The 53,877-nt window shown below is 64.2% G+C and carries 58 protein-coding genes and 2 pseudogenes (1 of these 60 only partly in view); 27 read left to right on the top strand and 33 right to left on the bottom strand.

The genetic code is table 11. The features are described 5' to 3' along the window. The 7 genes in view from DBO86_RS17730 to DBO86_RS17700 are tightly spaced (at most 27 nt apart) and all read left to right on the top strand, a layout consistent with a single transcriptional unit that may run on beyond the window. Positions 1-669: the 3' portion of a thermostable hemolysin gene (locus DBO86_RS17730; protein WP_108234383.1), read on the top strand. It extends 21 nt beyond the left edge of the window; only the last 669 of its 690 coding nucleotides appear in the window; the start codon falls outside the window, past its left edge; it ends in the stop codon at positions 667-669. After that, a complete protein-coding gene (locus tag DBO86_RS17725) occupies positions 653-2,101 on the top strand; it encodes an AMP-binding protein (RefSeq protein WP_108234382.1) in 1,449 nt (482 codons plus the stop codon). The genes DBO86_RS17730 and DBO86_RS17725 overlap by 17 nt, the downstream gene beginning before the upstream one ends. After that, positions 2,098-2,757 (top strand): iron-containing redox enzyme family protein, encoded by a 660-nt coding sequence (locus tag DBO86_RS17720; protein ID WP_108234381.1) that lies wholly within the window; start codon positions 2,098-2,100, stop codon positions 2,755-2,757. Before DBO86_RS17725 ends, DBO86_RS17720 begins: the two co-directional genes overlap by 4 nt. 4 nt (positions 2,758-2,761) lie before the next feature. Next, the gene (locus DBO86_RS17715; protein ID WP_108234380.1) at positions 2,762-3,553 is read left to right on the top strand and encodes an SDR family oxidoreductase; all 792 of its coding nucleotides are present in this window, start codon (positions 2,762-2,764) and stop codon (positions 3,551-3,553) included. A gap of 11 nt (positions 3,554-3,564) precedes the next feature. Next, entirely contained in the window at positions 3,565-4,215 is a 651-nt protein-coding gene (locus DBO86_RS17710; protein WP_108234379.1) for a tetratricopeptide repeat protein, read from the top strand. Positions 4,216-4,242: 27 nt separating this feature from the next. After that, complete coding sequence (locus DBO86_RS17705) at positions 4,243-4,899, top strand: response regulator (protein WP_003462410.1); 657 nt, start codon at positions 4,243-4,245, stop codon at positions 4,897-4,899. Then, on the top strand, positions 4,896-6,383 hold the full coding sequence (locus DBO86_RS17700) for an ATP-binding protein (RefSeq protein ID WP_108234378.1): 1,488 nt from the start codon (positions 4,896-4,898) through the stop codon (positions 6,381-6,383). The genes DBO86_RS17705 and DBO86_RS17700 overlap by 4 nt, the downstream gene beginning before the upstream one ends. A gap of 230 nt (positions 6,384-6,613) precedes the next feature. On the opposite strand, the gene DBO86_RS17695 is transcribed toward DBO86_RS17700, so the two are convergent. The 7 genes from DBO86_RS17695 to DBO86_RS17665 all read right to left on the bottom strand — a co-directional run bounded on the left by DBO86_RS17695 (position 6,614) and on the right by DBO86_RS17665 (position 11,736). Further along, positions 6,614-6,916, bottom strand: coding sequence for a ribbon-helix-helix domain-containing protein (locus tag DBO86_RS17695; RefSeq protein ID WP_017675012.1), 303 nt, complete (start codon positions 6,914-6,916; stop codon positions 6,614-6,616). Positions 6,917-7,070: 154 nt separating this feature from the next. After that, on the bottom strand, positions 7,071-7,652 hold the full coding sequence (locus tag DBO86_RS17690) for a DJ-1/PfpI family protein (protein WP_108234377.1): 582 nt from the start codon (positions 7,650-7,652) through the stop codon (positions 7,071-7,073). A gap of 233 nt (positions 7,653-7,885) precedes the next feature. Beyond that, positions 7,886-8,797: an SDR family oxidoreductase gene (locus tag DBO86_RS17685; RefSeq protein ID WP_108234376.1), complete on the bottom strand. Its 912-nt coding sequence runs from the start codon at positions 8,795-8,797 to the stop codon at positions 7,886-7,888. A gap of 112 nt (positions 8,798-8,909) precedes the next feature. After that, a complete protein-coding gene (locus DBO86_RS17680) occupies positions 8,910-9,440 on the bottom strand; it encodes a DUF1569 domain-containing protein (RefSeq protein ID WP_074856242.1) in 531 nt (176 codons plus the stop codon). Beyond that, positions 9,433-10,326, bottom strand: coding sequence for an alpha/beta fold hydrolase (locus tag DBO86_RS17675; protein ID WP_108234375.1), 894 nt, complete (start codon positions 10,324-10,326; stop codon positions 9,433-9,435). The genes DBO86_RS17680 and DBO86_RS17675 overlap by 8 nt, the downstream gene beginning before the upstream one ends. Next, positions 10,323-11,099 carry a class II aldolase/adducin family protein gene (locus tag DBO86_RS17670; RefSeq protein ID WP_003462432.1) on the bottom strand — a complete coding sequence of 259 codons (777 nt, stop codon included), beginning with the start codon at positions 11,097-11,099 and terminating at the stop codon, positions 10,323-10,325. The genes DBO86_RS17675 and DBO86_RS17670 overlap by 4 nt, the downstream gene beginning before the upstream one ends. Before the next feature lie 187 nt (positions 11,100-11,286). Continuing rightward, positions 11,287-11,736: a flavodoxin gene (locus DBO86_RS17665; RefSeq protein WP_003462436.1), complete on the bottom strand. Its 450-nt coding sequence runs from the start codon at positions 11,734-11,736 to the stop codon at positions 11,287-11,289. A gap of 102 nt (positions 11,737-11,838) precedes the next feature. Here DBO86_RS17665 and DBO86_RS17660 point away from each other — a divergent pair, with 102 nt between their 5' ends. After that, positions 11,839-12,285 (top strand): PAS domain-containing protein, encoded by a 447-nt coding sequence (locus DBO86_RS17660; RefSeq protein WP_084340568.1) that lies wholly within the window; start codon positions 11,839-11,841, stop codon positions 12,283-12,285. Positions 12,286-12,350: 65 nt separating this feature from the next. Continuing rightward, entirely contained in the window at positions 12,351-12,959 is a 609-nt protein-coding gene (locus tag DBO86_RS17655) for a hypothetical protein (RefSeq protein WP_108234374.1), read from the top strand. Between the two features lie 21 nt (positions 12,960-12,980). Here DBO86_RS17655 and DBO86_RS17650 read toward each other — a convergent pair whose 3' ends face one another. Next, positions 12,981-13,934 (bottom strand): MerR family transcriptional regulator, encoded by a 954-nt coding sequence (locus DBO86_RS17650; protein WP_104729019.1) that lies wholly within the window; start codon positions 13,932-13,934, stop codon positions 12,981-12,983. A 367-nt stretch (positions 13,935-14,301) separates the two neighbouring features. Between DBO86_RS17650 and DBO86_RS17645 the strand changes: the two genes are divergently transcribed. The 7 genes from DBO86_RS17645 (at position 14,302) to DBO86_RS17615 (ending at position 18,296) form a co-directional block, all read left to right on the top strand. After that, entirely contained in the window at positions 14,302-14,868 is a 567-nt protein-coding gene (locus DBO86_RS17645) for an antibiotic biosynthesis monooxygenase (RefSeq protein ID WP_074856238.1), read from the top strand. Between the two features lie 317 nt (positions 14,869-15,185). After that, positions 15,186-15,896: a dihydromonapterin reductase gene (gene folM / locus DBO86_RS17640; RefSeq protein ID WP_074856236.1), complete on the top strand. Its 711-nt coding sequence runs from the start codon at positions 15,186-15,188 to the stop codon at positions 15,894-15,896. A 22-nt stretch (positions 15,897-15,918) separates the two neighbouring features. After that, positions 15,919-16,479 (top strand): GTP cyclohydrolase I FolE, encoded by a 561-nt coding sequence (gene folE, locus DBO86_RS17635; RefSeq protein ID WP_003462453.1) that lies wholly within the window; start codon positions 15,919-15,921, stop codon positions 16,477-16,479. After that, on the top strand, positions 16,479-16,850 hold the full coding sequence (gene folX, locus DBO86_RS17630) for a dihydroneopterin triphosphate 2'-epimerase (protein WP_003462464.1): 372 nt from the start codon (positions 16,479-16,481) through the stop codon (positions 16,848-16,850). The genes folE and folX overlap by 1 nt, the downstream gene beginning before the upstream one ends. A gap of 65 nt (positions 16,851-16,915) precedes the next feature. After that, the gene (locus DBO86_RS17625; protein WP_074856234.1) at positions 16,916-17,209 is read left to right on the top strand and encodes a DUF1244 domain-containing protein; all 294 of its coding nucleotides are present in this window, start codon (positions 16,916-16,918) and stop codon (positions 17,207-17,209) included. Then, the gene (locus tag DBO86_RS17620) at positions 17,206-17,547 is read left to right on the top strand and encodes a HopJ type III effector protein (RefSeq protein WP_003462467.1); all 342 of its coding nucleotides are present in this window, start codon (positions 17,206-17,208) and stop codon (positions 17,545-17,547) included. Before DBO86_RS17625 ends, DBO86_RS17620 begins: the two co-directional genes overlap by 4 nt. Before the next feature lie 161 nt (positions 17,548-17,708). Beyond that, positions 17,709-18,296 carry a putative glycolipid-binding domain-containing protein gene (locus tag DBO86_RS17615; protein WP_108234373.1) on the top strand — a complete coding sequence of 196 codons (588 nt, stop codon included), beginning with the start codon at positions 17,709-17,711 and terminating at the stop codon, positions 18,294-18,296. 109 nt (positions 18,297-18,405) lie between these two features. On the opposite strand, the gene DBO86_RS17610 is transcribed toward DBO86_RS17615, so the two are convergent. The 5 genes from DBO86_RS17610 to DBO86_RS17590 form a co-directional block, all read right to left on the bottom strand. Then, positions 18,406-18,735 carry an AzlD domain-containing protein gene (locus DBO86_RS17610; RefSeq protein WP_084340564.1) on the bottom strand — a complete coding sequence of 110 codons (330 nt, stop codon included), beginning with the start codon at positions 18,733-18,735 and terminating at the stop codon, positions 18,406-18,408. Next, positions 18,735-19,445 carry an AzlC family ABC transporter permease gene (locus tag DBO86_RS17605; protein WP_104728929.1) on the bottom strand — a complete coding sequence of 237 codons (711 nt, stop codon included), beginning with the start codon at positions 19,443-19,445 and terminating at the stop codon, positions 18,735-18,737. The genes DBO86_RS17610 and DBO86_RS17605 overlap by 1 nt, the downstream gene beginning before the upstream one ends. A gap of 62 nt (positions 19,446-19,507) precedes the next feature. Further along, positions 19,508-20,302: a PAS domain-containing protein gene (locus tag DBO86_RS17600; RefSeq protein WP_104728927.1), complete on the bottom strand. Its 795-nt coding sequence runs from the start codon at positions 20,300-20,302 to the stop codon at positions 19,508-19,510. Continuing rightward, on the bottom strand, positions 20,299-20,964 hold the full coding sequence (locus DBO86_RS17595) for a response regulator (protein WP_096825848.1): 666 nt from the start codon (positions 20,962-20,964) through the stop codon (positions 20,299-20,301). The genes DBO86_RS17600 and DBO86_RS17595 overlap by 4 nt, the downstream gene beginning before the upstream one ends. Further along, the gene (locus DBO86_RS17590) at positions 20,961-22,052 is read right to left on the bottom strand and encodes a sensor histidine kinase (protein ID WP_104728925.1); all 1,092 of its coding nucleotides are present in this window, start codon (positions 22,050-22,052) and stop codon (positions 20,961-20,963) included. The genes DBO86_RS17595 and DBO86_RS17590 overlap by 4 nt, the downstream gene beginning before the upstream one ends. Positions 22,053-22,349: 297 nt before the next feature. Here DBO86_RS17590 and DBO86_RS17585 point away from each other — a divergent pair, with 297 nt between their 5' ends. The 6 genes from DBO86_RS17585 to DBO86_RS17560 all read left to right on the top strand — a co-directional run bounded on the left by DBO86_RS17585 (position 22,350) and on the right by DBO86_RS17560 (position 30,693). Next, a complete protein-coding gene (locus DBO86_RS17585) occupies positions 22,350-23,720 on the top strand; it encodes an NAD(P)-binding domain-containing protein (protein WP_104728923.1) in 1,371 nt (456 codons plus the stop codon). Positions 23,721-23,800: 80 nt separating this feature from the next. Further along, on the top strand, positions 23,801-26,146 hold the full coding sequence (locus DBO86_RS17580; RefSeq protein ID WP_108234372.1) for a trimethylamine N-oxide demethylase: 2,346 nt from the start codon (positions 23,801-23,803) through the stop codon (positions 26,144-26,146). Between the two features lie 134 nt (positions 26,147-26,280). Then, complete coding sequence (locus tag DBO86_RS27160; RefSeq protein ID WP_042857345.1) at positions 26,281-27,267, top strand: methyl-accepting chemotaxis protein; 987 nt, start codon at positions 26,281-26,283, stop codon at positions 27,265-27,267. A 241-nt stretch (positions 27,268-27,508) separates the two neighbouring features. Then, positions 27,509-28,858 carry an ammonium transporter gene (locus DBO86_RS17570; RefSeq protein WP_167399138.1) on the top strand — a complete coding sequence of 450 codons (1,350 nt, stop codon included), beginning with the start codon at positions 27,509-27,511 and terminating at the stop codon, positions 28,856-28,858. 69 nt (positions 28,859-28,927) lie between these two features. Next, a complete protein-coding gene (locus DBO86_RS17565; protein WP_074916995.1) occupies positions 28,928-29,107 on the top strand; it encodes a hypothetical protein in 180 nt (59 codons plus the stop codon). 107 nt (positions 29,108-29,214) lie between these two features. Beyond that, positions 29,215-30,693: an aldehyde dehydrogenase family protein gene (locus DBO86_RS17560; protein ID WP_108234371.1), complete on the top strand. Its 1,479-nt coding sequence runs from the start codon at positions 29,215-29,217 to the stop codon at positions 30,691-30,693. A 22-nt stretch (positions 30,694-30,715) separates the two neighbouring features. On the opposite strand, the gene DBO86_RS17555 is transcribed toward DBO86_RS17560, so the two are convergent. The 10 genes from DBO86_RS17555 to glnT form a co-directional block, all read right to left on the bottom strand. Continuing rightward, the gene (locus DBO86_RS17555; RefSeq protein ID WP_104729884.1) at positions 30,716-31,408 is read right to left on the bottom strand and encodes a type 1 glutamine amidotransferase; all 693 of its coding nucleotides are present in this window, start codon (positions 31,406-31,408) and stop codon (positions 30,716-30,718) included. Positions 31,409-31,418: 10 nt separating this feature from the next. Further along, entirely contained in the window at positions 31,419-31,757 is a 339-nt protein-coding gene (locus DBO86_RS17550; RefSeq protein ID WP_074917000.1) for a DMT family transporter, read from the bottom strand. Positions 31,758-31,863: 106 nt separating this feature from the next. Beyond that, complete coding sequence (locus DBO86_RS17545) at positions 31,864-32,994, bottom strand: aminomethyl transferase family protein (protein ID WP_108234370.1); 1,131 nt, start codon at positions 32,992-32,994, stop codon at positions 31,864-31,866. 51 nt (positions 32,995-33,045) lie between these two features. Further along, positions 33,046-34,074, bottom strand: a complete 1,029-nt coding sequence (locus tag DBO86_RS17540; protein WP_108234369.1) for a heme-dependent oxidative N-demethylase family protein — start codon at positions 34,072-34,074, stop codon at positions 33,046-33,048. 59 nt (positions 34,075-34,133) lie between these two features. After that, on the bottom strand, positions 34,134-35,093 hold the full coding sequence (locus DBO86_RS17535) for a PDR/VanB family oxidoreductase (RefSeq protein WP_108234368.1): 960 nt from the start codon (positions 35,091-35,093) through the stop codon (positions 34,134-34,136). Then, entirely contained in the window at positions 35,090-35,635 is a 546-nt protein-coding gene (locus tag DBO86_RS17530; RefSeq protein WP_108234367.1) for a dimethylamine monooxygenase subunit DmmA family protein, read from the bottom strand. Before DBO86_RS17530 ends, DBO86_RS17535 begins: the two co-directional genes overlap by 4 nt. A gap of 493 nt (positions 35,636-36,128) precedes the next feature. Further along, positions 36,129-37,454, bottom strand: coding sequence for an FMN-binding glutamate synthase family protein (locus DBO86_RS17525; protein ID WP_108234366.1), 1,326 nt, complete (start codon positions 37,452-37,454; stop codon positions 36,129-36,131). Between the two features lie 30 nt (positions 37,455-37,484). Beyond that, positions 37,485-38,168, bottom strand: a complete 684-nt coding sequence (locus tag DBO86_RS17520) for a GltB/FmdC/FwdC-like GXGXG domain-containing protein (RefSeq protein ID WP_054903281.1) — start codon at positions 38,166-38,168, stop codon at positions 37,485-37,487. Between the two features lie 25 nt (positions 38,169-38,193). Continuing rightward, a complete protein-coding gene (locus DBO86_RS17515) occupies positions 38,194-39,096 on the bottom strand; it encodes a class II glutamine amidotransferase (protein ID WP_108234365.1) in 903 nt (300 codons plus the stop codon). A 75-nt stretch (positions 39,097-39,171) separates the two neighbouring features. After that, positions 39,172-40,506 carry a type III glutamate--ammonia ligase gene (gene glnT, locus DBO86_RS17510; protein ID WP_108234364.1) on the bottom strand — a complete coding sequence of 445 codons (1,335 nt, stop codon included), beginning with the start codon at positions 40,504-40,506 and terminating at the stop codon, positions 39,172-39,174. 244 nt (positions 40,507-40,750) lie between these two features. Here glnT and DBO86_RS17505 point away from each other — a divergent pair, with 244 nt between their 5' ends. Then, on the top strand, positions 40,751-41,350 hold the full coding sequence (locus DBO86_RS17505; protein WP_096825832.1) for a helix-turn-helix domain-containing protein: 600 nt from the start codon (positions 40,751-40,753) through the stop codon (positions 41,348-41,350). Positions 41,351-41,361: 11 nt separating this feature from the next. On the opposite strand, the pseudogene DBO86_RS17500 reads toward DBO86_RS17505, so the two are convergent. Next, positions 41,362-41,724: pseudogene (locus DBO86_RS17500) on the bottom strand (thioesterase family protein); the annotation flags it as partial. On the opposite strand from DBO86_RS17500, the pseudogene DBO86_RS17495 reads away from it, so the two are divergent. Next, positions 41,723-41,899 (top strand): annotated as a pseudogene (locus tag DBO86_RS17495) (GlxA family transcriptional regulator); the annotation flags it as partial. The pseudogenes DBO86_RS17500 and DBO86_RS17495 overlap by 2 nt on opposite strands. A gap of 8 nt (positions 41,900-41,907) precedes the next feature. Here DBO86_RS17495 and DBO86_RS17490 read toward each other — a convergent pair. Genes DBO86_RS17490 through DBO86_RS17460 form a run of 7 tightly spaced genes read right to left on the bottom strand, consistent with a single transcriptional unit; the run spans position 41,908 to position 47,722 of the window. Further along, positions 41,908-43,173 (bottom strand): MSMEG_0569 family flavin-dependent oxidoreductase, encoded by a 1,266-nt coding sequence (locus DBO86_RS17490; protein ID WP_108234362.1) that lies wholly within the window; start codon positions 43,171-43,173, stop codon positions 41,908-41,910. 40 nt (positions 43,174-43,213) lie between these two features. After that, positions 43,214-43,531, bottom strand: a complete 318-nt coding sequence (locus DBO86_RS17485; RefSeq protein WP_108234361.1) for an MSMEG_0570 family nitrogen starvation response protein — start codon at positions 43,529-43,531, stop codon at positions 43,214-43,216. A gap of 1 nt (position 43,532) precedes the next feature. Beyond that, complete coding sequence (locus DBO86_RS17480) at positions 43,533-44,555, bottom strand: sll0787 family AIR synthase-like protein (RefSeq protein ID WP_108234360.1); 1,023 nt, start codon at positions 44,553-44,555, stop codon at positions 43,533-43,535. Continuing rightward, positions 44,548-45,108 carry an MSMEG_0567/Sll0786 family nitrogen starvation N-acetyltransferase gene (locus DBO86_RS17475; RefSeq protein ID WP_108234359.1) on the bottom strand — a complete coding sequence of 187 codons (561 nt, stop codon included), beginning with the start codon at positions 45,106-45,108 and terminating at the stop codon, positions 44,548-44,550. Before DBO86_RS17475 ends, DBO86_RS17480 begins: the two co-directional genes overlap by 8 nt. A 12-nt stretch (positions 45,109-45,120) precedes the next feature. Further along, positions 45,121-46,221, bottom strand: coding sequence for an MSMEG_0568 family radical SAM protein (locus DBO86_RS17470; protein ID WP_244185574.1), 1,101 nt, complete (start codon positions 46,219-46,221; stop codon positions 45,121-45,123). Beyond that, complete coding sequence (locus DBO86_RS17465) at positions 46,208-47,188, bottom strand: Nit6803 family nitrilase (RefSeq protein ID WP_108234358.1); 981 nt, start codon at positions 47,186-47,188, stop codon at positions 46,208-46,210. Before DBO86_RS17465 ends, DBO86_RS17470 begins: the two co-directional genes overlap by 14 nt. A gap of 51 nt (positions 47,189-47,239) precedes the next feature. Then, positions 47,240-47,722, bottom strand: coding sequence for an MSMEG_0572/Sll0783 family nitrogen starvation response protein (locus DBO86_RS17460; RefSeq protein ID WP_003461629.1), 483 nt, complete (start codon positions 47,720-47,722; stop codon positions 47,240-47,242). 221 nt (positions 47,723-47,943) lie between these two features. Here DBO86_RS17460 and DBO86_RS17455 point away from each other — a divergent pair, with 221 nt between their 5' ends. Then, positions 47,944-49,887, top strand: coding sequence for a sigma 54-interacting transcriptional regulator (locus DBO86_RS17455; protein WP_108234357.1), 1,944 nt, complete (start codon positions 47,944-47,946; stop codon positions 49,885-49,887). An 88-nt stretch (positions 49,888-49,975) separates the two neighbouring features. On the opposite strand, the gene DBO86_RS25905 is transcribed toward DBO86_RS17455, so the two are convergent. Beyond that, the gene (locus tag DBO86_RS25905; RefSeq protein ID WP_167399137.1) at positions 49,976-50,746 is read right to left on the bottom strand and encodes an IclR family transcriptional regulator; all 771 of its coding nucleotides are present in this window, start codon (positions 50,744-50,746) and stop codon (positions 49,976-49,978) included. Positions 50,747-50,873: 127 nt separating this feature from the next. Between DBO86_RS25905 and DBO86_RS17440 the strand changes: the two genes are divergently transcribed. Beyond that, positions 50,874-52,166 carry an NAD(P)/FAD-dependent oxidoreductase gene (locus DBO86_RS17440; RefSeq protein ID WP_108234356.1) on the top strand — a complete coding sequence of 431 codons (1,293 nt, stop codon included), beginning with the start codon at positions 50,874-50,876 and terminating at the stop codon, positions 52,164-52,166. Here DBO86_RS17440 and DBO86_RS17435 read toward each other — a convergent pair. Then, positions 52,151-53,038: an SDR family oxidoreductase gene (locus DBO86_RS17435; protein ID WP_108234355.1), complete on the bottom strand. Its 888-nt coding sequence runs from the start codon at positions 53,036-53,038 to the stop codon at positions 52,151-52,153. The genes DBO86_RS17440 and DBO86_RS17435 overlap by 16 nt on opposite strands. Positions 53,039-53,119: 81 nt before the next feature. Between DBO86_RS17435 and DBO86_RS17430 the strand changes: the two genes are divergently transcribed. Beyond that, the gene (locus DBO86_RS17430) at positions 53,120-53,557 is read left to right on the top strand and encodes a winged helix-turn-helix transcriptional regulator (RefSeq protein WP_074917025.1); all 438 of its coding nucleotides are present in this window, start codon (positions 53,120-53,122) and stop codon (positions 53,555-53,557) included. Positions 53,558-53,877: the final 320 nt, after the last annotated feature.

Raw genomic sequence — 53,877 nt, 5'->3', positions numbered from 1 at the left:
CATGATCGTCCCGTTGCTCGTATCGGGCGCGGCGATAGTTACGAACTCCACCTGGCTTCCCCTGGCAGCGCGCGGCGCGAAATGCTGGAGCAGTTCATCCGCCAGCGCTTCGAGTTGCAGCACGGCGCTCGCATACGCCACTTCATGCCCTGCCTGTTCGGCCTGGAAAACCAGGCCGGGCAACTGCTCGGTGCGGTGGGCGTGCGCGGTGGCAATAGCGGGGCGCTGTTTCTCGAGCGCTACCTGAACGAGCCGATCGAAACCGCTATCGGCGCCCGCCTGGGTCATGTCGAACCCGGTCGTGGCGAGGTGGTGGAAGTCGGCAACCTGGCCGCTGACAGCCCCGGCGCGGCGCGTCTGCTGATCGTTGCGCTGACCGACTTGCTGGTAGCCCTGGGTTTTCGCTGGGTCACCTTCACCGGTACGCCGACGCTGCTCAACAGCTTCCAGCGCCTGGGCCTGACCCCCATCGCCCTCGGCGAGGCAGACCCGACCCGCATGGGCGAAGAGCTGGCCGACTGGGGCAGTTACTACGACAGCCGCCCGCTGGTCATGGCCGGCGACATCCATGGCGGCCATCAGCGTCTGCTGCAACTGGGCGCCTACCCCCGTCTCGGTCACCAACCACTCTATGCCCTGGAGGACATGCCCCATGTGGTCTGCAGCTGAATCCTTCTTCACCCGCCTCGGCGAGTTCGGTACGCACATCGCCCTGGCCGAAGGCGAACGTACCCTGACCTATGCCGAAATGCTCGGCGCGGTCGCCGCGCGCGGCAGGCACCTGCGCGCCCTCGGCGCCCACCGCGTGGCGCTGGCCCTGGACAACGGTATCGACTGGGTGCTGTGGGACCTGGCTGTGCTGCACGCCGGCCTGGTCTGCGTACCGGTTCCAGCATTCTTCTCCGCCGACCAGCAGCGTCATGTGCTCGACAGTGCCGGCATCGACTGCCTGATCGGCACACGCGCACCTGGCTTCGCGACCGTGGAGGCCGATATCCATCGCCGTTCGGTGGCGCAACCTGCGGCGCTGCACCAGAACACCTGCAAGATCACCTATACCTCCGGCACCACCGGCCAACCCAAGGGCGTGTGCCTGGATCTGGACACGCAACTGGCGGTGGCCGACAGCCTGATCAAGGCCAGCGCCAGCCGCGAGGTGCAGCGGCACCTGTGCATCCTGCCGCTGGCGACCCTGCTGGAGAACATCGCTGGGGTCTACGCGCCGCTGCTGGCCGGCGCCCGGATCGAACTGATGCCCATGGCCCAGATCGGCCTGACCGGTGCCAGTGGCTTCGACCTGGCGCGCTTTCTCCAGGCGCTGCACGCCGCTCAACCGCACAGTCTGATCCTGTTGCCGCAACTGCTGCTGGCGCTGGTCAGCGCAGGCGAGCGCAAATTGCCACTGCCGACTTCGCTGCGTTTCGTCGCCGTCGGCGGCGGCCGCGTTTCTACGCAGTTACTACAGCGTGCCGACGCGCTGGGCCTGCCGATCTTCGAGGGTTACGGGCTGTCCGAGTGCGCCTCGGTTGTCTGCCTGAACACGCCCGAACAGCGCCGCATCGGCAGCACCGGCCAGCCGCTTGGCCACCTGCAGGTGAGCCTGGCAACTGACGGCGAAGTGCTGGTCAAGGGCGCCCGCATGCTTGGCTACCTCGGTGAGCCGGCGCCGCAAGGCGAATGGTTGGGCACCGGCGATCTCGGTCATTTCGAGCACGGTTTTCTGGTGCTGCACGGGCGCAAGAAACATCAGTTCATCACCGCCTTCGGGCGCAACGTCAACCCGGAATGGGTCGAGTCCGAGCTGGTGCAACAGCTGCCCATCGCCCAGGCCTGGCTGCACGGCGAGGCGCTGCCAGCCAACGTCGCGGTGCTGGTGCCGCGCTTCGCCAACACCCCCGATGCGCAGTTGCAGAAAGCCGTGGACGCCGTCAATCACGGCCTGCCGGACTACGCCCGCGTGCACCACTGGTTGCGCGCCGATGCCTCTTTCAGCGCGAGCAATGACCTGGCTACAGCCAATGGCCGCCTGCGCCGCGCTGCCCTGTTCAACCATTACCAAAGCGCCATCCATGACCTGGTGGCAGAAGGAGTACACGCATGAGCTTCTATGAATCCCTGCTGGCCCAGACCCAAGCCGAGCGCGACTACCTGCTCGGCGCACCGATCATCCATCAGGCCATGACCGGCCAGGTCGCCCTGCGCAGCTACATCGCCTTCCTTACCGAGGCCTACCACCACGTCAAGCACACCGTGCCGCTGTTGATGGCCTGCGGTGCGCGCCTGCCGGAACGCCTGGAATGGTTGCGCGAGGCCATCGCCGAGTACATCGAGGAGGAAACCGGCCACCAGGAGTGGATCCTCAACGACATCGCCGCCTGTGGTGCCGATAAAGAAGCGGTGCGCCATGGCACCCCACAGCTGCCGACCGAGTTGATGGTGGCCTACGTCTACGACCGCATCGCCCGGCACAATCCGGTGAGTTTCTTCGGCATGGTCAACGTGCTCGAAGGCACCAGCATCGCCCTGGCCACCCAGGCCGCCGGCATCATCCAGGACAAGCTGCAGTTGCCGAACAAGGCCTTCAGCTACCTCAACTCCCACGGCAGCCTGGACCTGGAGCACATCGAGTTCTTCAAGAAGCTGATGAACCAACTGGACAACGACGATGACAAGGCCGCCGTGGTGCACACCGCCAAGGTCGTCTACCGCCTGTACGGCGACATGTTCCGCAGCCTGCCGCTGTCGAGCGAGGAGTAAGGTCATGCAACCGACGGATTGCCGTGCCCTGCTCACCGGTGCCAGTGGTGGCATCGGCCTGGCCTTGGCCCAACGTCTGGCCAGCGAGGGTGCCCATCTGCTGCTGGTGGGCCGTCGCCTGGAACCTCTGCAACCGCTGCTGCAACGCTTCCCGCAGAACGTGCAGCTGGTGCAGGCCGACATCGCCACCCGCAGCGGCCGTGATGCACTGCTCGCCGCGGCGCAGAACTTCGGCGGGTTCAATTGCCTGATCAACGCCGCAGGGGTCAACCGTTTCGGTCTGCTCGACCAGCAGGACGAGCAGCAGATCGCCGAGCTGATCGGCCTCAACGTCACCGCCACGCTGCAACTGACCCAACGCCTGCTGCCATTGCTGCGCGCGCAACGGCGTGCCCTGGTGATCAACGTCGGCTCCACCTTCGGCGCCATCGGCTACCCCGGCTTTGCCGCCTACTGTGCCAGCAAGTTCGCCGTGCGCGGCTTCTCCGAGGCCCTGCGCCGCGAACTGGCCGACACTCACGTACGCGTCCTCTACTTCGCACCGCGCGCCACCCGCACGTCGATGAACGCCCCTAGCGTGGTGGCGATGAACGATGAGCTTGGCGTGGCCATGGACGACCCCGCGCAGGTGGCCGAGGAACTGCTCGACACCATCCGCCGCGAGCAGGAGGAACGTCACCTGGGCTGGCCGGAACGCCTGTTCGTGCGCCTCAACGGTCTGCTGCCACGCGTGGTCGACCAGGCCCTGCGCAAGCAGTTGCCGATCATTCAACGCTTTGCCCGTCACAAGCACTGAGGAGATTTCCCGTGAACGCATTTCGCACCCTGATCATCGCCGCCCTCGGCTTCACCGCCCTGCCCGCCTTCGCCCTCAGTGACAACGGTCAGGCTCAGTTGCATCAGTTGCAAACACGCTGGGCAGAGATCAACTACCAGACGCCGGAGAAGCAGCGTGAAGAGGCCTTCGCCAAGCTCGTCACGCAGGCCGACGCCGCGCTAGCCAGCGAGCCCAAGGCACCGGAGCTACTGATCTGGCGCGGCATCATCCTCAGCACCGAGGCCGGCGCCAAGGGCGGTCTTGGCGCCCTGGGCCTGGTCAAGGAAGCCAAGGCCAGCCTGGAACAGGCCCTGGCCATCGATCCGCAAGCCCTGGCCGGCTCGGCCTACACCAGCCTCGGTAGCCTGTACTACCAGGTTCCGGGTTGGCCGATCGGCTTCGGCGATGACGAGAAGGCCGAGAAGATGCTTACCCAGGCCCTGGCCATCAACCCGGACGGCCTCGACCCGAATTACTTCTATGGCGACTTCCTGCAGCGGCAGAAACGCTACGAGGAGGCCCGCGCCGCCCTGGAGAAAGCCCTGGCAGCCAAGGATCGTCCTGGCCGCGAACTGGCTGACAACGGTCGCCGCGCAGAAGCCACGGCGCTTTTGCAGCAAGTCGAGAGTAAACTCCAGTAACTCGGACGCATCCCTACAGGAGTTGCCATGCGCATTCTTCTCGTCGAAGACGATCAGGCCCTGGGCGAAGGCATTCGCACCGCGCTGAAACCCGAAGGCTACACCGTGGACTGGCTGCAGGACGGCGCCAGCGCGCTGCATGCGCTGAGCCACGAGAGTTTCGAGCTGGCCATTCTTGACCTCGGCCTGCCGCGCATGGACGGCCTGCAGGTGCTCAAGCACCTGCGCGCCAACGCCAACCCGGTGCCGGTGCTGATACTGACCGCGCGTGATGCCACCAGCGACCGCATCGCCGGGCTCGATGCCGGTGCCGACGACTACCTGATCAAACCTTTCGACGTCGCCGAGCTCAAGGCACGTCTGCGTGCGCTGCTGCGGCGTAGTTTCCAACGACCGCAACCGGCGCTGGAGTACCGCGGTATCAGCCTCGACCCGGCCAGCCAGGTGGTCGAATACCAGGGCCAGACCATCAACCTGCCACGCAAGGAATTCCTCTTGCTGCACGAGTTGCTGATCCAGCCCGGCCGCGTACTGACTCGCGACAAGCTGCAACAGGCGCTGTACGGCTGGGATGAGGAAGTGGAAAGCAACGCCCTGGAAGTGCACGTGCACCACCTGCGCAAGAAATTCTTCCCGGAACTGATCCGCACGGTACGCGGCGTCGGTTATCTGGTGGACAAATGAGGTTGCTGAAAACCTTCGGCTCCATCCGCACTCGTCTGCTCGCCTTGCTGCTACTGCTGGTAGCGGCCAGCTTCGGGTTAATCAGCCACAAGATCTACAACGACTCGGTGCATGAAGTACGCGAGCTGTTCGATGCGCAGCTGGCGCAGACCGCCCGCCTGCTCATGGGCCTGGTACGCCACGACCTCAGCGAGACCGAGCGCCGTGAGATGCAGGCAGTGCTCGATGAAGCCCTGCTGCTGCACAGCTCGCGCAATCCGGAGAACCTGTTCGGGCACGAATACGAAGGCAAGCTGGCCTTCCAGATGCTCGACGACGATGGCGAGCTACTGTTCCAGTCTGCCAGCGCGCCACCCGGCCTGCTCAACGACATGATCCAGCAGCTTGGCCTGGCTCTGCCCAATGATGACCAACCGATGCGCGAACGCCTGGCGCAGCTGGCTCGCTACCTGATCGGTTACCACAACCTGACCATCGGCGAGCACAACTGGCGGGTGTTCGTCCTGCATGACAGCCGCGACTACCACTGGGTACTGGCGGGCGAGCGCGAGGACGTACGCGGCGAGTTGATCGGCAAGATCGCCCGACGCAGCCTGCAACCGCTGCTGATCGGTCTGCCCATCGTCGGTCTGCTGTTGTGGCTGACCGTGGGTTGGGGCCTGTATCCGCTCAAGCGCATGGCCGATGCCATCCGCGGCCGCGCCCCGGACAACCTGGCGCCGCTGGTCTTTCCGCCCCTGCCCAACGAACTGGAGCCGATGGCCGCCGCGCTCAATCGCCTGCTGATGCAGGTCAACCAGTTGCTGGAACAGGAAAAGCGCTTCATCGCCGATGCCGCCCACGAGCTGCGTACGCCGCTGGCGGTGCTGCGCATTCATGCGCAGAACGCACTGGAAGCACCGGATGCCGGCGACCGTGAAGAGGCGCTGAGGCAATTGGGCAGCGGTGTCGACCGCGCGACCCGCGTAGTCGCGCAACTGCTGACGCTGGCACGCCTCGATCCCAACAGCATCCGCCTGAACATGGACCACCTCGACCTGCTGGCCTTCCTGCGTGGCGAGTTGGCCGAACTGACACCACTGGCGCTCAATCGCGGCCAGGAGCTGATTCTCGACGCTGAGGAACCAGGCGACTACCACCTGCCGGCGGATGCCCCCAGCCTGGGTATCCTGTTGCAGAACCTGGTGAGCAATGCCGTGCAATACACCCCGGCAGGCGGCTGCATTCAGGTGCAACTCCAGGCCACACCGCAAGAACTGGTGCTGCAAGTGCTCGACAGTGGCCCAGGAGTCCCGGTGGAATTGCGCGAGCGCTTGTTCGAGCGCTTCTTCCGCGTTGGTGAGGGCCAGGGCGCCGGGCTGGGCTTGTCCATCGTGCGCCGCGTCGTTGAATTGCATCAGGGCAGTATCGCCCTTGATGAGTCGCCGCTCGGCGGCCTGCGGGTCAGCGTGCGCTTACCCCGACGTCCCGGCAGCCTTGCTTGAGTGATCGCGAGCCTCAATGATCATTTATAGCCATACCCAATCATCAAGATAGAGACAATCCGTTTCATCAATCGAAGCGTTTATCCAATCATGCACGCCTGTTCAACAGCCGCTACAGGAGTAACTTCGCATGAGCCTGATCAAACGTTTCTTCCAGCAATCCCAACCGAGCCAGCAGCCGGCCACCGCGAACGTGCAGGAACACCCGAACTTCTGGATGTACCAGTGATTCAGCCGCTGGCCCCAACCACTCTCAGCGGCACCTGACGCCCGGCCTTCTGTGCCAGGTAGCGGGTGCAGCTGACACGCAGGAACGAGGCGAAATTGACCACTTCGCCGCGAAAATCCATGACTTCGTCATGCAGCTTGGCGATTAGCTGGTTGGTGGTCATGCCATCGACTTCGGCGATTTCACGCAGGATGTCCCAGAACTGATTTTCCAGGCGCAGCGTGGTAACCACGCCGCGGATACGCAACGAGCGTGAGCGCGACTCGTAGAGAATCGGATCGGCCTTCACATAGAGTTCGCACATCGGTCGTGCTCCTGAAAGGTAGGGCGGGTGCAACCCGCCACGTATGGACTGGCGGGTTGCACCCGCCCTACGTCTTGCCCGCGCCATAGCCCGGTGCAGTCAGTGCGTGAATGCCGGCGATGATGCGCCCGGATTGCATCCGGGCTCCGGCTGCTCACAAGCGGATTTCAGTCCCCAGCACCTTGAGAAACGCCGCCAGCCAAGCCGGATGCGCAGGCCAGGCCGGCGCGGTGACCAGCTTACCCTGCACGTGCGCCTGGTCCACCGGGATTTCCACGTACTTGCCGCCGGCCAACGCCACTTCCGGCGCACAAGCAGGATAGGCGCTGCACTCACGTCCCTCCAGCACCCCTGCTGCCGCCAGCAACTGGGCACCGTGGCAGACGGCAGCGATGGGCTTGTCGGCCTTGGTGAAGGCCTTCACCAGAGCAATGACATCGGCATTCAGGCGCAAGTATTCAGGAGCACGGCCACCGGGAATGACCAGAGCGTCGTAATCTTCGGCACGCACCTTGGCGAAGTCATAGTTGAGGGCGAAGTTGTGGCCGGGCTTTTCGCTGTAGGTCTGGTCGCCCTCGAAATCGTGGATGGCGGTGCGTACCGTCTGCCCGGTCACCTTGTCCGGGCAGACCGCATGCACGGTATGGCCAACCATCTGCAGCGCCTGGAACGGCACCATGGTTTCGTAGTCCTCGGCGTAGTCGCCGACCAGCATGAGAATCTTCTTGGCAGCCATGATCGTCTCCTGAAGGTAGGTGGAAGGAACGCCATTATTCGCCCCTATTTCTTCCGACAGGTAACAGCCGAGTACTACTCAACAAAAAGCCAAGCGTCGATATACCGACTGTGTAGGAGCGGCGCCCCGCCGCGAACCAGAGCTGCATGGCCTGGCCAAGCCTCGCCCCGGAGCCGGACCACGAAACACCGCGTTGCCTGATCGCTACCGGCCTTTCAGCGCTCGCATGTGGTCTAGAGCGCGTACTTCTGCAGGTTCGCCATCATTTCCTTGAGCGCCTCGACGTTGTCGGCCGGGTGCGCAGCACCCTCGAAATCGCAGATACGTTGCCACTGCGCCGCGACATCCTCGGGACTGAAACCGGCCTTGGGATCGAAGCCCGCGCCCAGGCTGCGCTCCCAGCGCACCTTGCCCACCCAGCCACCGCCGACTTCGTACAGGCCGCCGGTGTCCTGACAGGCGGCGCTGCCGAGGTACACCACCAGCGGGCTGACCAGTTCGGGCTTGAGCTGTTCGAACACCTGCGGCGGGATCAATCCTTCGGTCATGCGCGTGGCACCGGTCGGGGCAATGGCGTTGACCAGGATGTTGTTCTTGCGCCCTTCGATGGCCAGGGTGCGCGTCAGCCCGTAAAGGCCGAGCTTGGCCATGCCGTAGTTGCTCTGGCCGAAGTTGCCGTAGATACCAGACGTGGACGAGGTGAAGATGACCCGGCCGAAGTTCTGCTCGCGCAAATGAGGCCAGGCTGCATGAGTAGTCTTGTAGGCGCCTTCGACATGGACCCTGTAGACCAGATCCCAGTCAGCGTCCTCCATCTTGTGGAAGCTCTTGTCGCGCAGAATGCCGGCATTGTTGACCAGCACATCGATACGGCCGAAATGATCCAGCGCCGTCTGCACGATCTTGTCGCCATCGGTGACCGAGTCATGGTTGGCCACCGCGGTCCCACCGAAGGCGCGAATCTCTTCCACTACCTTGTCTGCCGCCGAAGCGTTGGCCCCCTCGCCGTGGGTGCTGCCACCGAGGTCGTTGACCACTACCCTGGCGCCATGGCGGGCGAACAGCAACGCATGGGCACGGCCCAGACCACCGCCAGCACCGGTAACTATGACTACTTGATCTTCGAAACGGATGGCATCGCTCATCGACAGGCTCCTAGGCAGATTGCGAATACCCCGAGTGTCAGGCAGCCCTGCAGACGGCACAAGGCGCGCGCAGGCGCTGAATGACAAGCGATAATGCGACCTTATACGCGCCTCAGGCGAGGCGAATCAGGCTGAGGTGGTTGTACAGGTGCATGACGTGCGCCTGGCCGTACTCGGCATGGTTCAGTGCACCGTAGGCGAAATGTGGCTGCAATTCACCGGCATGGCTGGCGAACCGCTCGAACGCTATCTGCAGGCGCTGCAAGGCCTCGGCCTGGCTGGCCGGTTCAAGCAGAGGCGCCGCGCCGGGAATGACCTCATCCAGTGGATGACGCATGGCACCGCGCGCGCTGAATACGGCGAATGCGGCCGGCCCCAGGCTGTGGCGGAACCAGACTGGCCTCAGCTCGGGGTAACCGTCGATGGAATAGTCGATGCTCTGCGCACAGTGGTTGAACACTTGGCTCGGGCTCCAGCCTCGCACGCTGCGTAGTGTCTTGCCCTGCAAGTCAGCCAGCACCTGGCGCGCACCCTGCAGACTGACGGCCGCGGGCTGCGGGCCAGTCGGCAAGGCCCAGTAACCGGCGCCGAGGGCGGCGGCGCTGGTCAGTGCTGCGCCTTTGAGCAGGGTACGTCTACGCATGTGGGCTCCTTGTGCTGCGAAACTGCAGATAATGTTCGAGTACCGCCGCCGGCGCTTCGAGTTGTGGATAGTGACCAATGCCGTCGAGCAGCACCGTATCCGGGTCACTGATCAGCTCACGGTAGCGCGCCACCATATGCGCCCCGGAGATGGGGTCGAAGGCGCCGTCGATCACCCGCATCGGTAGCGTCGTGGCCTGCATCGCCGTGACCCAGCGCTGCCGCTGCTGACGCCGCTCGGGCATGTAGCGAATCAGACGATGCATCACCGCCGGGCCGTTGTTGTACGCCACCAGTTGCCACAGGGCATCCAGTTCGGCCTCACTGGCCTGGGTGTGCGGGCCGAAGATGCGGGCAAAACTCTGTGCCAGCTTGCGTCGTGAGAACAGGCGCCCGAGCAGCGGACCAAGCGGCCCGAGCAGCAACTTCTGCACCCGCACCGGATGATGGGTTTCGGGGAACAGACCGCCGTTGAGGAACACACAACCCGCCAGCTGCAGTTGCCCCTCCTGATGCCGCGCGATCAGCTCCTGGGTAACGCTGTCACCATAGTCGTGAGCCAGCACATGCACCGCGCGCCGCTCGCCGAGATGGGCCAGCAGTGCCTGCTGCAGATCGGCCTGTTCCAGCAGGCTGTAGGCATGCCCGCGCGGCTTGGCCGAGTAACCGAAGCCCAGCATGTCGCAGGCGATCAGCCGGTAACGCTCGGCCAGCGGCGCCCACAGGCGATGCCAGTCCCAGCTGGCGCTGGGAAAGCCGTGAATCAGCAGTAGCGGCTGGGCTTGCGTGTCTCCAGCGGTCCAGTAACGAATCGTGTGACCACGAAAGTGAAAAGCCTGGCTTTGCGCGCGCCAATCATCCAGGGCGATGCCTGGCAGCCCGTTCACTGATCGTAACCCGGCATCTGCTGGTCCAGCTTGCGCAGCAGCGCCGGCCAAGGCAGCGAGCCCCCCATGCCCTGTGGCGTTTTCATCACACCGGCGATCATCGCCCGCGCACCGTCGAGAATCTGCTGCGGAATATGGATCAGCTCGGCACCGCCGCTCTGCGCCATGACCTGGATCTCACAGGCACGCTGCAGGATGAACATGCCGAGGAAGGCGTCGGCGATGCCGCCGAAAGCAGTGAGCAACCCATGGTTGGGCAGGATCATGAAGTTCTTGTCGCCCAGGTCCGCCTGCAGCCGCGCTTTCTCGTCATGATTCAGCGCCACGCCTTCATAGCCGTGATAGGCCAGGCTGGCGAGGACGAACAGCGATTGCTGCGACAGGGGCAGCAAGCCCTGCTTCTGCGCCGACACGGCGATGCCCGCCGGGGTGTGAATGTGCAGCACGCAGCCGACATCGTGGCGCACCTCGTGCACGGCGCTGTGAATGGTGTAACCGGCCGGGTTGATGTCGAACGGGCTGTCCATCAGCTTGTTGCCCGCCAGGTCGACCTTGACCAGGCTCGACGCCGTGATTTCGTGGAACATCAGGCCATAGGGGTTGATCAGGAAATCTTCCGTACCCGGTACCTTGGCAGAGATATGGGTGAAGATCAGATCATCCCAGCCATAGAGGGCGATCAGCCGGTAGCAGGCGGCGAGGTCGACGCGTGCACGCCATTCGGCCTCGGAAACCAGATTCTTCACGGCAGGGAGTTTCAGCGGAGCATTCACGGCGGTCACCTCGATATTCTTGTTGGTCGGTGGTGTCCGCAGTCTAGCCAGGCGCGTCGCTGGCGGTAGTTGCCCAGGCAGCCATCTTGATGGCTTTGCGGGTCACGGCGCTCACGCGCCGCGGTGCGATAGGCAGGTATTCGCCGCTTTTATCGCCGGTCAAACCAGCTCGGGGTATTGGGGCACGTCAGGCCTTCAGCGCCGCCACGAAGGCTTGCAGCCAAGGTTCGGCATCGGTTTCAGGCGTGACGGTTTCGCTGGAGTCCAGGCGCAGCATTTCCACCACTTCGCGCAGGCCCAGCTCGGCATACAACTCACGCATCAGTTCACCGCCACCACAGAAGGTGTCATAGCTGGAGTCGCCCAGCGCCAGCACCGCAGCCGGTTTGCCGCTCCAGGCCGGCAAACGGTCTCTGATTTCGCTGTACAGCGGCAGCAGGTTGTCCGGCAGCTCACCCATGCCAGTGGTGGACGTGACGGTAAGGAAGGCGTCCGGCGCGAAGGCCAGCAGCTCCTCGAGGCTCACGTTCGCTTTGTGCCAGGCATCCAGCCCGGCGGCCTTGAGCTGGCGCTCGGCGTGGCGAGCGACTTCCTCGGCCGTACCGTAGACCGAGCCCGAGAGAATGGCGACTTTCATGACAACTCCGGAAACAGGAAAAACGCCGCGCATTATGCCGCAAGTGGACAGCCCGACCCGATGTTTTAGAATGCAGCCCATAACCATCGCGGAACCGGACTCATGATCAATGCCAAACTGCTGCAACTGGTAGTCGACGCCTCCAACGATGGGATCGTGGTGGCCGAGCAGGAGGGCGAAGACAATATTCTGATCTACGCCAACGCGGCATTCGAGCGCCTGACCGGCTACCCCTGCGATGACATCCTCTATCAGGATTGCCGTTTCCTGCAGGGCACTGACCGTGCACAGCTCGGCCTGCAGGCCATTCGCGAAGCGGTCAAGGCGAACAAGCCCTGCCGACAGATCATTCGTAACTACCGCAAGGATGGCGGCGCGTTCTGGAACGAGCTATCGATCACTCCGGTGCTGAACGAAAGCGACCAGCTGACCTACTACATCGGTATCCAGAAGGATGTTACCGAACAGGTCGAAGCCAAGCAGCGGGTGCGTGAGCTGGAGGCAGAGGTCGCCGAGTTGAAGGCCGAGCTGGCGCGCCTGAAAAGCTGACGAACGGATAAAACTATCCTTCGTCAGCGCAGTCAGATGGGTTTGAACCCGTGCAGTATCATCCCATGCAAAGCGATCCGCTGCTGACTCAGGACGAACTGGATTTCATCCAGAAGATCCTCTTCAAACCTCCGCAAAAGCGGCGCCCTGACGCAGCGCCGCCATTGGCTCTGGGCAAACGACTCAGTGAGCTGCTGGCTCGCCTGGGCAACGAAGAACAGCTAAGCCTGGACACCCATACCGACAATCAGCATCTGAGCTTTCCCCTGCACCTGATTCAGGACGACCACAGCCAGTCGCGCCTGGAACTGGGGGCCCCGCTGATCTTCGAACAAGGGGTGAACGAACGCCCATGGCGTCTTGTCCTGCCCACGGCATTAGCACTGCTGGACGACAGCGACCAGCCCAGTGGCCTGAAGGCGCTGGAGCTATCGAACAATGGAATCCTGGTGGAATACAGCAAAACAGGCACGCCGGCCAAGGATCAGTTGCTGCAACTGCTTTTGCCCCAGGAGCGCCGCGTTCAATTGCGCGCGCGGCTCGCAAGACGCGTCAGCCAGAAGCGTTACGCTTACAGCCTGCAGACGCTACATACGGAAGATGAGCAAACTCTGCGTCAGTACCTGTTCGAACAGCACAGCGAACAACAGTCGCAGACCGCAGCAGTCAGCTGAAGCTCAGTAGCCTGGACCACCTCAGGTATCGAGATGGCCAGCCAGAAACTGCTGCATACGACGCTGCATCAGGCGTCCCTCATTACCCAGGCAGGCAATGGGCGAACCGGCCAGACTTTCCTCCGCCAGATCGGCACTGTCACCGGCCAACAGCAGCGGACACTCCAGACCCAGCGCCAGGCGCGCCAGTTGCCGCGGGAACTCCTCGCCTGGCGGCTGGTTGCTGAAGACCACCAGCGCCTGGGGCTGCATGCGTTCACAGACCAGGGCCAGATCGGTCATGGGTACGCCTGGCCCCATCACCGACACGTCGACGTCCTGATTGCCCAGCAGCAACGCTGCAACCAGCAACTCCAGTTCCCGGCAGTGGCCAGGTAGCGCCACCAGCAGCACGCGCTCACGCGAATCATCACGCCCCAATTGCAGACGCTGCCAGCAGCGCCCACGCAGGAAGCCGTCGAGCATCAGCCACTCGCCGCGCAGGCCGACTTCGTCCTGACGCAGCAGCAGTTCCTGCCAAACCGGCATGAAAATATCCTGGAACACCACCGGCAGCGGATAGCAGGAGAAGATCTGCCCGTACAAGCGCTCCAGACTAGGCTCATCGAAGTTCTGCAGCGCGCTACGCACCTGGCCCTGCCACTGATTCCAGTCGTCACTGCTGACTTCGTTGTAGGCCGGCGTGGCGACGCTGCGACTGCTGGCGCTCTTGGCCAGGATCGAACCGACCTTGCTGACCGCGACGCCACGCTCGATCCAGGCGAGGATGCTGCGCACCGCGTCGATGTCGGCCTGCGAATACAGGCGATGGCCGCTATCGGTCCGTGTCGGCTGAATCAGGCCGTAACGCCGCTCCCAGGCACGCAGGGTGACCGGATTGACACCGGTAAGGCGGGAAACCTCGCGAATGGGGAACAGCTCTTCCTGTTTCAAAGCGCTGGACGCGAGCGATGTGACGGAGGCGAGTTCGGGCATGGCTTCGGGCATCACGGCAACGAATATTGGGCAATTGTAACCCAGCAACTGCTCACTGGCATTGTGCAAGATATGTACAAAACCATACCAAGCACAACAACAAGGATAACGGCAGCCTCAAGCGCGATGTTTATCCATGCCTGGCGCCCTTCACCGAACCATAGCACACAGCCCATGCCCTTGAATGGTGCAAATCCCGCCCAAGGTTTCTCCTTTAACCCGTCTGGAGCCCCTTGTCAGGCGGGGCTGGCTAATTTTCACGAAACGGGAATAATCCTTGCTGCAATTTTCGTCGAGCACACCACCCCGTGCTTGATCGCGCCCTACGCCACACCCCGGCTGACGGCAATACTCGAGGAGATACACAATGTCCCCCGTAACCCTGATGGTGGCGCGCCGCGTCGCCAATGGTCGTTATCACGACTTCATCGCCTGGCTGCGTGAAGGCGAACACCTGGCAACCGACTTTCCGGGCTATCTCGGCTCCGGCGTGCTGGCACCGCCCGCCGATGACGATGAGTTTCAGATCGTTTTCCGCTTCAGCGACGAACAGACCATGGCCTCCTGGGAGCATTCCGCTTCGCGCCAGGCGTGGCTGCAGCGTGGTGCGGGACTTTTCGCCCAACCGCAGGAAAAGCGCGCAGTCGGCCTCGATGCCTGGTTCGGTAGCGCCCACCGCCAGGCTCCGCGCTGGAAGCAAAGCGTGGCGATCTGGCTGGCGTTCTTTCCGGTGTCCCTGGCCTTCAACCTGCTGTTCGGCCCCTGGCTCGCCGACCTTTCGCTGGTCACCCGCGTGCTGCTGTCGACGCTGGCCTTGACGCCACTGATGACCTACTGGTTCATCCCGCTTTCCACTCGCCTGCTGGAACCCTGGCTACAAGATAACCATCCGCAGCGCCTGAGCAGGCGAGCCGCCAGCATCGGCAAGCCCTGAAAGCATCCACTTCTACCAATCGGCCAGCCTCGTGCTGGCCGATTTCGTTGTACAAGCAGCCAATATCTGTACAAAAACAGTAATTCGTACAGGTGAAGTACAAAAACCCCTTCTCCACCTCCTCAGTAAAAACCCTTAAAACTCAGCAAAATAGGCAAATCTACTCAGCCTGATAGCAAAACCACATGTCGCACAGGGTTGTACAACCTACAGCTCTGGTATAGCTTTATCCACGGTCTGGTGAGTAGCGCCTGCCACTGGTCAGGTATCCCGAGGCGGTACGAGCCAGGCCTTCATTTCTTTCTCACGAGTTGCACATGAGCGCTGCCAGCTTCCCCATCCTGATCACCGGCGCCGGCCAGAGGGTCGGCCTCTACTGCGCCGAACGCCTGCTCGACGAAGGCCAGCCGGTGATCATCAGCTACCGCCAGAACCGCGACGACATTGCGCGGCTGCGTGAGCGCGGCGCCATCGCTCTGCAGGCGGATTTCAGCAATGAGAGCGGCATCATGGCGTTCATCGAACAGGTCAAGTTGCAGTGCAATGGCCTGCGCGCGATCGTGCACAACGCCTCGCAGTGGCAGGCCGAAACACCCGGCGAAGAAGCCGATGCCTTTCGCCAGCTGTTCAGCGTGCACATGCTCGCGCCGTATCTGATCAACCTGCATTGCAGCGAGCTGTTGCTGCAGTCGAATCACGCCGACATCGTGCATGTGAGTGACGACGTGGTGCGCAAGGGCAGCGCCAATCGCCCCGCCTACTGCGCCAGCAAGGCGGGCCTGGAAAGCCTGACACTGTCGTTCGCCGCGCGTTTTGCTCCACGCATCAAGGTCAACACCATCGCGCCAGCACTGCTGATGTTCAACGATGGTGATGACGACGCCTACCGCACCAAGACCTTGGCCAAATCGGCGCTGGGCATAGAACCCGGCCCGCAGCCCTTCTACCAGACACTGCGCTATTTGCTGGACAACTCCTACGTAACCGGAACGACCCTTACCCTCAACGGCGGCCGCCACCTCAAGTGAAGCGGCTGCTCAGGACACTGCCATGAGCCAACCTCTTTCCCAGCAATACCGCGAGATTCTCGTAGGCCTCGGTGAAAACCCGGAGCGCGAGGGTCTGCTCGATACGCCCAAACGCGCGGCCAAGGCCATGCAGTATCTGTGTCATGGCTACCAGCAGTCACTGGACGAGATCGTCAACGGCGCACTGTTCGAGTCCGACAATGACGAGATGGTGATCGTCAAGGACATCGAGCTGTACTCGCTGTGCGAACACCACCTGCTGCCCTTCATCGGCAAGGCGCATGTCGCCTACATCCCCACCGGCAAGGTGCTCGGGCTGTCCAAGGTGGCGCGCATCGTCGACATGTACGCGCGGCGCCTGCAGATCCAGGAAAACCTCACCAAGCAGATCGCCGATGCGATCCAGCAGGTGACCAACGCCGCTGGCGTCGCGGTGGTGATCGAGGCCAAGCACATGTGCATGATGATGCGTGGCGTGGAGAAGCAGAATTCGGTGATGAGCAGCTCGGTGATGCTTGGCGCCTTCCGCGAGTCCTGCAACACTCGCCACGAATTCCTGCAACTGATCGGACGGAACAACTAATGCCGCGACTGGAACCCGGAATGGCGCGCATCCGCGTCAAGGACCTGCGCCTGCGCACCTACATCGGCATCAAGGAAGAAGAGATCAACAACAAGCAGGACGTGTTGATCAACCTAACCATCCTCTACCCCGCCGTCGATGCGGTAGAGGTCAACGACATCGAGCATGCGCTGAACTACCGCACCATCACCAAGGCGATCATCGCCCATGTCGAAGGCAATCGCTTCGCCCTGCTCGAGCGCCTGACCCAGGAAATCCTCGACCTGGTGATGACCCATCAGGCCGTGCGTTATGCCGAAGTGGAAGTGGACAAACCGCATGCCCTGCGTTTCGCCGAGTCGGTATCCATCACCCTGGCCGGCCATCGCTGACAGCGGCTTGTCGCTCTCCAGCAAGGCTCTTATCATCGCCGCCACCTAATACCGGAGAGCCCACCATGACCGAGCAAGAACGCCTCGAACTGGAAGCTGCAGCCTTTCGCGCACTGGTGCAGCACCTGCGCAGCCGTCCTGACGTGCAGAACATCGAGCTGATGAACCTGGCCGGTTTCTGCCGCAACTGCCTGTCCAAATGGTACAAGGCCGCTGCCGACGACCTCGGTATCGAGGTCAGCGCCGACCAGGCTCGCGAGACCGTATACGGCATGCCCTATGCCGACTGGAAAGCCAAATATCAGAAAGAAGCCTCCGCCGAACAGCAAGCCGCATTTGCCAAAGGAAAGCATGAATGACCGCCCTGAGAGAACTGCGCAGCCGCCTGCAGCAGGACGACTACGCCTTCAGTGAAACCCTGGCCTTCGTCGCCGAGCACTATGACTATCAGCCCAGCGCCTTCCGCAATGGCGACGTGGAAAACGCCGCGGGCCAGAACGAAGGCTCCTGCAAGACTCTGGGTCTGGCCCTGTTGGAAGGCTTGAGCAAGGACGAAGCGCTGCGTGCCTTCGGCGAGCACTACCGCAGCGTGCTGGCCACGCCGCAAGGCAGCGACCACGGCAACATCCGCGCGCTGATGGTGCATGGCCTGGACGGCGTGAAGTTCGAACAGCAACCGCTGAAGCCGAAAGCCTGAATCTATAGCGCAAAAACCTGCGCAACTGTCAGCAAAAGCTGACAGACATCACATCGCTGTCGCTTTATGCTGCGCGCCACAACAAACATGGAGCACGAGGGAATGTGCTCTGCGCGCAAGCGCCCTTCCCTCCTGTTTCGCGCTCGGCATGGAGTCGACCGATGCAGCAGACCTTGGTCTGGAAACCCAGGCACACCCCCGGCGTGGAAACGCTGCGTCTGAGTCAGGATGCCAATGGCATTCACGCCACCAGCCACCTCATGCAGGTCATCAAGGGCAACAGCATCGTTGCCAACTACCTGATCGATTGCGACGCGCGCTGGCGCTTCCGTCGCCTCTGTCTCAAGGTCGACAACCACGGCCAGCGCAACCTCTGCCTGCAGCGTGATCTGTGCGGCAACTGGCTGCTCGATGGCGTACCGCGTCCCGATCTGCAGCAATGCCAACATGTCATGCTCTCGGCCTCGCCCTTCATCCACACCCCAGCCCTGCAACGCAGTGCGCTGGAGACCGGGCAGAGTGATGAGATGCAGGTCGCCTATATCGACATGCTCAGCTTCAAGGTGGAACCACGCCAGCAGCGCTACCAATGCCTGCGCCGCCGCCCCGGTGAAAGCCTCTACCGCAGCCAGGCCGAAGGTCATGCTCATGAAGAACTGAGCGTCGACGACCACGCGCTACTGCTCAAGGCTGACCAACAGTACCTGCGCTTGAGCCAGCGCGAGCTCAAGGTCAGCGCGCTGGTGTAGCGGGCTTCCAGCGATCCTCCCCGGTAGGGTGCGCCACGCACACTGTGAATACGGCGGTATTTGTCTGGTGCGCGCAACGCACCCTACGCAAAGCCAAGGCACGCGCCACTCAGATCGGTAACTGCCCGAACGCCCAGCGCAGCAGAAAGAACACCAGCAATCCCCCACCGATGGTCGCCAGCAAGTGCCGCGTGAACGCCGCGATAGCAATGGCCGCCACACCTGCCAGCAGGTAGGCGTTGCTCCAGCTGAGCATCCAGGACTGTCCGTCCGGCATCAGCATGCCGGGCACCACAATGGCCGTCAGCACTGCAGTCGGCACGTAATGCAGCCCCTGCCTGATCAGCGGCGGAAAGCGCAGATCAGGGAAGGCAAACAGGCTGTAGCGGGTGATGAAGGTGATCGCCAGCATGCCCAGAATCAGCAACCAGATATCCATCAGACCAACTCCTCCTGCAGCGCCGGATTGCGCCGCTCCAACCACACGCCGACGACGATGCCACTGGCCGCAGCCGCCATCAGCCCAAGCTTGTAGGGCAAGGCATGGCACAGCAGCGCCACGGCACCCGCAACCAGGGCGGCCGCCACTTGCGGCTGATTGCGCAGCATCGGCACGACGATACCAATGAACGTCGCCAGCATGGCGAAATCCAGCCCCCACTCACCGATGTTCGGCACTGCCTGACCGAACAGCACGCCGACCAGCGTGCACAGCTGCCAGTTGCAGTACATGGCCAGGGCCGCGCCGAGAAAGTACCAATGGCGGTAGGCGCCCTTGTCACCACGCGCGTAGCGCTGCACTACCACCGCGTAGGCCTCGTCGGTGAGCCAGAAAGCCAGCGGCATGCGCCAGCGCTTGGGCAGATGGCGCACGTATGGCTGCAGGCTGGCGCTATACAGGGCATGGCGCAGGTTGACCACGAAGGTGGTCAGCAACACCACGGCGATACCGGCACCGCCGGTCAACAGACTGATGGCGATGAACTGCGCCGAACCAGCGAATACCAGCAAGGACATACCCTGCGTCTGCCAGGGATCGAGCCCGGCAGCGCCTGCCAGGCTGCCGAAGATGATGCCGAAGGGAATGGCGCCGAGCAGCATCGGCAGCATATCGCGGGCGCCCTGGGTGAATTCGTGATGACGGGACATGGAACCTCCTTGGGCCGACCAGCTTAACCAAGCAGCCCCAGGCAGGTCTTGAACGTTCTTGCTCAGAATCCCACAACCAGCTCCTCAGGCATTGTCGGCTCAACACCTCGTTCCATCACCACCCCTTCGAGCCCCAGCAAGTCGCCGAGATCCGAGTAGATGCCCCGGCCACGCTCGCTGACCCATTTCTCGCTGCCGTCGGCGCATAACAGGCGATAGTCGAAGGCGAACGGGCGCGACTCGCGCAGTGCTTGCTGAACCCCGTGCCAGACCCGTTCCCGATCATCTGGGTGGATCAGGCCATTGAACGTCAGGCAATGGCTATCGACGAGACGCTGAGCCGGGTAACCGGTCAGCTCCAGACAGCCTGCGCTGACGTACTCCATGCTCCAGCTACGGTTGTTGCGGCAGCGATAGACCATCAGGGGCAGGCCATCGAGCAGGTTGCTCAGGCTGCGGTGGCGCGCCTGCAACTGCTGATGCTCGGGCATCTGTGCACTGATGTCCGCCAGGCTGGCGACGAAGCCGTCCCTATGCCGCACCAGCCGCACCTCGACCCAGCGCAGCTCTGCCCGGCGATGGAGATAACGCAGGTTGCCGACCCAGAACCCGGCGCCCTCGGCCAGGCTGCGCAGAGCCTGCTGCCAGACGGGACGATCCTCGATATGGAGAAACTCGCGATGGTCGACGTGAAGACAATCACGCAACCGATGACCGCTGAGCTGCTCCCAGCCGCGGTTGGCCTGACGTATTTCCCCGGCGTCATCCAGATGGATAAGCGCGATCGGCAGCACGTCGAAATCCACCGCCCTGCGGTCGCCACTCAATGCATCGAGTAACCGTCTCCACCAGCTCATCGACGCGCTCCATCGCTCTCGGACAAACCACCTCGATGCGCCCAGGCCGCCAGCTCCAGGCGCGAACGCAGGTTGAGCTTGCTCAACAGATGCTTGACGTAGACCTTCACCGTACCGTCGCTGATACCCAGCTGGCGTGCGATCAGCTTGTTGCTGAAGCCCTCGGCGATCAGAGCCAGAGTCTGCCGCTCGCGTTCGGTGAGCCCCACGTGCTCGCTGCCAAGGCCCCTGTCCCGCTCGCGCAGATTGCTGGCGAGCAGCAGCGAAAGCGCCGGGGCGAGCCGTGCCTGGCCATGGGCACAGGCGCTTACCGCCGCCAAGAGTGCCTCCGGCTCGCTGTCCTTGAGCAGATAGCCATCGGCGCCTGCGCGCAACGCTGCCAGCACATCCTCGCGCGCCGCAGAGGCGGTCAGCACCACCACGTTCACCTCCGGCAGGTCACGCTTGAACCACTCCAGCGTAGCCATCCCATCGATGCCCGGCATGTGCAGATCCAGTATCACCACATCGGGGCTCAACTCACGCGCCAGATCGATGCCTGCAGCCCCGCTGGAGACGCTACCGACGACGCGGAACTCACCGCTGGACTCGAACAACTCTGCCAGGCCACGGCGCAACAAGGGATGGTCATCGATCAGCAGGAGGTTGAACAGCGCAGTCATGGCCGGCTCCAGCGCAGGTGCACCCGTGTGCCGCCGCCGTCCACCGGCGCGATTAACAGTTCGGCGTCGATGGCAGCGGCGCGTTCGCGCATGATGCTCAGGCCGAAGTGACCGCAGTCGGGCAGGTCGGACGGCAGACCGATGCCGTCGTCGCGCACCTCGACCTCAAAACCGTTGCCGGTCGGCCAGAGACGGATATGCACCTGCCGTGCATGAGAGTGGCGCACCACGTTGGCCAGGGCCTCACGCACGATCTGCAGCACCTGCAGCTCGCTATCCCCGGGCAGATCGTTGCCGGGCAACCTGTTGTCCAGGCTGAACACGCAACTGCTGCTGCGGGCGAACTCGGCCACCGAAGCCTCCAGAGCCTGGCGCAGGGTGCGCCCGTCCATGGTCAGGCGCGCGCTGCTGATCAGCTCGCGGACTTGGCGATGCAGACCGCGCAGGGTGTCGCGCAGATCCTCCAGCATCATGTCGGCCTGCCGGGCATCGCCAAGAACGCCCTGCAGCCGCGCGGCGCGAATCTGCAGATAGCCGAGCTGCTGGGCCACCGAGTCGTGCAGCTCGCGGGCCAACACACCGCGCTCGGCGCTCAGCTCACGGCGACGCAAGCGGCGATCTTCGGCAAACGCTTGCAGCACCTCACCCAGTCGCCGGGCGATATCGCGCAGCTGGTTGCGCTGCCAGGCGCCGGGACAACTGGCAAAGCTCATCAGCAACAGCGCGCTACGCCCCTCTTCATGCTGCAGCCCGCAAAGCGCTTGAAAATGCCCACGCTCCAGGCAAACACGACAGAGTTGCACCACCCCCGCCGCAGGTAGCTGCGCTACATGCCCGACGCATCCCGCATCGGCCGAGGCCTCACCTACTCTGCGCCAGCCCGGCCCCGTGCCTGCCGGCAGCAGCAAACAGGCCTGCTTGGCTTCCAGCGCCTGCGCCAGCAGCGGCAGCAAGTCCAGCAAAGGCGCCTCGCCACCCTGTTGCAACAGACGCAGCGGCAGGTCCAGCAAGGCCTGGCGATAGGCCGGCGGCGCAGCCTGACGGGACTGTCGCTGGACCAGCAGAGTGCGCAGCAGCAACTGAATCATCCGGCCTCCGGGGACGGCTAACTGCTGCTTGCTTCAGCAAGTTCCATGCCTCGCCTGCTCACCACCGGAACGCACTGATAAGAAATAAATTTTCCTCAAGAGAAATAGCTTCAGAAACCCTCGCGCACCAGCACGTGGCCTGAGCGCCCTGCGCCGGTGCAAACCGCGGTTCCCCCTTACCCCCAAGGAGGTATCACCAACGAGTGAATTGCAGTGGCAAGCCAAGCCCGTAAGGTATTTCTCAAAAGGAAATTTTAATTCCTGAAAATCATTAACAAGATCGCCCGGGAGACTTCCATGACCACTCGCATAGCCATCATCGGCGCCGGCCCCTGTGGCCTGGCCCAGCTCCGCGCCTTCCAGTCCGCTGCCGCCAAGGGGGCGGAGATTCCCGAGCTGGTCTGCTTTGAAAAGCAGAGCGACTGGGGTGGCATGTGGAACTACACCTGGCGTACCGGCCTCGACGAACACGGCGAACCGGTACACGGCAGCATGTACCGCTATCTGTGGTCGAACGGCCCGAAGGAATGCCTGGAGTTCGCCGACTACACCTTCGACGAGCACTTCGGCCGGCCGATGGGCTCCTACCCGCCGCGCGAGGTGCTGTGGGATTACATCAAGGGCCGCGTCGAGAAGGCTGGCGTGCGCAAGTACATACAGTTCAACACCGCCGTGCGCGGGGTAACCTTCGATGCGGCCAGCGGCCAGTTCGAGGTCACCGTGCACAGCTACGACCGCGACCTCACCAGCACCGAGCGCTTCGACTACGTGGTGGTCGCCAGCGGCCACTTCTCCACGCCCAACGTGCCCTATTTCGAGGGTTTCGAGAGCTTCGCCGGGCGCGTGCTGCATGCCCACGACTTCCGCGATGCGCTGGAATTCAAGGGCAAGGACGTGCTGATCGTCGGCTCCAGCTACTCGGCCGAGGACATCGGCTCGCAGTGCTACAAGTACGGCGCCCGCTCAATCACCAGTTGCTACCGAACCGCGCCGATGGGCTACAAGTGGCCGGAGAACTGGGAGGAGAAACCGCTGCTGAGCCACGTCAAAAGCAGCACGGCGTTCTTCGCCGACGGCACCAGCAAGCATGTCGACGCCATCGTTCTGTGCACCGGTTACAAGCACCATTTCCCCTTCCTGGCCGAGAACCTGCGGCTGAAGACCGACAACCGCCTGTGGCCGCTGAATCTGTACAAGGGCGTGTTCTGGGAGGACAACCCGAAGCTGATCTACCTCGGCATGCAGGATCAGTGGTACAGCTTCAACATGTTCGACGCCCAGGCCTGGTACGCCCGCGACGTGATCCTCGGGCGTATCGCCCTGCCCGAGCACGCCACCATGCACGCCGAAGACCTGGCCTGGCGCGAGGAAGAACTGACCCTGAAGAACGCGCAGGAAATGTTCGAGTTCCAGGGCAAGTACATCCAGACCCTGATCGACGCCACCGATTACCCCAGCTTCGACATCGCCGCGGTGAACCAGACCTTTCTCGACTGGAAGCACGACAAGTACGAAGACATCATGGGCTACCGCAACAAGTGCCACCGCTCGCTGATGACCGGCACTCTGGCCACGCCGCATCACACCCCCTGGCTGGAGGCGCTGGACGACTCCCTCGAAGCCTACCTGGCCGATTCGCCGCAGACAGCCATCAAGGCCGTGGGCTGACCGCCCTACGCCACCGTGCGCACACCCCGTAGGGTGCGCCGTGCGCACCGGCAGCAATCATAAGAACCAAGGTGCCTTGCATGCAGATGCCCGTGATTTCCCGGCCATACGAGCCGGCGCTGTTCGCCCGCGCACCCGGCCTGGAGCGCCAGCGCGTCGCCCCAGGCGGCCTGACGGTGATCGCCCTGGAGCCGGGCGACCGTCTCGAAGTGATCGATATCGAGGGCGACCAGCTTGCCGAGCTGCTGGCCTTCGACGAGACGGGCCGCGAGGCACTCGCCGCCCTCGGCCTGCAGAGCAGCCCTGGCGCCGATTTCATCGCGTGCCTGCTGAGCGATGGCAGCCGCGAATCGCAACAGGTGGCCAGCGGCCTGGGCAAACGCCATGTGGATTGCCGCCACCTGCCCATGGCCGCGCGCCTCTGGCAGACGGACACACCTGCCGGCTTCAGCCGCAACCTGAACGCCAGCGCGCCGCTGCTGGTGATCGTCGCGGCGCCCGGTGGCCAGGTGGCGGTGGACAGCCAGCAGCGCGCCAGCGAACTGCGCCTGATCATCCAGCGCGCCAACCCGTCGAGCCTGCTGGTTCCGGCGCTGCCGGCGCCCCTCGGCGAGCTGGTCGACGAGTTCACCATCCGCCCCGGCACGGCGCGCGACTATGTCGTCGCGGCCGGTCAGTACATCCAGGTGATCGACGTTGCCGGCCGGCAGTGCTCGGACTTCGTCGCCTTCGACCGCCGCGGCCTGGATGCCGGCCGCGAGATCGACCTAGACCCCACCGTCACCCGCACCCTGAACGGCAACGCCTACCCCGGCCCAGGCCTGTTCAGCCGCTTCTTCGACCGCGACCTGCAACCGATGCTGGAGGTGGTGCGCGACACGGTGGGCCGCCACGACACCTTCGCCCTGGCCTGCACCGCCCGCTACTACGAAGCCCAGGGCTACTTCGGCCACGCCAACTGCAGCGACAACCTCAGCCGCGCCCTCGCCGCCCATGGTGTGCAGGGCCGTCGCGGCTGGCCGGCGATCAATTTCTTCTTCAACACCGGGATCGACGCGCACCAGCAGCTTACGCTGGATGAGCCCTGGTCGCGCCCCGGCGACTACGTGCTGCTGCGCGCCCAGCGCGAGCTGGTCTGCGCCAGCAGTTCCTGCCCGGACGACATCGACCCGGCCAATGGCTGGCAGCCGACCGACATCCATATCCGCGTGTATGCCGACAAGGAGCGCTTCAGTATCGCCATGGCCAACCGCAAGACGCCCGACGCCGATCCGGTGCTGACCCGCGAAAGCGGATTCCACCCGGGTACATCCGCCCTCACCCGCCAGTTCGTCGATTATCGCGGCTGGTGGACGCCCACCCAGTTCGACGGTTACGGCACGCTTGCCGAATACCACGCCTGCCGCGAACGGGTGGCGGTGATGGATCTGTCCGCGCTGCGCAAGTTTGAGGTGCTCGGCCCGGACGCCGAGGCCCTGCTCAACCATTGCCTGACCCGCGACGTGCGCAAGCTGGCGGTCGGCCAGGTGGTGTACAGCGCCATGTGCTATGAGCACGGCGGCATGCTCGACGACGGCACGCTGTTGCGACTCGGCGCGGATGCCTTCCGCTGGATCGGCGGCGAGGACTTCGGTGGCGACTGGCTGCGCCAGCAGGCCGAGAAACTGGGCATGAAGGTGTGGATCAAGTCCGCTTCCGAGCAGATCCACAACATCGCCGTGCAGGGCCCACTCGCCCGCGAGCTTCTCAGGCAGATGATCTGGACGCCAGGCACCCAGCCGAAGCTGGAGGAACTGGGCTGGTTCCGGTTTCTCATCGGCCGCCTGGACGACTACGACGGTGCGCCGCTGATGGTCTCGCGCACCGGCTACACCGGCGAGCTGGGCTTTGAAATCTGGTGCCACCCGAGCGATGCGATGACGATCTGGCAGCGCCTCTGGCAGCTCGGCGAACCGCTGGGCCTGGCGCCGCTCGGCCTGCACGCGCTGGACATGCTGCGCATCGAGGCGGGCCTGATCTTCGCCGGCTACGAATTCAACGACCAGACCGATCCGTTCGAGGCGGGCATCGGCTTCTGCGTGCCACTGAAGGGCAAGCAGGACGACTTCATCGGTCGGACCGCCCTGCAGCGGCGCAAGGAGCACCCGATGCAGCAGTTGGTCGGCCTGGAGCTGGACGGCAACGAGCCGGCCGCCCATGGCGACTGCGTGCACGTCGGCCGCGCCCAGGTCGGGGTGATCACCAGCGCCACGCGCTCACCGATGTTGGGCAAGAACATCGCCCTGTGCCGTCTGGCGGTGGACTACTGCGCGCCCGGCACCCGCGTGGAGATCGGCAAGCTCGACGGCCAGCAGAAACGCATCGGCGCCACCGTCGCCGCCAGCACCGTGGCCTATGACCCGGACAAGAGCCGGGTCAGGGCCTGACACCGGCGTGCCGCCACCCTCCGGACTGACACATGCAATTCGGACGCTGCTCTTGGAAAGAGAATTGCTAGGGAACCGGGTAGCGGCTGCCAATCAGGAGGGCAGCACTCAACGACCCCGAGGAGGATCGGCCGATGTGGTTCAGCAATACGACTCGAAACCTGGCCAGTGAACTCAATCAGTGGCTCGAACACCTGCTTAGCCAACGCCAGCCTGCAGGCGAGCGCACGCATCTGCAGCAACAGCCGCAGTTGCTCGGCAGCCTGGAGCGCTTGCAACGCGACTGGGAGGAATTGCAGCGCATCCGCCAGCATAGCGAACAGCAGCCACCACCGCCCTGCAGCACAAGCGAATACACCGCCCTGCAGCAGCGCCTGGCCCAGGCCGAGCAGCAATGCGCCCTGCTAGAAGATGAGCTGCGCGCCAGTCACGCGCAGAACCAGGACGTCGCCGCCGAGCGCGCACAATGGGAAGAGGAACGCCAGGTCTGGGAGCTGACCAAGCGCACCCTGACCGAGGGCTGCTGGGCGATGAACGTGGTGGGCGGCGACCCGGATCACCCGCAGAACCTGATCCGCTGGTCCGAGCAGTTCCGCGAGCTGATCGGCTACAGCCGCGCCGAATTCCCCGATGGCTGGGACAGCTATTTCCAGGTGGTCAACGCGGATGATCTGAAAGCCGTAATGACCGCCTTCAACGCCTCGATGGTGGACAAGAGCGGCGATGGCTTCTACGCCGTCGAGTACCGCATGCGCCACAAGACCCGCGGCGAACTCTGGTACCGCGAGCGCGGCCGCTGCCTGCGCGATGCCCAGGGCAAACTGCTCTACGTCACCGGTGCGGTGCGCGAGATCACCGATGAGAAGGCCGCCGCCAGCCTGCAGGAACGCGAGCAGGCCAGCATCCAGGCCACCTATGCGCAGATCGCTCAGGTCGCCGGGGTGATCAAGGGTATCGCCGAGCAGACCAACCTGCTGGCCTTGAACGCGGCCATCGAAGCCGCACGCGCCGGGGAACAGGGGCGCGGTTTCGCGGTGGTCGCCGACGAGGTGCGCAACCTGGCGCGCCGGACCCAGGAATCGGTGCAGCAGATCCAGGGCATGCTGCAGAAGAACACCTGAGTCGCGACCCATTTTCAGGCGCACCCCCAGGCAGATGAACACAAACAGGGCACTTTGCAACCAGAAGTTTCAGCGCTACCGCAGTCTGCGGGCCTTACAGGCAGGAGACTTCTGGCACAGCCATTGCTTATTCACCAAAAGAACTTTTTATAACTACAGATAATTTCATTTAGGGCGCAACACCTTCAGTTCCACTGCCAATACCGACGAACCTTCTAAGAACAGCATCGAGGATTGATTGATGGAAGAGCAAAAGACACCCACTCTGGAGGAGTTGCAGGCTCTGATAGAGATGACCAACACGCTGAATATGGAAATATTCTACTGGTGGTGTATCGCGCTGATGATCTGCATCCACGCCGGCTTCCTGTCCTACGAGATCGGTGCATCGCGCCTGAAGAATGCCCTGGCCGCCGGGGTGAAGAACATCCTCGCCTTCGGCTTCATCGTGCCCAGCGTGTTCCTGCTCGGCTGGGCCGTGTACAACGCCTTCCCGGACGGCCTGGTACCGCGCATGGACGCCTTCCTCGCCGGCATGCCGTGGAGCGATGCCATGGGACCGAACATTCAGGACAACGCCACCGGCATCTTCTGGGCCGCCTTCGCCATGTTCGCCGCCACCACCGGCTCGATCATGTCGGGAGCGATCATCGAACGTGCGCGCATGAGCGCGTTCATCATCCTCACCATCGTCCTCGGTGGCTTCCTCTGGCTGCTGGCCGCTGCGTGGGGCTGGCACCCGGAGGGCTGGCTGACCGTCAAGTGGGGCTACCATGACGTCGGCGCAGCGGGCGTGGTACACATGATCGCCGGTTTCTTCGCCCTGGCCGTGGTCATGAACCTGGGCGCGCGCATCGGCCGCTTCAACGAAGACGGCAGTGCCAATGCCATCGTCGGTCACAGCATGCCGATGAGCGTGGTCGGCCTGATGCTGATCATCGTTGGTTTCTTCGGCTTCCTCGGCGGCTGCATCATCTACAACTCCGGCGCCCAGTGGATCAACATCTACGGCCAGCCGACCAACCTCTCGGCCTTCGCCTTCAATACCCTGATGGGCTTCGCTGGCGGCCTGATCGGAGCCTACCTGACCACTCGCGAACCGTTCTGGATGATGTCCGGCGGTCTGGTGGGCATCATCTCTGTCGCCCCGGGTCTGGACCTCTACCACCCCGGCCTGGCCTACCTGATCGGCATGGGTGTTGCCGCGACCGCGCCACTGGTCAACAACCTGCTGCTCAAGTTCAAGCTCGACGACGCCGTCGGTGCATTCGCCGTGCACGGCTTTGGTGGCTTCGCCGGCCTGGTGATCAGCGGCATCTTCCTCGCCGGCTACCCGAACATGAACGGCATGGCGCCGATCAGCTTCTTCGGTCAGTTGGGCGGCGCCCTGGTCATGGCGGCACTGGGCTTCATCCCGGGTTACGTCATCTCCTATGCGCTGAACAAGGCTGGTCTGCTGCGTGTTCCGCCGCATGCCGAAGAGCGTGGCCTGGACCTGACCGAAGTACCGGCGCAAGCCTACCCGGAATGGAGTTCGATGTACGGCAACAGCACCAGCGTCGACGGCTCCGAGCGCCCCGTTGATGGGTGAAACCAAGCCGGCCTGATCAGCAAACGGCCCGCGCCATGGGGTGACGGGCCAAACCCAAGGAGCATCGCCATGAGCATCACTACTTTCGAAGGCGCCAGCGCCGTGTTCACCTTCGCCGACAAGCCCGCCATCCTGATCTTCATCAGCCTGCTGGTGGCCGGCGTCAGCCTCTACGCGTTGATCGCCACCATGATCCACGAGAAGCACAGCTACGCCCTGCCGGATGACAAGCTGCCCAAACTCAAGTAAGGCCCTGGCCGGCGGCGCTCGCCGCCGGCTCCTCTCTTCGCCCACGCGGCGGATGCGTTAACCTCCCCGCGACAACCCATTCCACCCGATCACAGCAAGGAGCCGCCATGCTCGACCGTCCACACCTGTTCATCGACGGCCAGTGGCTCGCACCACAGAGCGGTAAGCACCTCGAGGTCTTCGACCCCAGCGATGCCAGCCTGCTGGCGAAAGTCGCCGCAGCCGGCCGCACGGATGTGGATCTGGCCGTAAGTGCCGCCCGCCGCGCCTTCGATGAAGGAAGCTGGCCGCGACTCAGCGGGCACGAACGTGCCGGCGTGCTCAGGCGTATCGCCGATGGCATCCGCGCGCGCCAAGACGAACTGGCCGTGCTCGAGGTCCGGGACAATGGCAAACCATTGCCCGAAGCGCAGTGGGATATCGCCGACGCCGCCGGCTGTTTCGATTTCTACGCGGACCTCGCGGCGCGTCTGGATGACGACGAACGCCCGATAGCACTGGGCGACAAGCGCTTTCGCGCCAGCGTCGTGCGCCAACCCGTGGGCGTGGCCGCTGCGGTCATCCCTTGGAACTACCCCCTGCTGATGGCCGCCTGGAAAGTCGCTCCGGCACTGGCCGCCGGCTGCGCCATGGTCCTCAAGCCTTCCGAGCTGACGCCGCTGAGCGCGCTGGAACTGGCGACCATCGTCAACGACGCCGGCCTGCCGCCGGGCGTGCTCAACGTGCTGCCCGGCCTGGGCAGCGAAGCCGGCGCGGCGCTGGTGGAACACCCAGGCATCGACAAGATCGCCTTTACCGGCAGCGTGCCGACCGGCAGCCGGATCATGCAGACCGCTGCCCGTGAGGTGAAGAACATCAGCCTGGAGCTGGGCGGCAAATCGCCCTTCATCGTCTTCGCCGACAGTGACATCGAAGCGGCAGTGGAATGGATCATGTTCGGCATCTTCTGGAACCAGGGCCAGGTCTGCTCCGCCACCTCGCGCGTGCTGGTGGAACGCTCGCTGTACCCCGCCCTGCTGCAGCGTCTGAGCGATGAAGCGCAGAAGATTCGTATCGGCAACGGGCTGGAGGCAGGTGTGCTGCTCGGCCCGCTGGTCAGCGCCGGCCAGCACGCCAAAGTCAGCACCGCCATTACTCAGGGCATCGCCGATGGTGCCCGCCTGATCTGCGGCGGCAAACGGCCTGCCGAGCAGGACAAGGGCTGGTTCATGCAGCCCACGGTATTTGCCGACGTACCGCTGGATTGCGCCCTGTGGCGCGAGGAAATTTTCGGCCCGGTGGTCTGCGTCAATCCGTTCGACACGGAGGCCGAGGCCTTGCAACTGGCCAATGACAGCGAATTCGGCCTGGCGGCCGCGGTGATGTCCAGGGATCTCCAGCGCTGCGAGCGCGTCGCCCAGACCTTGCAGGCCGGCATCGTCTGGATCAACTGCTCGCAACCCACCTTCAGCGAACTGCCCTGGGGCGGCGTCAAACGCAGCGGCATCGGTCGCGAGTTGGGCGAGTGGGGTCTGGACAACTACCTGGAAACCAAGCAGATCACCCGCTATGAAAGCAGCGAAGCGTGGGGCTGGTACTTGAAATAGGAGAATGTTGGCGCTGGGGTGGTTAACGCCCCGCCAACAGATAGTCCAGCACCTGCGCCATCAGCACGTTGCCTGGCAGGTAGCTATGTGGTTCGCCAGCCAATTGCGCGGGGGTTTGTACCCAGGGACCGGGCCTGAGCTCATCGGCGCATGCATCCAACAGGTCAGCGATGATGGCGGGCGTCATCTCCGGATGGCATTGCAGGCCGATCACCCGCCGCCCGAGCTGGAACGCCTGATGCCGGCACGCCTCGCTGCAGGCCAGCAGCCTGGCGCCTTCGGGCAATGCGAAGGTTTCGCCGTGCCAGTGCAACAGCTCGATACGGTCGGGAAAGACGAAGCAGTCCTCGCCGACCGACTCCGCCCGCCAGACCGGAAACCAGCCGATCTCGGCCACAGGATTGGGGTGCACACGAGCGCCCAGTGCGCTGGCAATCAATTGCGCCCCCAGGCAGACACCCAGCATGGCGACGCCCTGCTCGATGGCCTGGCGCAGGAAGGTCTTCTCCTCGATCAGCCAGGGCAGCTCGGCTTCGTCGTTGACGCTCATCGGCCCACCCATGGCGACGATCAGGTCGCAGCTAACGGGGTCGGGCAAGCGTGCATCCGTCTCGAAGAAACGCGTGTAGTGCACAGTGGCGCCGCGCGCCTGGAACCAGTCGGCCATGCTGCCAACACCTTCGAAAGGTACGTGCTGCAGTACCTGTACATGCATGTCCTGCTCCTTATGCCGTCTCGTGGCTGGCCAGTTTCAGGCCGACGATGCCGGCGACGATCATCACCAGGCACAGGCTGCGCAACAGGTTCAGGCTCTCGCCGAGAAACATGGCGCCATAGGCCACCGTGCCCAGGGTGCCGATGCCAACCCACACCGCGTAGGCCAGCCCCAGCGGCAACTCGCGCACCGACAGGCTCAGCAGATAGATGCTCAGTGCCAGGAAAAACGCGCAGTACAGGCTTGGCCATAGACGGGTGAAACCATCGGTACGCGGAATGATCGAGGCATAGAACACCTCACAGATACCGGCCAGCAGCAGGAAACCCCAACCGTTCAACCAGGCCATCGCCTTCTCCTTGAAGTGGAGGCAAATCGGGCCATGTCCCTATGGCCCTGCTCCCTTGCCCCAGGAACCCTTGTCCGCGACGACTCCGGGTCGCGGTACCGAACACTCAGCCCTTGGCCGTACGCTTTTTCTTCTCCGGGTCATCGAATGGCAGACTGTGGGCGATGGCGCTGACCGCCAGGCTGCCTTTGACTTCCAGCGGCGCGCCCTGCTCTGCGTAGGGCACGTCCATGCGCGCAATGGCCATGGATTTGCCGGACAGTCGCGAGTACATGGCGCAGGTGATCACACCCACCTGCTTGCCGTCGGCCCACAAGGTGTCGCCGGCCTCGGCTGCCTTGTCGCCGTCGAGCAGCACGCCGAAGATCTTGAAGCGCTCCTTGCCCTGCAGGCGGCGGTGCTCGTTGCCCCCGCGGAACTCCCCCTTGGTCGGCGACACGGTGAAGTCCAGACCCAGCTCCCAGAGCGTGTCGCCGGCCGGCTGGTCGGCGAAGGGATACATCTCGGAGTTGTCGTAGGGGAAGAACAGCAGGTAGCTCTCCACCCGCAGCCAGTCCAGCGCGGTAAAGGCGCAGGGGATGATGCCCAGGCCCTTGCCCTGCTCCAGGATGCCGTCCCAGATCGCCGGCGCGTCGGCCGCCTTGCAGAAGATCTCGTAGCCGCGCTCGCCGGTGTAACCGGTACGCGAGATCATCACCGGGCGCTCGAACAGCTTGGTCTGCAGGTGGTGGAAATACGGCAGCTCGCGAATGCCCGGCACGTGCTCGGCGAGAAAGTCCACCGCCAGCGGGCCTTGCAGCGACAGGTCGTGCAGGTCGTCGTCGAACAGCACCGCCACCTGCCGGCCCTGAGCCGAGCGCACCAGCATCTCGTGGCCGCTGCCGGAGCCGTGCACCACCATGAAGGCATTGGGACCGGTGCGGTAGATCACGCAGTCGTCGACGAACTTGCCGGCTTCGTTGAGCATGGTGGCGTAGACGCTCTTGCCCGGGTAGACCTTGGAAATGTCGCGGCTGGTGGCGTACTCCAGCAGGCTTTCGGCATGCGGGCCGACGTAGTGCACCTTCTTCAGCCCGGATACGTCCATCAGGCCGGCGCGAGTGCGGATCGCCTCGTGCTCGTCGGCCAGGTCGCTGGCATAGGTCCAGGCGGTCCCCATGCCGCTCCAGTCCTCGAGCTTGGAACCCAGTGCGCGGTGACGCTCGGCAAGGGCGGAAATACGCCAGGAATTGGCCATGTCTGTGTCTCCTGTTGTTCGTCGTTGGGCCTGCGCATGCAGGAAATGGATTCAGGCGGCCTGGGCCTGTGGATCGAACTGGCGCAGCCAGTCCACCACGGTCTGCCGGTAACGGGTCAGGCCCTTGTAGTCGGCGATCTCGTCCGGCAGGTCGCGCAATACACGGTGCAGCCGGCAAGCCCAGGCCGGATTGCTAGCCAGCTCCTCGAGGCTGATCAGGTAGGTGCGGATGCCGAACAGCAGCGCATTGCTGCGCGGCAGGCGCGGCATGAACTGCAGCTCGACGCGCAGGTGCACCAGGCGCGCGACGTTCTCCGGCGTCACCAGACCGCGCTCATGGCCCCACTCGTGGAAGGTCTCCGAGGAGGTGTCCAGGCGCGGGTTGATGGTCATGGTCCAGTTCAGGCGACGCACCGGCTGGCCGACCTGGATGTTGAGCAGGTACTTCAACGCACGGTCGAACACGCCGAGCTGGTGCGCCACGCCCGGTACCGGGGCATGCCACTGCTTGAAGCTCATGCCGGCGTCGAACTTGATCGACCAGTCCGCCGGGCAGGTGACCATGCCGGCGTCCATGAACAGGTCGCCGTCGCGCTGATCGAGCACGGCGAAATCGCCCTGCGCCTGGCGCGTGATGTACTCCAGCGGCTCGTAGGGCAAGGTGCTGGCATCGCCGAAGGTGAAGCGCTGCTCGATGCCCAGCGGGCGGTTGATCCACAGCCATCGATCGCCCTCGCGCTGCAGGGCGAAATGCTCGGGGTAGTCGGCGGCCAGGTGCTCCATCAGCATTTCCAGGGTGTCCCAGGCGGCCTGGGCCATGTGCGGCATCACCAGGCAGCGATCCGGATCCTTCTCCAGCACGCAGGCGCGCTCGGCCATCTCCGAGACATAGTGCTCGTCGATGTCGAACCAGTGCTCGAACACCGAACCCGGCTCACGCGGCGTGGCCGGTTCGAGGTTGACCGAGTACATGTAGCTGTCCTCGGCAAACGGAAAGGGAAAGCGGGCGATGGCCTGCGGGCTGTTGCTGAAGGTGAAATCGTCCCGGTAGGTTTCCAGCGGCTTCATCACGACGGACATGACTCTCTCCTGTAGGGTGCGCCCTGCGCACCATGACCAAGCGTTAGGGACACACGCCCCTAGAGATCGAGCAGCAGCGTGCCGGAGCAGCCGCCACGGGAAACACAGGGCATCAGCGCCTCACCGCGCTGCAGCTCGTCCAGAAAGTGATCGCGATGCTCCACCTCGCCACTCAGGTAGCGCGTGGTGCATTGCCCGCATACGCCGCCCCGGCACAGATTGGGTACCTCGACACCGGCCGCCTCCAGCGCTTCGAGCAGGCTGTGGTCACCCGGCACTTGCAGGCGCTGACCACTGCGCGCCAACTCGACGGTGAAGGGCTGGCCCGGCTCGGGTGCGGCGAAGGCCTCCCAGTGCAGGCGCCCGGCCGACCAGCCCTGGGCCTCGGCCAGGGTCTTGAGCTCATCGAGCAGGCGCTGCGGACCGCAGACGTAGAGATGGCTGCCAAGCGGCTTGCCGGCGAACAGGCTGGCGCAGTCCAGGCGCTGGCCGGCGGCAGCGTCGTAACCGTGGAAACGCTCGCCCAGACGCTCGCGCAGCTCGCTGGCATAGGCGTCGGTCAGACCGCTGCGGTAGGCGTAATGCAACTCGAAGGAGGCACCGGGCGTCGCTACGTCGCTGGCCTGCAGGTCGGCCAGATAGGCCATGAACGGGGTGATGCCAATGCCACCGGCCACCAGGATGTGATGGCGGGCCTGCGAATGCAGGGCGAACAGGTTGCTCGGCGCACCGATCTGCAAACGGTCGCCCACCCTGACCTGCTCGTGCAGGTAACGCGAACCGCCGCGCGAAGTTTCCTGCAGGCGCACGGCGATGCGGTACACACCACTGTCGTGCGGATCGCCCAGCAGCGAATAGGCATTGCGCAGCGTGCGCCCCTCGGTGGGCAATACCACCTGCACGTGGCTGCCGCAGGAAAAGCCCGGCAGCGTGCCGTCGATCGCGCGGAAGCTGAACTCGCGCACCACCGGGGTCAGTTGACGCACGTCGGTGACCTGCACCTCGATCATCGCGCTCATGACCGCACCTCCGGCGCATAGGGGCTGTCCGGGTCGATGCAGACGCCCATGTAGGCGCCGAGGCGCTGGGAGAAATGCTCACGGACGAATAACTTCACCCGGCACTGGCCACAGGTGCACTCGCCTTCGCTGCCGATGTCCTGAAAATGCCCGCAGTGCACGCAGTACAGGCGGCGTCGCGCGCCCTGCTTGAACAGTTCGATCTCGTCGCCGAGCAGGCCGGCCTGCCGCGCCAGGCGATGAACGTGCCAGAGAAAGCTTTCATCGCCACAGACGTACAAGCGGGTGCCGGCCTGGGCCTGCTCCAGCAGCATCTGCAAGCGCAGGTACAGCGCTTCGCTGCTGGGCAGGCTCTCCTGCTCGACACTGCCCGGCAACGTCTCGCCCAGGCACAGCAGCAGAGTCGGCGCAGGGTGGTGGAGCAGCCTGGTGGCCAGGCTCGCCTGCTGCGCCACCACGATACGGCGACTGGCCGTATGTCGGGACACCTCGGTGGCATAACGTGGGGTACTGAACATGGGTTCGGCACTGGATGCTGTCATCGGAAACCCTCCGGGTGAGAGCAAGGCGATGGTCGGTTTGCTCCAGAGAAAATTCCCCTGGAGAACTTTTTGTTCTTACAGAGAAAGCATGAAATGTGCCATTTCTTGATCCGCGCGCAGCCACTGGGGAAACGACAGGCAGGCATCCACAACTGCTCAAAACCTGCACAACGGCAGGGCAGAGCGCGCTGCGATGGCGCACCTGGGCATTTTTTGAAGAGCGTTCTTGAGCGGTGAAACCAGGACAGAAGAGAGACCACGGATGAAGTGCGCGCGCAGTCAGGTCAACCGAACGCGCCTCAACATTCTCGACGAAGACCTGTGACTTCGGCCGGCACTAACCCAAGCGCTGGCAAACGGCGCTTGGGTTGGTATCCGTAGCCGCAGCGGCCAGTCCCGTTCGCGAATGAATCCGCGTCGACCGGCCGCATGCAGACCTCTGGGATGGGGAAGCACCCTGTAGGCGCTCATCGATGAATGAGCGCCTACCGCTTCAGTATTGCAATTGCCCCGGCACCCAGTTGGTACCGGCCAATGGCACACGGGCCATGGCAGCGGCTTCCACGGTCAGCGCTACCAAGTCCTCGGGGTCGAGGTTGTGCAGGTGCGACTTGCCGCAGGCGCGGGCCATGGTCTGCGCCTCCAGCACCAGCACGCGCAGGTAGTTGGCCAGGCGGCGGCCGGCGGCGACCGGATCGAGACGCTTGGCCAGCTCCGGATCCTGGGTGGTGATGCCGGCTGGGTCACGGCCGTTCTGCCAGTCGTCGTAGTAACCGGCGGCCGAACCGATGGCCTTCAGCTCCTCGTCCAGGCGCGGATGGTTGTCACCCAGGGCGATCAAGGCGGCGGTGCCGATGGCCACGGCGTCGGCACCCAGGGCCATGGCCTTGGCCACGTCGGCGCCGGTGCGAATGCCGCCAGAGACGATCAGCTGCACCTTGCGATGCATGTCCATCTCCTGCAGGGCCTGCACGGCCTGCGGGATGGCCGAGAGAATCGGGATGCCGACGTGCTCGATGAACACTTCCTGAGTGGCGGCGGTGCCGCCCTGCATGCCGTCGAGAACGATCACGTCGGCGCCGGCCTTCACCGCCAGCTTGACGTCGTAGTAGGGGCGGCTGGCGCCGATCTTCACGTAGATGGGTTTTTCCCAATCGGTGATCTCGCGGATCTCGGCGATCTTGATCGCCAGGTCGTCAGGGCCTGTCCAGTCCGGGTGACGGCAGGCGCTGCGCTGATCGACGCCGATCGGCAACGTGCGCATACCGGCCACGCGCTCGGTGACCTTCATGCCCAGCAGCATGCCGCCGCCGCCCGGCTTGGCGCCCTGGCCGAGGACGATCTCGATTGCATCGGCCTTGCGCAGGTCATCCGGGTTCATGCCATAGCGCGACGGCAGGTACTGATAGACCAGATGCTGCGACTGGCCGCGCTCTTCCGGGGTCATGCCGCCGTCGCCAGTGGTGGTGCTGGTGCCGGCAATGGTGGCGCCACGCCCGAGGGCTTCCTTGGCCTGGGCCGACAGCGCACCGAAACTCATGCCGGCGATAGTCACCGGGATCTTCAGGTGGATCGGTTTCTTGGCGAAGCGGTTGCCCAGCACCACGTCGGTACCGCATTTCTCGCGGTAGCCTTCCAGCGGGTAGCGCGACATGGAGGCGCCGAGCAGCAGTAGGTCATCGAAGTGCGGCAGCTTGCGCTTGGTGCCGCCGCCGCGGATGTCATAGATGCCAGTCTCGGCGGCACGCTGGATTTCCTGTATGGACAGGCGGTCGAAGGTGGCGGACTCGCGCAGCACCGGGGTGATTTTTTCGCTCATTGCAAATTCCTCTTCGGGCAGGGTGCGCGATCAGTACGCCGAAGCGTTGTCGACCTTGAAGTTGTACAGCTGACGAGCCGAGCCGTAGCGTTTGAAGCTGGCCGGGTCTTCGTCGAAGCCGGCGCGGTTGAGTAGTTCGGCAAGTTCTTCCAGATGCTCGGGACGCATGTGTTTCTCCATGCAGTCCGAGCCCAGCGACTTGACCGTGCCCTTGACGTAGATACGCGTCTCGTAGAGCGAATCGCCCAGTGCATCACCGGCATCGCCGCAGACGACGAGCCTGCCTGCCTGGCCCATGAAGCAACTCATGTGACCAATGTTGCCGCCGACGACGATGTCGACGCCCTTCATCGAGATACCGCAGCGCGCACCGGCGTCGCCCTCGATCACCAGCAGGCCGCCATGAGCGGTAGCACCGGCCGCCTGTGAGGCGCTGCCCTTGATGCGCACCATGCCGCTCATCATGTTCTCGGCCACGCCGACACCGACGTTGCCGTGGATGGTGACGCTGGCCTTCTGGTTCATGCCGGCGCAGTAGTAGCCGGCGTGGCCGTCGATCTCCACGCTCAGTGCTTCGTTCAGGCCCACGGCGAGGTTGTGCTTGCCGCCCGGGTTGCTCACCACCCATTCGCGCTCGGTGAGGGTCTTGGTCTGGTCATGCAGGGCCTGGTTCAGGTCGCGCACGGTGGCGCTGGAAAGGTCGATGGTTTTCATGGTTCGGTCTCCAAAAATCGCGAAATCAGGCGCTGCGTTCCCAGATATACATGGTCGCCGGCTCCGGCTCCCACACCTTGGCCTTGTCGATGCCCGGCAGGGTCGACAGGGCCTGGTATTCGGAGGCCATGGCCACGTAGTCATCGGTCTCGGCGAGGATCGCCGGCTTGCAGGCGATGGGGTCGCGGATCACCGCGAAGCCGTCGCGGGTGCCGATGGCGAAGGTGAAGAAGCCATCGAGGTCTTCCAGCGAATGGTCGAGCGCTTCCTTGAGCGAATCGCCCTGGCGCAGGCGCCAGGTCAGGTAGCCGGCGGCCACCTCGGTATCGTTCTCGGTCTCGAACTCGATACCGTGGCGGCGCAGCTCCTGGCGCAGACGGAAGTGGTTGGACAGCGAGCCGTTGTGCACCAGGCACAGATCCTGGCCGGTGGAGAACGGGTGGCTGCCTTCCATGGTCACCGCACTCTCGGTGGCCATGCGGGTGTGGCCGATGATGTGGCTGCCCTTCATCTTGGCCAGCGAGAAGCGCTCGGCGATTTCCTTCGGCAGGCCCATGCCCTTGAGAATCTCGATGCTCTGGCCGACGCTCATCACGCGCACGGTCGGTGCCAGTTCGGCGAGCACGGCGCGCACAGCCGCCTCGTCGGCATTGGTCTTGAGCACGGCGGCACTGGCGTTCTGGAACCAGTCCAGCGAGCAGCCCAGGCGTCCTTCCAGCTCGCCCATCAGGGCCTTGAAGTCATAGCCGGCGCTGGTGCTTTGCAGGGTCAGCTTGATCCAGCCGTCCTTCACCTCGTCACCGTAGATGGCAAAGCCGGCGCTGTCCGGGCCACGGTCGGTCATGGCCAGCAACATGGGTTCGAAGAGTGCGCCAAGCTGGTTCTCCAGCGCCGGGTTCTTCAGGTACAGACCTACGATTCCACACATAAAAAATCCTCATCACCTCCCTGGGGGAGGCTCGTTCAGTGGCGTTGGCGTGTGCCCGCGCGGGCGGGCGTTCGGCTAGAAGAATTCGGTGTAACGCTCGATCTCCCAGTCGGAGACGTGGCGGCTGTACTCGACCCACTCCATGCGCTTGAGCTTGAGGAATTCGTCGACGATCTCGGTGCCCAGCACCTCGCGGAACAGCGGGTCGGCCTCCAGCTCGTCGCAGGCTTCCTTAAGCGACTGCGGCAGGGTCTTGATGCCGCGTGCGGCGATCTCTTCCAGGCTGAGCTTGTAGAGGTTCTCGTTGCAGGCCTTGCCCGGATCGAGCTGGCGATCAATGCCGTCGAGGCCGGCGGCGATGATCGCGGCGGTGACCAGGTAGGGGTTGCAACCGGCGTCCGGCAGGCGGAACTCGATACGGCCGTAGGGAATGCGCAGCATCGCCGAACGGTTGTTGTCGCCATAGGCGATGAAGGCCGGCGCCCAGGTCGCGCCGGATAGCGAGCGGCCAACGACCAGGCGCTTGTAGGAGTTCACCGTCGGCGCGGCAAAGGCGCACAGCGCCGGGCCATGGGCCAGCAGGCCGCCGAGGAAGTGATAGGCCAGCTTGGACAGGCCCATGCCGCTGGGGTCGCTGGCGTCATGGAAGAGGTTCTTGCTGCTGGCGCTGCCGATCGACAGGTGGAAGTGCATGCCATTGCCGGCACGGCGCGGATCCGGTTTGGGCATGAACGAGCAGATCATGCCCAGATCATTGGCGATCTCACCGGCAGCCATGCGGAAGAAGGTGAAGCGATCCGCCGACTCCATGGCATCGCTGTAGGTGTAGTTGATCTCGAACTGGCCGCAGGCGTCCTCGTGGTCGATCTGGTAGATATCGAAGCCTACCGGCTGCAGCGCCTCGGTGAGCTTTTCCAGGAACACGCGCGAACGCGACAGGCCCTTGTAGTCGTAGCAGGGCTTCTCCAGCTTGTCGCTGGCATCCACCGGCACCAGTTTGCCCTGGGCGTCACGGCGGAACAGGCTGAATTCCGGCTCCAGGCCTGTGTTCAGCGTCCAGCCCCGATCCGTCAGGCGCTGCACCTGCTGCTGCAATACGTAGCGGGTGTCATAGGGGTGCGGCTCGCCATTGACATGACCGATGCACACCACGCGACCATAACCCGGCTGCCAGGGCACCGGCATCAGCGTGGAGAGATCGCCACGGGCCATGAAGTCCGGGCCGTGCGGCTCCATGCCCATGCCCCAGATGGCGAACCCGGCGAAGCCGGCGCCCTCCTCGGCCACGGCCTTGAGCCCCGAAACCGGCACCGACTTGGTCTTGGCCGCACCATGGATATCGACGAACTGGGCCAGCACGTACTTGATGCCGTGCTGGTCGATGATTTTCTGGGTTTCACTGGGCAACATGGTTAAGGCCTCCGGTGGCGTCGCCATTATTCCGCTGGGGAATTTTAATTTCCCCAAAAGAAATGCAAGCAGCTTGCCAACTGACCATGCCAGGAGGCGACCTCACGGGAACCCGCGTCTTTCTTCTATCTGCCGAAGAAAAATGCTTTCATACGAGGAAAGTCGCGAACGAAAAACGCACCGAAGCAAGGCAGTCCGCACATTCCTGGTGCGAATTTTTTATTCATAGAAGAAATAAGCCTGTATGACGACCACGCCGGAAACGCCTCCCCGCCTCAAGCTCGAGCAATACCTGGGCATGCAGATTCGCCGCCAGCGCCAGGCCCAGGAACTGAAGATCGCCGACGTGGCACGCATCGCCGGGATCAGCCAGGGCATGTTGAGCAAGATCGAGAACGCCCAGGTTTCCACCAGCCTCGACACCCTCAGCCGTCTTTGCGACGTGCTGGGCATGCCCATGTCCAAGCTGTTCAGCCAGTACGACCAGCAAGGCGGCGGTGCCCTGCTGGTGAAGGGCGGCGAAGGCCTGGAAGTGGTTCGTCGCGGCACCGACAAGGGTCACACCTATCACCTGCTCAACCACACCCGTGGGCCGAAGAAGAGCTTCGAGGCCTACATGGTGAGCATGGACGACGCCAGCGAGGAGTTCCCCACCTTCGCCCATCCCGGCACCGAGTTCCTGCACCTGCTGGAGGGTGAACTGGTCTACCGCCACGGCAACCAGCTCTACCCGATGCAGGCCGGCGACAGCCTGACCTTCGACGGCGAAGTGCCCCACGGCCCGGAGAAACTGGTGAAGGTGCCAATCCGCCTGCTGTCGATCATGAACTACGGCGCGGATTGATCGCCAAGCGCTTAGGGTCGCTCCATATCCCGCAGTTGCAGGCTCAGGCCGTCGCAGCTGGCCGACCACTGCCGCAGCCAGTCGGGCAATGCTGGTGACTGCTCGTCCAGGCCCAGCTCACGGGCGAATTCGGCGGGCACCACCTTGCCCGTCGGCCCACGGAACAGCCCGCGCATGGCCACCACGGCGATGATCCGCTGATCCTTGACGAAACGGTGCTCGACGAAGCTCCACTTGTCGTCCCAACCCAGCATGCGCGTGTGGATCTCGAAGCGTTCGAACAGCTTCAGCTCACGGCGGAACTTGCCGCACGCATCTCCGACGATGGGCAGCGCACGGTGGCGCAGGGCCACGCAAAAGGCGCCGCTGCAAAGCGGCTACCTGCTGACCGACAACGTGCGCAGCGAGCGGTCCGTCGATATCAGTTGGTCGATGCACCGTGGCATCGACGAGCTGGCTGCGCGTTTCGGCTTCGGCGTGCGCAATTTCAAGCACCGCTTCAAGGACGCCACCGGCCACACGCCGCTGGCCTATCTGCAGGCCTTGCGCCAGGGGCCCTAGCCGGCAATCGCCTTGCGTTGTTGGGCGATACGCTTGACCAGGTATTCGGCGTCGCGGGCGATGCCCGAAAATCGCCCCGAGCCCCAGGTATGCAGCCAGGGCAGACCGAGGAAATACAGCCCGGAAGCCGCGGTGACACCACGGTTATGTACCGGATGACCACTGCCATTGAATACCCCGGCATCGACCCAGGAAAAATCCGGGCTGAAGCCGATGCACCAGATGACGCTGGTGATGCCGGCCTGCCGCAAATGCAGCTCGGTCGGTACTTGCCGAGGTTGCCAGACCGGCTGATAGACCCCACCGGGCGGCGCATCGATGCCCTTCTCGGCGATGTAGGCATCGATGCTGGCGTTGATCCGGTTGTAGACCGCATCGGCGGCATCCAGCCTGGCTTGCAGATCGTCGCTGAAGGTCAGGGTCTCGCCATCGAGGCCCTGCAACAGGCCGAACAACTGCATACCCTCCAGGGCGAACCTGCGCAGGTCGATGTCACGCCCACCATCGCGGCCGGTCACGTAGTGGTTGGTATTGTCGCGCACGCCCTCGCGCAGCGGATGCTGGTCGACCCCGATGTCGTAGTAGCCCATCTCGGCCAGCCAGTCGACAACGTCGCGGCCACGGTGAAAACGCGCGCAGCGCGGGGCATCACCGACGGCCAGGTAGACCTTGCGCCCGGCCAGATGCAGATCCTCGGCGATCTGCGCACCGGATTGCCCCGAGCCCACCACCAGCACGCCGCCTTCGGGCAGCGCCTGCGGGTTGCGGTACTGCTCGGAATGCAATTGGACGATATCCGCCGGCAAACGCTCGGCCAGGCGCGGGATGATCGGCGTGTGATAACCGCCAGAGGCGACGATGACCTGATCGGCGCTGAACTCGCCAGCGCTGGTCTGCACCAGATAACCGCCCTGCGGTCGCGTGCTGACGCGCTGTACCGCGACGCCCTCACGGGCGGGGGCGTTGACACTGCGGATGAAGCCGTCGAGGTAGTCGATGATTTCCTCGCGCTGCATGAACCCGTGCGGGTCGTCCCCGGCATAGGGGTAGCCTGGCAGGGCGCACTGCCAGTTCGGCGTCACCAGGCAGAAGGCATCCCAGCGCTGGGTGCGCCAGCTATGGGTGAGGCTGTGCTTTTCCAGCAGCAGATGGTCGATGCCTTGCTGCTGCAGGTAGTAGCTGGCGGACAGACCGGCCTGCCCGCCGCCGACGATGATGACCTGATGATGGGGAACCTGTACGGATTTGAGATGACTGGGCATTGGGCGCTCCACGGGTGACTGGTGCTGATGAAAGGGGCAGCTAGAACGAGCTCCAGCCGCTGTTGACTTGCCCGGCATGGGCCGTTTGCATGTCGAGAATCTGTACCTGTCCACCGTCGAAGCGACGCGCGTGGTATCGCAGGGCGCTGAGGGTGTCCATGGCCGAACTGCAGTAGAAGCCTTTGACATCCTTGACCCGCTCGGAAGCCGCGTTGAGGGCGTTTTCGGCACGCAGGATGAAATCCTCGAGCGCGTAGCTGCAGCCGGCGCAGAGGTGCTCGTAGATGATGGTGGACGGTGAATAACCGGACATTTCCTGGCCATCGGGCCAGCGCAGTTTGAAGTTGACGGCAGGCATCTCAGCAGTCCTCGCTCGCGGGGGGTGATTGGGTGAAACCGGTGAACGGCCGCTGCCAGAGGTTCCAGAACTCCATGGTCTCGGCGCCCAGCCCGACCTGCAGACTGGCGCTGTCGTCGATATGGCCGATGCGGGCACAGGTCAGCCCCTCCAGGGCGAAGGCGGTGCGCACGTCGGCCCAGGCGCTTTCCTCCAGGGTCAGCAGGAAGCCGTAGCTGGGAAACGCCTGCAGCCAGCGCAGCAGGTCGCCGTCGTCAGGGCTCGGCAATGCATCCAGCATCAGCCTTGCGCCACATCCGGTCGGCTCCAGCAGCATCAGCAGGGTGCCCAGCAGGCCGGCGTTGCTGATGTCCTTGGCGGCCGCCAGCAAGCCACCTTCGGCCAGGCGTGGCAGCACATCGAGCTGGCTGCGCAGGCGCTCGCCGGAGCGTTGCTCGAAAGCCTTCCAGTACGGCACGCCGGGGTGCCAGCGACCATCCAGATCGACCGCCATCGCCAGTACCTGGCCGGGCGCGACATGCAGGGTGGAGAGCAGACGGTGGGCGATGCCGGTAATGGCCACCGCCAAGCCGGCATGGGCATCGGCGCCCTGGTGGGTATGCCCGCCGGCCAGCAGCAGGCCATAGGCCTGGCAGGCCTCGCGGATCCCCCGCAGCAGTTCGTCGGCCTTGCCCTGGTCGTGGTGCCAGTAGGCATTGACCACGGCTGTGGGGCGCCCGCCCATGGCAGCAATATCGCTGACGTTGGCCATCACCGCCGACCAGCCGGCGAACCAGGGGCTGGATTCGACGAAGGCCGGCAGCATGCCCTCGATGGCCAGCAACTGGTAATGCTCGCCGCAGCGAATGGCCGCCGTGTCGTCGCCGGGCAGCGCATAGCGGGCATCGCCCTGAGGCGGCGAGCCGGAAAAACCCTGGGCCGGTCGCTGAATGGCCTGCTTGGCGCGCATGGCCGGGGTGTCGTGCAGTGCCGCGAGCAGTTCGCCCAGGCCTGTGGCTGGGGTCTTGCGCAGTGCCTCAGGCATGACGCCGCTCCTTGAGGGGCAGCAACGACACCTCGCGTGGCATGAAGGGGTAATGCTGCAGGTGCGCCTGCATCAGCACATGCTCGCGCTCGAGCAGTTGCAATGGCCGCAGGCTGTGCCAGTGCAGGCCTTGGAACCAGGCCTCGTTGTGCGCCTGCACGGTGGCCAGAAAGGTATGGCAGCCCAGTTCGATGGCCCGTGACACGGCCTCGTTGACCAGCGCCTTGCCGATCATGCCGTGGCGGCGATAGTCGCGCTCCACGCACAGGCGCCCGCCATACCACAGCCCAGGCGCCTGCTCGTAGATGCGTACCGCACCGACCACCCGGTCGGCCAAGCCACAGTTGTAGGCGATGGCGACGATCGGCAGCGCGGTGAAATCGTGCGCATCACGGTCCTGGGCGAACAGCCCCTGCTCGTCGGCGAAGACGGTGCGGCGCAAGCGGTAGTAGGCTTCGCGCTCCCAGCGCTCGGTGGCGGGCTTGACCAGCAGGTCGCCGGTGAGGAAGTCGCCGAAGGTGTCGTCATTCAGGGCGAAGGCATGCTCGGCCATGTTCGTGTCCTCTCACTCGTGGCGTTTCAGGGCCGAGCAGGCGCCACACTTGGCGCAGCCAGCCTTGATCTGTGCGGAATGCAGCCCATGGCGCCGCAGGCTGGCACCGATGCGCGGGTAGAGGCGCTGCATGAAGGCGCTGTCGGGCTTGGGGTGCTGCGCCAGCGGCGTGCCGTCGATGGGCACGAAAGGCACCACGAAGGGGTAGACGCCCATTGCCGCCAGGCGCTCGGCCATGGCCACGATGGCCTCTTCGCTGTCGCCCAGGCCGGCCAGGATGTAGGTGCTGACCTGACCACGCCCGAAGACCTCGACGGCCGCCTCGAAGGCCGAGAAATAACGCGCCAGCGGCACCTGCGCCTTGCCTGGCATGATCCGCCGGCGCACCTCGTCGGTGACCGCTTCCAGGTGCATGCCCAGCGAGACCACGCCGCTGTCGTGCAGGCGGCGAAACCAGGCATCCTCGTCCGGCGGTTCGCACTGCGCCTGGATCGGTAGAGCCACCGCCGCGGTGACGGCAGCGGCCGACTCGCAAAGGATGGCCGCGCCTCGGTCGGAGGTCTGCGGCGTGCCAGTGGTCATCACCATGTGCTTGACGCCATCGAGTTCCACCGCCGCCTTGGCTACCTCGGCGAGCTGGGCCGGGCGCTTGCGCGCGATGGTCTTGCCACTGGCCAGGGACTGGCCGATGGCGCAGAACTGGCAGGCACTGGCGGCATCGTTCATGCGGATGCAGTGCTGCAGCAGGGTGGTGGCCAGCACGTCATGGCTGTGCAGGGTGGCGATCTTCCAGTAGGGAATGCCATCGGCGGTGCTGCGTGCGTAGAAATTCGGCACCCCAGGCACCTGCACCTGGCCCACCTGTTGGCCGTCGCGGTAGATCAGCGCCAGCTCGCCCGCCCCCTGCGGGCGCACCTCGTAGGGCGATACCAGCGAGGCCTGGTTGAGCATCGGCACCATGGCGGTATGCCCGTCCAGCGACAGCGCCTTGTGATCGGACGGCCCGGCACCGCCCTTGCGCGACAGACCGTGGCCGTCGTCCTGCCAACGCGCGCCATGGCACTGCAGTTCGCTGAGCAGATCCAGCGCGGCAATGCGTTCAGAGGCTGACATGCTCGACCTCCTCGGCGTCGTGACGCCCCGGCAGCGCCGTGACACGCTCATGCAGGTGGGCAGTCGGGGTGCGGTCGATCAGCAGGCTGAGCAGTTCCGGACGGCTGTAGTGGCCCACCGAATCCATCATGCGTTTGCGCTTGTCGATCAGCGTCAGATCGAGATCGGCGATCACCTCGCCCTCACCGCTGCGCAGCGGCTCGCCCAGCAGCCTGCCCTCGGGGCTGACGATGGCGGTGAAGCAACCGCCGGAAATCGGCCCCAGCGCACAGCCGGTGTCGGCCATGATGCGCTGCTGCTGTTGCGGCTCCAGCCAGGCGGTGGCGTTGACCACGAAGCAGCCGGACTCCAGCGCATGGTGGCGGATGCTGACCTCGATCTGCTCGGCGAAGATTTCCCCCACCAGCGAACCGGGAAACATCGCCGCATGGATCTGCTCGCCGTCGGCCATCAGCGCATAACGCGCCAACGGGTTGTAGTGCTCCCAGCAGGCCAGCGAGCCGATGCGCCCGACCTGGCTGGCCACGGCACGCAGACCGGAGCCGTCGCCCTGCCCCCAGACCATGCGCTCATGGTAGGTGGGGGTGATCTTGCGCCGATGCTGGAGCAGGCTGCCGTCGGCATCGAACAACAGTTGGGCGTTGTAGATCGTGCCACCGTCACGCTCGTTGATGCCCAGCGACACCACCATGCGCGCCTCGCGGCAGGCCTCGCTGATGGCCGCAGTGGCGGCAGAAGGCACCTGCACCGACTCCTCGAGCAGGCGCAAATGCTCCTTGCCCATCATGAAAGGTGGCTGCACGAAGGAAAAATAGGGGTAATAAGGCACCACGGTTTCCGGGAAGACGGCGAACTGCACGCCCTCGCGGCCCAGGCGCAGGATGGTCTGGACGATCTTCTCGACGGTGCCCTCGCGGCTGTAAAGCACGGGCGAGAGCTGCACGGCAGCGGCGCGGACGATGGCCATGGCGGACTCCTTGTACGAAGGTGGCCCCTCCCGCAGGAGGGGCGGGATGGATCAGGCAGTCCAGGTATCGATGATCAGTGCGCCTTCGCGGCGCATCAGCAGGCGCAGATCCATCACGTCCAGCGGGTTGATGGCGCGAATGCCTTCGATCAGCGCTTTCTCGGTCTGCCCGTACAGGGCCTGCAGGGCGAACCGGCAGGCATAGACCTCTCCGCCCTCCTCGATGAACGCCTTGATCTGGTTGTTGACGGCCAGGTGGCCGGGGAAGGCTTCATTGCCCAGGGTGGGGAAACCGCGCTGCACACCAAGCTGCACGCCCGGCCCGTAGAGCAGTACCTTGGTCTCGAAGCCTTTGCGCAGCAGGCGTTTGGCCTGCAGCATGTTGACCAGGCCGATGGAGCCCTCGAAAGCGATGGTGTGAAAGGTGATGAGGGCTTTCTCGCCCGGTTCCGCCTTGACGTCCTCGAAAACCTTCTCTTCGTAGTTGACCAGGAAGTCGCCGTCCTTGTAGTGGGCGATATCGACGCTCGGCATGGGTGCTCTCCTCTTCTGCTTGTAGCCACGGTGGAAGTCACCGTGCGTGAACGAGCTAGAGCGAAGGCTGTGCCAATTTTTGCAGTTCGTTTTTTTATCCTTTCAAATCAAACCGTTAATCATCTGATTCGGTTTTTCATGAGCCATCTGCACCTATGCACCGGCTACGAAGTCTCGTATAAAAACGAAAGTTCGTAGGGGCGATTACGAGGTTTCGTAGCATGAGCACGAGCGAACCGGACTATCTCGCCGGCTGGGCTGACATGACCTATGCCTCCCGACACATGGTGTTCGAGCACTGCAGCGAGGCCATCGTGCAGTTCGATCCGGTGGCCAACCGCTTCGTCGACATGAACATCGCCGCCGGCAAGCTGTTCGGTTATGCCCGACACGAATTGCTGGACATGACGGTCACCCGCCTGCTCGGGCATCAGTTGCCCGAATTGATCGTGTTCACCCAGGCACTCCTGGAAACCGGTAAGGGCTGGAGCGACGAACTCAGTTGCACGCGCAAGGATGGCGAACGTGTGATGCTGGAAATCTCCGCCACCACGCTACGCCTCAAGGGCGTGCTCTACCTGATCCTGGTACTGCGCGAACGCAGCGAGCAACGCTACCTGCTCGACCAGGCGCAAACCGAACGCACCATGCGCGGCGGCCTGCTGGAATGGCGCAACATCCTCAACCTGTTCCAGGAAACCGAACGCGACAACCACCTGCTACTCAGCGCGGTCGGCGATGGCATCTACAGCATCGACAGCGAGGGCCTGGCCACCTACGTCAACCCCGCCGCAGCGCGCATGCTCGGCTGGGAACAGGACGAGATGATCGGCAAGAACATCCACCGCATCCACCACCACAGTCACGCCGATGGCAGCCACTACCCGGTGGAGGATTGCCCGATCTACAAGGCCGTGCACGACGGTCTGGTACATGAAGGTCGCCAGGAGGTGTTCTGGCGCCGTGACGGCAGCATGTTCCCGGTGGAATTCACCAGCACACCGGTGATCTCCGACGGCCGCATCGTCGGCTCGGTGGTGGTGTTTCGCGATATCACCGAACGCATGAGCACCCAGCAGCGCTTGCACGATGCGCTGGAGGAGCTCAAGGAACTCAAGCAGCGCCTGGAACAGCAGAACGAATACCTGCAGGAAGAAATCCGTATCGAGCACAGCTACCGCGAGATCGTCGGGCAGAGCGAACCCATCCTGAAGATCGTGCGGCAGATCGACGTGGTCGGCCCCACCGACGCCAGCGTGCTGATCCATGGCGAATCCGGCACCGGCAAGGAGCTGATCGCCCGCGCCATCCATCAGGCCAGCCGCCGCGCCGCGCACCCGCTGATCCGGGTCAACTGCGCGGCCATTCCCGCCGACCTGTTCGAGAGCGAGTTCTTCGGCCATGTGCGCGGCGCCTTCACCGGCGCACTACGCGACCGGGTCGGGCGTTTCGAACTGGCCCATGGCGGCACGCTGTTTCTCGACGAGGTCGGTGAAATCCCCCTGGAGCTGCAGAGCAAACTGCTGCGCGTACTGCAGGAAGGGCAGTTCGAGCGGGTTGGCGAGGAACGCACGCGGCGCGTCGACGTACGCATCATCGCCGCCACCAACCGCGACCTACGCACCGAGGTGCAAGCCAAACGTTTTCGTGAGGATCTGTATTTTCGCCTCAATGTCTTCCCGCTGCAGTCGCCGGCCTTGCGCGAGCGCCGCGAGGACATCCCCTTGCTGGCCAGCCATTTCATCGAACAGGTCGGCCAGCGTCTGAACCTCCCGGGGCGCCGTCTGAGTAACGGCGACATCGCACGCCTGCAGGGCTACCACTGGCCAGGCAACATCCGCGAACTGCAGAACGTCATCGAACGGGCGCTGATCACCTCCAACGGCCCGCTGCTGCGCATCGACCTGCCTTCGCCGGGCCTGGCAGAAGAGGCCCCCAGTCTGGAGAGCAGGACGGAGAAGCCCGAGGGGATTCTGACCGAGCAACAGCTCCGCCAACTGCAGATCGATAACCTGCATGCCGCGCTCGAGGCCGCTGGCGGCCGTTTGTTCGGCCCGGGCGGAGCGGCCGAGCTTTTGGGTATCAAACCCACCACCCTGGCTTCCAGGCTGAAGAAACTCGGCCTCCCAGCCAGTCCGAAGGCCGGGCCGCGGCAGCGCGGGTGAACATCAGGCTGCCCTCGATGGCTTGGCTGCCACCAAGGAAGTCTTCGCCCAGGCCGAAGCAGCGCAGTAGCCTCAGCCGGGCCCCGGCTCAGCTTCTGACATCGCCGGACATGGCGCTTACCAGGTGCTGCGCCTCCTCCTTCATGGTCTGCGCCAGTGCCTGGCGCCGGGCATCGGTCATGCGCGGCCTGGCCAACGCGCAACTGAGAGCGCCCAATGGCTGGCCATCGCCATCGAGGATGGGCACTGCCAGGCCGGTGTAGCCCGGCAGGCGCGTGTCCACCAGGCCGCTGGCGTAGCCCAGGCGCCTGACACTGGGCAGGCTGGCGGCGATACGCTGCACCTCCAGACCATAATCCAGGCGTAGAGTCGCGGCGTTGTGGGCGAGGATCTCGTTGCGCTCGCTACGCCCAAGCCAGGCCAGCAGCACCTGCGAGGCCTGGCCAACGCCCATGGGAATACGTCCGCCCACCGTGCCGCTGTAGCTCTGCACCGGCAGCTGACCGGCCAGCATGTCCAGGCACAGCACCTGATGACCGTCCGCCACCAGTAAAAAGAAGGTATCGCCGAAACGCTGCGCCAGGCGCAGCAGCACCGGCCGTGCCCGTTCACGCAAGGCACTGGCATTGCCGGCCTGGGCACCGAGGGCGAACAGCTCATAGCCAAGCACGTAGCGCCCGCGCTGCGGCGCGCCACGCACGAAGCCCTGGCGGCGCAGGTACTGCAGCAGACGGTAAGTGGTGGCCTGCGAACAGCCAAGCGCCGCGCGCAGGTCATCCAGACTGGCGCCCTGCTGGCCGGTCGCAGCGATCACACGCAACAGCAGAAATGCCCGCTCCAGGCTCTGAGTGCCACTCATGGCATTTCTCACATACTGATAAAGGAAGGCCGGCGAGCACGATGCAAATTGCACGCCCCATCGGCCTGGGCATGCTCGCTGAACCTTCCTTCGGTGCGCACAGCGCACCCTACACCGGAGAGTGTGCATGTATCCGCAGATCGAACAGGTGGTCAGTGACAAGCTGCCGGAAAGCACCGAAGTGGCCATCATCGGTGGCGGCATCATCGGCGTCAGCACCGCCTACTGGCTGGCCCGCCGGGGCATTCCCGTGACGCTGCTGGAGAAGGGCCTGATCGGGGCCGAGCAGTCTTCGCGCAACTGGGGCTGGTGCCGCAGCATGGGTCGTGACCTGGCCGAAATTCCCCTGGCCATGGCCAGCCTGAAGCTTTGGGATAGCTGGCAGGCTCAGCTCGGTGAAGATCTGGGCTTTCGCCGTAGCGGCGTGCTCTATGCCTGCGAAACCTCACAGCAGTTGCAGCAGCAGGCGGACTGGCTGCAGGCAGCCAGCGCCCATGGCGTACACGCACGCCTGCTGGAGGGTACCGAGCTGCTGCGGGTGATGCCGGAAGGCGCCGCCGCCGGCTGGAGCGGCGCCTTGCATACCCCCAGCGATGGCCGCGCCGAACCGCACCGCGCCAGTGCAGTGATCGCCCGCGCCGCGCAACGCATGGGCGCCCGCATCGTCACCGGCTGCGCGGTACGGGGCGTGGACATCGCCGCGGGCCGAATCGCCGGGCTGTACAGCGAACGCGGCCGGCTGCGCTGCAACGGCGTGGTGCTGGCCGGCGGCGCCTGGTCGACGCTGTTCTGCGCCAACCTCGGCCTGCGCCTGCCGCAACTGAAGGTGGTGGCCTCGGTACTGCGCACTGCGGCGATGGCCGGCGGCCCGGAACTGGCCGTGGGCGCCGGCCGCTATGCCTTTCGCAAGCGCGCCGACGGCGGCTATACGATTGCCCAACGCAACGGCAACCTGGCCCCGATCACACCGGACAGCTTCCGCTACCTGGGTGATTTCCTGCCGGCACTGAGCAGGCAGTTCCGCGAAGTACGCCTGCGCCTGGATGGCCGTTTCATCGAGGAGCTACGCCAGCCCAGGCACTGGGCCATGGACAGCGAGAGCCCCTTCGAGCGCTGCCGGGTGCTCGATCCAAAGCCCTCTCCGGCCATCCTGGCCGAGGCACGCGAAGCCCTGGCGGCGGCCTTCCCCTTCTTCCGGCAGATTCGCGTGGAGCAAAGCTGGGCCGGGGTGATGGACGTCACCCCGGACGCCATCCCGGTGATCGGCCCGGTGCAGAAGTTGCCGGGGCTGTTTCTCTCCACCGGCTATTCCGGCCACGGTTTCGGCATCGCCCCAGGCGCCGGGCACCTGCTGGCCAACCTGATCGACGGCAGCACGCCGCTGGTCGATCCCCGGCCCTTCGCCTACGAACGGCTCTGAGCCGCCAGGGCAGCTGCAACGCTTTCACTCAGCGGCGTGGTCGGGCGACCGATAAGCTGGCTCAGCGTCTTGCTCGGCTCGAACAGCGAACCCTTGGCTGCCTTGGCATCGCTTTCGGCGAGCAGTTCGGCGAAACCTTCGGGCAGGCCGACGCTGATCAAGGCAGCCTTGTAGTCGGCCTCGGGCATATTCTGATAGCGCACAGGCCGATTGCTGCGGCGGGTGATCTCGGCGGCGAAATCCGCCAGGGTGCAGGCCTGGTCACCGGACAGTTCGTAGACCTTGCCGGCGTGCCGTGTCACATCCTCGGCCAGTACCACGGCAGCCGCTTCGGCGTAATCCTGGCGCGCGGCCAGTGACAGCCGGCCATCGCCGGCAGCCCCCAGCACCACGCCATGCTCCAGCGCCGCCGCCACGCCCTGGGTGTAGTTCTCGCTGTACCAGCCATTGCGCAATAGGACGAACGGCAAACCCGAAGCGCGGACCAGCGTCTCGGTTTCACGATGCTCGACCGCCAGCGCCATCGGGCTGCTGTCGGCATGCAGCAGGCTGGTGTAGGCGATCAGCTTGACCTCGGCCGCCACGGCGGCGTCGATCACGTTGCGATGCTGAGCCGTACGCTGACCGACCTCGCTGGAGGAGATCAGCAGCAGCTTGTCGATGCCCACCAGCGCGCTGGCCAGTGCCAGCGGATCTGCGTAGTCCGCCACTCGCAATTCGACGCCCTGCTCAGCCAAATCACGCGCCTTGGCGGCATCACGCACCATGCCGACGAGTTTTGCCGCCGGTGCCCGGCGCCGCAGGGCGGCTATCACCAGGCGCCCCAATTGACCGGATGCGCCGGTGACCAGAATGGTTTCTGCCGTTGTCATCGTATTCACCTCATGGACTAGAATTACAACCTGGTTCCATTCTGAGACCGACTCAATGAATGCGGAAGGAGGCAGCTTTTCGTGACCAGGTTACCCAGCGATAACCCCGCCACTGCGCGGGCCAGACTGGCCGCCAGCTTCCAGGCCTGGAGTGCGATGCCACTCGACGCCGAGCGCTGCCCAGTACGCGACGTGCTCGACCACATGGGCAGTAAATGGACGACACTGATTCTCCTTGCCCTCACCCAGCAAGCACTGCGCTTCAGCGAGGTGCACCGCGCCGTACCGGATATCTCCAAACGCATGCTGACCCAGAGCCTGCGCGAACTGGAACGCGACGGTCTGATCGAACGGACGGTCTACCCCACCAAACCGCCCAGCGTGGAATACCGCCTGAGTGTATTGGGCGAGTCGCTGCTGGTGCCGCTGGCAGGGCTGATTGCCTGGGCCGAGGACAGCCACGGCGCCATCGGCAACGCCCGTGCCCGCTACGACGCCACACAGGCGCAAACGGCCTGAGCTGCCCGGCTCACTCGTATCGTTGAAACCTTCGCGGCACTGGCCCTGCCCAGCCCTCCCGGATTGCATCCGTATATGGACTCCTCCCGTTTTGCCAGTGAAATAATCTGCCTCTGAACCTAGGTACGACTGCTTCCGTATATTCGACTTCTGATAAGGCGTTAGCCTTGAGCCATGATGAATTTCGCTCCTGTGCGCCTAACCGGGCTAGCGGCCTTGCAAAGCAGAGGGCCGATGGATGCAGCAGGTTACACACAGGTCGGTGCGACCGGTTCGTCATCAGTTCATGTCACTGTGCAATCGAGTGGATCTCTACTACG

This window comes from Ectopseudomonas oleovorans (assembly GCF_003052605.1).
Taxonomy (GTDB): Bacteria; Pseudomonadota; Gammaproteobacteria; order Pseudomonadales; family Pseudomonadaceae; genus Aquipseudomonas; species Aquipseudomonas oleovorans_A.
The sequence above is the reverse complement of the archived record's forward strand: the minus strand, read 5'-3'. Positions and strand labels throughout refer to the sequence as shown.

What these genes read in the sequence shown, in the direction of transcription:
- DBO86_RS17665 (WP_003462436.1), bottom strand. Translation starts at nt 11,736, where the DNA reads ATGAAAGTCGCCATTCTCTCGGGCTCGGTCTACGGTACGGCCGAGGAA.
- DBO86_RS17695 (WP_017675012.1), bottom strand. Translation starts at nt 6,916, where the DNA reads ATGTGCGAACTCTATGTGAAGGCCGATCCGATTCTCTACGAGTCGCGC.
- DBO86_RS17660 (WP_084340568.1), top strand. Translation starts at nt 11,839, where the DNA reads ATGATCAATGCCAAACTGCTGCAACTGGTAGTCGACGCCTCCAACGAT.
- DBO86_RS17590 (WP_104728925.1), bottom strand. Translation starts at nt 22,052, where the DNA reads ATGATTCAGTTGCTGCTGCGCACTCTGCTGGTCCAGCGACAGTCCCGT.
- DBO86_RS17540 (WP_108234369.1), bottom strand. Translation starts at nt 34,074, where the DNA reads ATGTCCGTCGTGATGAAGCCGCTGGAAACCTACCGGGACGATTTCACC.
- folX (WP_003462464.1), top strand. Translation starts at nt 16,479, where the DNA reads ATGCCGCGACTGGAACCCGGAATGGCGCGCATCCGCGTCAAGGACCTG.
- DBO86_RS17570 (WP_167399138.1), top strand. Translation starts at nt 27,509, where the DNA reads ATGGAAGAGCAAAAGACACCCACTCTGGAGGAGTTGCAGGCTCTGATA.
- DBO86_RS17600 (WP_104728927.1), bottom strand. Translation starts at nt 20,302, where the DNA reads ATGAGCTGGTGGAGACGGTTACTCGATGCATTGAGTGGCGACCGCAGG.
- DBO86_RS25905 (WP_167399137.1), bottom strand. Translation starts at nt 50,746, where the DNA reads ATGAGTGGCACTCAGAGCCTGGAGCGGGCATTTCTGCTGTTGCGTGTG.
- DBO86_RS17455 (WP_108234357.1), top strand. Translation starts at nt 47,944, where the DNA reads ATGAGCACGAGCGAACCGGACTATCTCGCCGGCTGGGCTGACATGACC.
- DBO86_RS17725 (WP_108234382.1), top strand. Translation starts at nt 653, where the DNA reads ATGTGGTCTGCAGCTGAATCCTTCTTCACCCGCCTCGGCGAGTTCGGT.
- DBO86_RS17610 (WP_084340564.1), bottom strand. Translation starts at nt 18,735, where the DNA reads ATGGATATCTGGTTGCTGATTCTGGGCATGCTGGCGATCACCTTCATC.
- DBO86_RS17520 (WP_054903281.1), bottom strand. Translation starts at nt 38,168, where the DNA reads ATGAAAACCATCGACCTTTCCAGCGCCACCGTGCGCGACCTGAACCAG.
- DBO86_RS17475 (WP_108234359.1), bottom strand. Translation starts at nt 45,108, where the DNA reads ATGGCCGAGCATGCCTTCGCCCTGAATGACGACACCTTCGGCGACTTC.
- folE (WP_003462453.1), top strand. Translation starts at nt 15,919, where the DNA reads ATGAGCCAACCTCTTTCCCAGCAATACCGCGAGATTCTCGTAGGCCTC.
- DBO86_RS17530 (WP_108234367.1), bottom strand. Translation starts at nt 35,635, where the DNA reads ATGACAGCATCCAGTGCCGAACCCATGTTCAGTACCCCACGTTATGCC.
- DBO86_RS17620 (WP_003462467.1), top strand. Translation starts at nt 17,206, where the DNA reads ATGACCGCCCTGAGAGAACTGCGCAGCCGCCTGCAGCAGGACGACTAC.
- DBO86_RS17460 (WP_003461629.1), bottom strand. Translation starts at nt 47,722, where the DNA reads ATGCCGAGCGTCGATATCGCCCACTACAAGGACGGCGACTTCCTGGTC.
- DBO86_RS17555 (WP_104729884.1), bottom strand. Translation starts at nt 31,408, where the DNA reads ATGCATGTACAGGTACTGCAGCACGTACCTTTCGAAGGTGTTGGCAGC.
- DBO86_RS17565 (WP_074916995.1), top strand. Translation starts at nt 28,928, where the DNA reads ATGAGCATCACTACTTTCGAAGGCGCCAGCGCCGTGTTCACCTTCGCC.
- DBO86_RS17685 (WP_108234376.1), bottom strand. Translation starts at nt 8,797, where the DNA reads ATGAGCGATGCCATCCGTTTCGAAGATCAAGTAGTCATAGTTACCGGT.
- DBO86_RS17545 (WP_108234370.1), bottom strand. Translation starts at nt 32,994, where the DNA reads ATGGCCAATTCCTGGCGTATTTCCGCCCTTGCCGAGCGTCACCGCGCA.
- DBO86_RS17705 (WP_003462410.1), top strand. Translation starts at nt 4,243, where the DNA reads ATGCGCATTCTTCTCGTCGAAGACGATCAGGCCCTGGGCGAAGGCATT.
- DBO86_RS17625 (WP_074856234.1), top strand. Translation starts at nt 16,916, where the DNA reads ATGACCGAGCAAGAACGCCTCGAACTGGAAGCTGCAGCCTTTCGCGCA.
- folM (WP_074856236.1), top strand. Translation starts at nt 15,186, where the DNA reads ATGAGCGCTGCCAGCTTCCCCATCCTGATCACCGGCGCCGGCCAGAGG.
- DBO86_RS17690 (WP_108234377.1), bottom strand. Translation starts at nt 7,652, where the DNA reads ATGGCTGCCAAGAAGATTCTCATGCTGGTCGGCGACTACGCCGAGGAC.
- DBO86_RS17700 (WP_108234378.1), top strand. Translation starts at nt 4,896, where the DNA reads ATGAGGTTGCTGAAAACCTTCGGCTCCATCCGCACTCGTCTGCTCGCC.
- DBO86_RS17585 (WP_104728923.1), top strand. Translation starts at nt 22,350, where the DNA reads ATGACCACTCGCATAGCCATCATCGGCGCCGGCCCCTGTGGCCTGGCC.
- DBO86_RS17580 (WP_108234372.1), top strand. Translation starts at nt 23,801, where the DNA reads ATGCAGATGCCCGTGATTTCCCGGCCATACGAGCCGGCGCTGTTCGCC.
- glnT (WP_108234364.1), bottom strand. Translation starts at nt 40,506, where the DNA reads ATGTTGCCCAGTGAAACCCAGAAAATCATCGACCAGCACGGCATCAAG.
- DBO86_RS17480 (WP_108234360.1), bottom strand. Translation starts at nt 44,555, where the DNA reads ATGCCTGAGGCACTGCGCAAGACCCCAGCCACAGGCCTGGGCGAACTG.
- DBO86_RS17490 (WP_108234362.1), bottom strand. Translation starts at nt 43,173, where the DNA reads ATGCCCAGTCATCTCAAATCCGTACAGGTTCCCCATCATCAGGTCATC.
- DBO86_RS17465 (WP_108234358.1), bottom strand. Translation starts at nt 47,188, where the DNA reads ATGGCCATCGTCCGCGCCGCTGCCGTGCAGCTCTCGCCCGTGCTTTAC.
- DBO86_RS17515 (WP_108234365.1), bottom strand. Translation starts at nt 39,096, where the DNA reads ATGTGTGGAATCGTAGGTCTGTACCTGAAGAACCCGGCGCTGGAGAAC.
- DBO86_RS17655 (WP_108234374.1), top strand. Translation starts at nt 12,351, where the DNA reads ATGCAAAGCGATCCGCTGCTGACTCAGGACGAACTGGATTTCATCCAG.
- DBO86_RS17720 (WP_108234381.1), top strand. Translation starts at nt 2,098, where the DNA reads ATGAGCTTCTATGAATCCCTGCTGGCCCAGACCCAAGCCGAGCGCGAC.
- DBO86_RS17485 (WP_108234361.1), bottom strand. Translation starts at nt 43,531, where the DNA reads ATGCCTGCCGTCAACTTCAAACTGCGCTGGCCCGATGGCCAGGAAATG.
- DBO86_RS17505 (WP_096825832.1), top strand. Translation starts at nt 40,751, where the DNA reads ATGACGACCACGCCGGAAACGCCTCCCCGCCTCAAGCTCGAGCAATAC.
- DBO86_RS17435 (WP_108234355.1), bottom strand. Translation starts at nt 53,038, where the DNA reads ATGACAACGGCAGAAACCATTCTGGTCACCGGCGCATCCGGTCAATTG.
- DBO86_RS17605 (WP_104728929.1), bottom strand. Translation starts at nt 19,445, where the DNA reads ATGTCCCGTCATCACGAATTCACCCAGGGCGCCCGCGATATGCTGCCG.
- DBO86_RS17550 (WP_074917000.1), bottom strand. Translation starts at nt 31,757, where the DNA reads ATGGCCTGGTTGAACGGTTGGGGTTTCCTGCTGCTGGCCGGTATCTGT.
- DBO86_RS17715 (WP_108234380.1), top strand. Translation starts at nt 2,762, where the DNA reads ATGCAACCGACGGATTGCCGTGCCCTGCTCACCGGTGCCAGTGGTGGC.
- DBO86_RS17440 (WP_108234356.1), top strand. Translation starts at nt 50,874, where the DNA reads ATGTATCCGCAGATCGAACAGGTGGTCAGTGACAAGCTGCCGGAAAGC.
- DBO86_RS17650 (WP_104729019.1), bottom strand. Translation starts at nt 13,934, where the DNA reads ATGCCCGAACTCGCCTCCGTCACATCGCTCGCGTCCAGCGCTTTGAAA.
- DBO86_RS17595 (WP_096825848.1), bottom strand. Translation starts at nt 20,964, where the DNA reads ATGACTGCGCTGTTCAACCTCCTGCTGATCGATGACCATCCCTTGTTG.
- DBO86_RS17680 (WP_074856242.1), bottom strand. Translation starts at nt 9,440, where the DNA reads ATGCGTAGACGTACCCTGCTCAAAGGCGCAGCACTGACCAGCGCCGCC.
- DBO86_RS17560 (WP_108234371.1), top strand. Translation starts at nt 29,215, where the DNA reads ATGCTCGACCGTCCACACCTGTTCATCGACGGCCAGTGGCTCGCACCA.
- DBO86_RS27160 (WP_042857345.1), top strand. Translation starts at nt 26,281, where the DNA reads ATGTGGTTCAGCAATACGACTCGAAACCTGGCCAGTGAACTCAATCAG.
- DBO86_RS17470 (WP_244185574.1), bottom strand. Translation starts at nt 46,221, where the DNA reads ATGTCAGCCTCTGAACGCATTGCCGCGCTGGATCTGCTCAGCGAACTG.
- DBO86_RS17645 (WP_074856238.1), top strand. Translation starts at nt 14,302, where the DNA reads ATGTCCCCCGTAACCCTGATGGTGGCGCGCCGCGTCGCCAATGGTCGT.
- DBO86_RS17525 (WP_108234366.1), bottom strand. Translation starts at nt 37,454, where the DNA reads ATGAGCGAAAAAATCACCCCGGTGCTGCGCGAGTCCGCCACCTTCGAC.
- DBO86_RS17615 (WP_108234373.1), top strand. Translation starts at nt 17,709, where the DNA reads ATGCAGCAGACCTTGGTCTGGAAACCCAGGCACACCCCCGGCGTGGAA.
- DBO86_RS17535 (WP_108234368.1), bottom strand. Translation starts at nt 35,093, where the DNA reads ATGAGCGCGATGATCGAGGTGCAGGTCACCGACGTGCGTCAACTGACC.